A 56,583-nucleotide genomic window follows, 5' to 3' on the forward strand; every position below is an offset into this window, starting at 1 on the left:
CGAATCCCAGCAGGTGTGAGCCGGCCGGTTTCGGCAACCGGCCCGGATGCGTCAGACTGGTGTCCCGTGAGTGACTCCCCCATGAATCCCGCGCCGACAGCCCACGCCCGGGTGATCCTGCTCTCCGGGCCCTCCGGATCGGGGAAGTCCTCGCTGGCCGAACGCAGCGGCCTGCCGGTGCTCCAGCTGGACGACTTCTACAAGGACGGGGACGACCCCACCCTCCCCCGGCTGCCCGACGGCGCCGTCGACTGGGACTCCCCGCTCGCCTGGCACCGCGACCAGGCCGTCGCCGCCATCCGCGCGCTCCACGGGCACGGGCGCACCGAGGTGCCGGTGTACTCGATCCCGGACAACGGCCGGATCTCCACCCGCACCCTGGACCTGGCCGGCGCGACCGCGTTCATCGCCGAGGGCATCTTCGCCGCCGAGATCGTCACCGCCTGCGCGGCCGAGGGCCTGCTCGGCGACGCCCTGTGCCTGCGCAACGGCGCGCTCACCACGGCCTGGCGCCGGCTGCGCCGGGACGTCCGCGAGGGCCGCAAGTCGCTGCCGGTGCTGCTGCGCCGGGGCCTGCGGCTGATGCGGGCCGAGCGGGCCATCGTCGGGCGGCAGGTCGAGCTGGGCTCCCACCCGTGCGCCGGGGCGGAGGCCGAGCGGCGGGTCCGCGCGGCGGCCGGGCCGCGGGAGCTGTCGGCGGTCTGAGCCGTCGGCGCTCCGAGCCGCCCCGGAACGGACGAACGACGACGGGCCCGGTGCGTCTCCCCCGCACCGGGCCCGTCGCCTTCCGAACGGCGTCGGCTCCCCACGGACACCGCTCCCCCGAGCCGGCGCCCCCGAACCGTAACCGTCCGCTACCCGTCCCCCGACGGGAGTCCTGTCCCCGATCCCTACGCGACCAGCTCGCCGAACGCCCGGGCGGTGTCGCCCGACTTGTTCAGGTGCTCGTCGTCGCGCAGCCGGCGCAGCGCGCGCCAGATGCTGCTCTTGACCGTACCGACGCTGATCCCCAGCACGTCGGCGATCTCCGGGTCGGTCTTGCCCTCGTAGTACCGCAGCACCAGCATGGTCCGCTGGTTCTCCGGCAGCTTCGCCAGCGCCTGCCAGAGCACGGCGCGCAGCTCGGTGCCGCCCATCGCGTCGGTGTCGCCGGCCGTCTCCGGCAGCTCCTCGGTCGGGTACTCGTTGACCTTGCGGCGCCGCCAGGCGGAGATGTGCAGGTTGGTCATGGTGCGGCGGAGGTAGCCCCCGACCGCGGCCTTGTCGGTGATCCGGCCCCAGGCGCGGTAGGTGCTGAAGAGCGCGCTCTGCAGCAGGTCCTCGGCCTCGTAGCGGTCACCGGTGAGGTGGTACGCCGTGGCGTACAGGGAGGCGCGGCGCTCGCGCACGTACGCGGTGAACTCCGTGATGTGGTCCTCCGCGACGGCCGGGTGCTCCCCCTGCGCGTCTCCCTGTCCCGCCTCGGTGGTGCGGGCCGGTGCGGGGTTCAGCCGCAGCAGCGTCGCACCGGCGGCCTCGCGGCCGGTCGGTTCCCCCGAACCGACCGTCCGCAGGCCGTTGTTCCCCCGGTCGCCCCCCCGGGCGTCCGTACCCTCGACGCGGACGGGGAGGATCCCCCGCAGCGTGAGGGTGGTGGCGGAGTCGGCCGCACTCCCCGGTCGGCCGATCCCGTACAGCTCCCCCGTCCTGCCGCCGCCGCTCACCCGGCGGGCGACAGGGTTTCCACCGGTGCTGTGCGCGCACCCCCGTACGGTCACGGCACCGGAGTTCTCGTCGGTCCTGATCTCGTACCGGGTCCGGTGGGTGGTCGCTGCGGAACGCGCGGTGCGGACAGCCGGGTTGGTCCGGGTCTGAAGCATGGCGTTCATCGTGCGCCCCCTTGGTTCGGTACGAGCGGTTCCTGTTGCCGCCCTCCAGCCGGCCCTTGCGGCCCGCTGTCCTGCGGCGACATGGAAAATCCTGCCCGCCGGTTGTGATGGCGCTGTCCGCCGACTGTCACAGGGGTGTCACAGGGGTGGGCCCTTCGTCCCGTTCCATCTCCCTCCGTACCGGACGCCGGTGGCCGTCGTTCCGGTTCCCATACGGTCAGTGACCGGTCCGGGGGGTGATTCAGCGCTTCCGGTGGGCCAAAATGGGGCCGTGCCTTTCCTCCTACTGATCGAGGACGACGACGCCATCCGGACCGGCCTCGAACTCGCCCTCACCCGCCAGGGCCACCGTGTGGCCACCGCCGCCTCCGGCGAAGACGGACTGAGGCTCTTCAAGGAGCAGCGGCCCGACCTGATCGTGCTGGACGTCATGCTGCCCGGAATCGACGGCTTCGAGGTCTGCCGTCGGATCCGCCGCACCGACCAGCTGCCGATCATCCTGCTCACCGCGCGCTCGGACGACATCGACGTGGTGGTGGGGCTGGAGTCCGGCGCCGACGACTACGTGGTGAAGCCGGTCCAGCCACGCGTGCTGGACGCCCGGATCCGCGCCGTGCTGCGGCGCGGCGAGCGGGAGAGCTCGGACTCCTCCGCCTACGGAAGCGTGGTGATCGACCGGGCCGCGATGACCGTCACCAAGGACGGCCAGGACCTCCAGCTCACCCCGACCGAGCTGCGGCTGCTGCTGGAACTCAGCCGCCGCCCCGGCCAGGCGCTCTCCCGCCAGCAGCTGCTGCGGCTGGTCTGGGAGCACGACTACCTCGGCGACTCCCGCCTGGTCGACGCCTGTGTGCAGCGGCTGCGGGCCAAGGTCGAGGACGTGCCGTCCGCGCCGACCCTGATCCGCACCGTCCGCGGCGTGGGTTACCGGCTGGACCCGCCCTCCTGACCCCGGCCCGCTCCCGGCTTCGTCCCCGAACTCCCGCACACGACAGGCTCTTGTGACTGACCATCAGCAGACTGCCCGGCGGTTCCCGTCCGGCCCGTGGCGGCGGCTGCGCTCCCTGCGGGTGCGGCTGATCGCGGTGTTCGCGGCCGTCGCGCTGCTCGCCGCCGTCTCGGCCTCCGGCATCGCGTACTGGCTGAACCGCGACGCGGTGCTCAAGCGCGCCCAGGACACCGCGCTGAACGACTTCCGGGTCTCGCTCAGCCGCAACGTCTCCGACCTGCCGCTGAACGCCAGCTGTCCGGAGCTCGCCACGCTGGCCTCCAACGTGGCGAGCTCCGGGCTGAGTTACGACGTGGTCGTGGTCGACCCGGCGCACCCCGAGTGCCCGGCCTCCTCCGACCCGGCGAAGTTCACCCTGGCCGACGTCCCGGCGCCGCTGCAGTCCACCGTCGCCAAGCCGCGCGAGGTCACCGAGAACAACCCGTACCCGTACCACCTGTACTGGCAGCGGCAGAACCTGGCGGGCCGCCCGTTCGTGATCGGCGGCACCAAGGTGGTGCCGAACGGGCCGACGGCGTACATGTTCAAGTCGCTGGAGAACGAGCGGGCCGACCTCAACACGCTCGGCTGGTCGCTGGCCATCGCGACCCTGCTCGCGCTGATCGGCTCGGCCCTGCTCGCCCAGGCCGCCTCGGCGACCGTGCTGCGGCCGGTCAAGCGGCTCGGCGAGGCCGCCAAGCGGCTCGGCGAGGGCCACCTGGACACCCGGCTGGAGGTCGACGGCTCGGACGAACTCGCCGACCTCGCACGGACCTTCAACCGGGCCGCGGAATCGCTGCACGAACAGGTCGAGGAGCTGAGCGCGCGCGAGGCGCAGAGCCGGCGGTTCGTCGCCGACATGTCGCACGAGCTGCGCACCCCGCTGACCGCGATGACCGCGGTGACCGACATCCTGGAGGACGAGGCCGAGTCGCTGGACCCGATGATCGAGCCGGCCGTCCGGCTCGTGGTGAGCGAGACCCGGCGGCTGTCCGACCTGGTGGAGAACCTGATGGAGGTCACCCGCTTCGACGCCGGCACCGCCAGGCTGGTCGCCGACGAGGTGGACGTCGCCGACCTGATCATGTCCTGCATCGACGGCCGGGCCTGGTACGACGCGGTCGAACTGGACGCCCCGCGCGGCATCCTGGCCGTGGTCGACCCGCGCCGGCTCGACGTGGTCTTCGCCAACCTGATCGGCAACGCCCTCAAGCACGGCGGCTCGCCGGTGCGGGTCAAGGTCCGGCAGACCGACGACTCGGTCGTGGTCGAGGTCTCCGACAGCGGCCCCGGCATCCCCGAGGACGTGCTGCCGCACGTCTTCGACCGCTTCTACAAGGCCGACCGCGGGCGGGCCCGCTCGGAGGGCAGCGGTCTGGGGCTGTCCATCGCGATGGCCAACGCCCAGATCCACGGGGGGACGATCACGGCGGCGAACGGGGAGGTCGGCGCGGTGTTCACCCTGACCCTGCCGCTGACCCAGCCGCCGCCGTCCGCGGGCGGGGCCGCGCGCGGCCAGGCCGGCGACGACGAGCACAAGGACGCCATGTGACCTCCCCCACCCGCACCACCCTGCGCCGCACCGCCGGCGCACTGCTGCTGCTCGCGCTGGCCACCGGCTGCGGCATCCGGCCGACCGCCGTGCCGGTCGACGCCGGCGCTCCCGCCAGCCGGACGGCCTGCCCGAGCGCCCCGCACATACCGACCGCGCTGGCCACCCCGCCCGGACCGGCCCCGACCGCCACCCCGGCCCGCGGCGCGGCCAAGACGAGTGCGAGCCCGAGCCCCTCGCCCACCCCGGTGGCACCGGGCTCACCGCCGCCGGACAACGCCTTCAGCGCGGTGCCGACGGCCTCGCCCTGCCGGTAGGCGCGGCCAGCCGGGCCGCTGGGACGGGGGGAACGGGGCGCGGCCCGGAATGTTCACGCCCGGGTGTGGAACCGCCGCGCCACCGGCCCACGTCCTCCCCCCCGTGCAGCGAGATGGCACCAGGACACGCGACGAGCGTTCCGGCGCACGGACCGAGACCAGGCCGGCGGCGGGCGTCCACCGTCCCTTCCGGCTGGCAGGAGTGGCGGGCCTGGCCCTCCACCTGACGCTGGCGCTCTGGCTGGTGCTCAGACCGCTGCCGGTGGCCTGGGTGTACGACGCCAACCTGACGCCGCTGGCCTCGCTCCGCTCCTCCACCGCCTGGCAGGTGGTCGGCGAGTTCCTGCTGCTCGCCCCGCTGGGCCTCCTGCTCCCGCTGGCCGGCGGCCGGCTCCGGGCCCCCTGGCTGCCGTCCTTCCTGCGCACCACCGGTGCCTCCGCCCTGCTGGCGACCGGTCTGGAGTTCCTCTCCTCCTGGACGCCCGGGCACGTGCTCAACGTGGACCACATACTGTTCGCCGTGCTCGGCGTGATGATCACCCACCTCGCCCTCGTCCCCGGCCTGCGCCGACTGCTGCGGGACCACCGCGCCAAGCCCCGGACCCCGCGGATCGCCGTCCTGACCGTCCCGGCGGTGGCCGCGACCGTCACCCCGACGGTGACGGTCGCGCCCGCGGCCCGTCCGCGCGCCTACGCGGAACCGACCCCGCCCGTCCGCTGACCCGGCGCCGCCTCCACCCGGCCGCCGACCTCCACCAGCCCGTCCGGACGCGGGCCGGCCAGCAGCTGCGAACCCCGGCCCTGGGTGATCGTCAGCGCCCGCCCGAGCCGTGCGGCCAGCAGCAGGGCCGCCGCGCCGGTCGCCTCGTCCTCGTCGATCCCGTCGCCCCGGCCGGGGAAGGCCCGCGCCCGGACCCTGCCGGCCGCCTCGTCCTGCCAGGCCCAGGCGTAGATCCACTCCCCCGGCGGCGGCACCTCCAGCGCCTCCACCTCGGCCGCCGAGCCGTACTGCCGCAGGGTGCGCCCCGGGGCCCACTCGGGCCGGGCCCCGATCAGGGTCAGCCCGCCCTCGCGCCGCACCGTCACCACACCGGCCGCGGTGACCAGCCGGTCCGCGCCGAGCAGCCAGGCGGCGCCCACGCACGGGTGGCCGGCGAAGGGCAGGCGCACACCCGGGGTGTAGATGTCGATCTCCCCGCGCTCCGGGTCGTCGACGAACACCGTCTCGCTGAAGCCGAGTTCGCGGGCGAAGGCCTGCCGGTCCGCCCGCTCCGGCAGGGCGGCGCCGTCGCGCACCACGCCGAGCTCATTGCCGTGCCGCCCGTCCGGTCCGCAGAAGACCCGTAGCACCTCATGGCCAGTCATTTCCCACCTTGTCAATTACCGTTCCGGCGCTGCTCCGACACAGCGCAACGACACCGTGATGAAAAGGCGACGACGGATGTCGGTCGCCTCCAGTACTGTGCGCTCTCGTCCCCGGACGGTTCCCGTCGTTTTTCTCCTCCCACAGGAAACCCCCCTTGAACAATCTCGACTTCAGCGCCGAACCCGTTTTCTCCTGGTACGTCGTCCTGCTGGCGCTCAGCGGCGTCATCATGGTGGTCCTCGGCGTGCTGCCGCTCGCCGGGTTGAAGGTCGGCCTGCGCATCCTCAACGTCGTGGTCGGCCTCGCGTTCGCCGGGTACGCCTACTACCTCGCGTTCGTCTTCGAGGGCGGCACCTACCGGATCTTCTTCCAGGCGCTGATCCTGCCGGTCGCGATGATCGTCGCCACGGTGAAGGCCGTCGTCGAGCGCAGCAACGCGAAGAACCAGCCGACCCCGCCGGCCGGGGCGTTCAACCCGAACGCGCCGTACAACCCGAACGCGCCGTACAACCCCAACGCGGCCGCGTTCAACCCGAACGCGCCGCAGCCGGGCCAGCCCGGCCAGCCGGTGCCGCCGCAGGGTGCCGTGCCGTACCAGCCGGGCGCGCCGGCCCAGCCGGTGGCGGACAACCCGTACGCCCAGCCCGCCCCGCCGCAGCCGCCGCAGCAGCCGGCCGGCTGAGCCCCGGAACACCGGACGGCCCGTCCGCCCCCGCCTTCGAACGGGGACGGACGGGCCTCCTGCTGTCCGGGGTCAGTTCCCGGCGCCCTGCGCGCCCTTGCGGCGGCGCGCCACGACCAGGATGCCGACGCCGAGGGCGATGGCGGTCGCGCCGGTGATCGCCATCGGGGCGGACGAGGAACCGCCGCCGGTGGAGGCCAGCCCGGTCTCGGCGGCGGCGGGCGGGGCCGCGGCGGCCTGCACGGTGCGGGTGGTCTGCGCGGTGTCGGCGGCCGGGCTCGGCGCAGCGGTGGTCACCTGCGCGGCCGGGACGGCGGCGACGGTGGACCGGTCGGTGGTGACCGGGGTGACCGGGGTGACCGGGGCGGTGGTGGACGGAGCCGGAGCCGGGGTGCCGGTGGCGCCCGCGGCGGCCTCGATCCTGAAGTCGGCCTTCGGGCTGGAGGTGCCGCGCTCGGTCCCGCCCGGGCCGGCCAGGCTGTACCCGTCGGCGAACACCGACTCGGCCGCCGCGGGGGCGTCCTTGGTCCAGGCGAGCCGCAGGTTGACCGTACGGGTCTCGCCGTTCGGCAGCGCGATGACGTCGGCGTCCTTGTTGCCGCTGCGCAGTTCGACGTCCAGCTGGGTGCCGGGGAGGTCGTGCCATTCCGGGGTCCCGGCGATCCACTCGCCCGTCCGGGTCTGGAACTCGAGCCTGACCATGTCCGCGCGGATCATGCCCTCGCCCTGGAACACGATCGCCGGGACGACCCGGAGGTCGGTGCCGGTGTGGTTGCCGTAGACGGCCTTGAACGGCTTCGCCTCACCACCGGCGGTGAAGGAGGCGGGCAGGCCCTCGATCTTCACGTCCGGGAGCCCGACCGGGGCCGGGGTGGTCGGGGTGCTGCTCTCGATGGTGAAGTTCGGGGTGCCGCCGGAGGCCCGGGTGGTGCGCTGCTCCGGGGGCAGGGTCGGGTCCGAGGCCACCGCGCTGAGGGCCGCGCCGGCCGAGCCGGGGGCGGCGTCGGCGGCGAAGGTCAGCCGCAGCCGGTAGGTGGCTTCGGCGCCGGCCGCCAGGTGCAGCTGGGTGGCGAACTCGTCCAGCGCCCAGACTCCGCCGGTTCCGGTGTTGTCCGTCCTGGCGTCCTGCCACTGCGCGCCGCCGGGGCGCTGGTACTCCAGCTTGAGCTGGCTCTGCTTGAGGCCGCTGCCGGCCGCCGCGACGCCGAAGTCGGTCGTCACGTCCATCTGGTGGTCGGCGGTGTTCTTGAGGGTCGAGGTGAACTCGACCGAGGTGCCCGCCCTGACCGTGGTCGGGAAGCCGCTCGTGGTGATCATGACCGGCGAGGCCCAGCCGTGCGGGCCGGGGGTGGGAGCCGTCGGGCCGGCCGTCGGGGCCGCGAGGGCGGCCGGGGCCGAGGCCAGGGCGACGCCGGAGGCCAGGGCGGCAGCGGCGGCCGCGGCGAGGAGTCTGCGGGGCTGATTGCGCAACGGAACCTCACGGGAGAATTCGGGCGTAGCCCGATAAAGGTGCGAAATCGCAGGCGTGAGGGGCCTATTGAGGCCGTGAAGGCGCCGCCGGAATGCCCCCCACCATCAGCGACCGCGGAATCATATCGCCGGCGCCGCACCACTGCGCGACCGGGTTTTCCCTCCTCGGGAAACTCCGGATGGACATTCGCCGCGGGCTCGCGGGATCTTCGCTCTCAGGGTGACCCTGAGGGCGACCCCGATTCGGGCCTCCGTCTTCCCGGTGAGTGGGCAGGGTCGAGGATCGCCTGGGGGGCGGAGGCTTTCGGGCCCGCGACGGCGGAGCATGGAAGTACGCCCGCCGGACCGCCCGGCCGGGCCGCCGGCCCAAGGAGTCCCCATGAGCGCGCGCCTCGCCCGCCCCCGTCACAACCGTGTCATCGCCGGTGTCTGCGCCGGGATCGCCGAGCGCTTCGGCCTCACCCCGTGGACCGTCCGCCTGATCTTCCTGCTGTCCTGCCTGCTGCCCGGCCCGCAGTTCCTGGTCTACCTCGCGCTGTGGGTGCTGCTCCCCCAGGAGCCGTGAGGCCGTACGGGCGGGCATGGCGACGGGCCGCCCGCTCCCGGGGTTTCCTCCGGGGGCGGGCGGCCCGTCGTCGTGCGGTGCGGGCGGATCAGCCCAGCGGCAGGCCCGGCAGGGCGCCGGCCAGCCCACCGACCGGGGTCTTGTCCAGGCCGGGGACACCCGGGAGCGCACCGGCGCGCTGCTGGGTGACACCGGCGATCGGGGCGGCGTCGGCGGCGGGCGCGGGGGCGGCCTGACCGGCGGTCGGGGCCAGGGTGCCGAGGGTGCCGGCGACCTTGTCGCCGCCGGGCAGCTTGGCCGCGGTGTCGGTGACCGCACCGGTCACCGCGGGGTTCGTCACCGCGCCGGTGGGCAGCCCGAGGCCGCCGGCCGCCTGGCCGGTCGCCGCGGAGGCGGTGCCTGCGCCGACCGCCGCGATGGCGATGCCGAGCGCCGCGGTGCCGGCGGCCTTGAGAGCCTGCTTCATGGTTCGTCCCCTTGAGTCCTCGTCGGTGGCCGACATCGCGCGGGGCGGCGGACGGGCGACCGTCGCCACGACCTGTCAGCAATGACTGGCACACCGTAGTGACAGGGTCGCGCGAGAACCAAAGGGCGTTCACTCACCCGAGTGAGTAGTCGGATGAACGCCAATTTCCTTGCCCGGAAGCCGCGTTCATCCGACCGCAGGGCGGCCCGGGCTCAGCGGCCGCCGGCACCCGCGCTGAACAGCCACTCCGCCTTGAGCTCGGCGTAGCCCGGCTTGATCACGTCGCTGATCATCGCCAGCCGCTCGTCGAAGGGCAGGAACGCGGACTTCATCGCGTTCACCGTGAACCACTCCATGTCGCCCAGCGTGTAACCGAAGGCGTCCACCAGGTGCCCGAACTCCTGGCTCATGCTGGTGCCGCTCATCAGCCGGTTGTCGGTGTTCACGGTGACCCGGAACTTCAGCCGGCTGAGCAGCCCGATCGGGTGCTCGGCGTACGAAGTGGCCGCCGCCGTCTGGAGGTTGGAGGTCGGGCACATCTCCAGCGGGATGCGCTTGTCGCGCACGTACGCGGCCAGCCGGCCCAGCTCGACGCTGCCGTCCTCGTTCACCGTGATGTCGTCCACGATCCGCACGCCGTGGCCGAGCCGGTCGGCGCCGCAGCACTGCAGGGCCTCCCAGATCGACGGCAGGCCGAAGGCCTCGCCCGCGTGGATGGTGAAGTGGTTGTTCTCGCCCTTGAGGTAGTCGAAGGCGGCCTGGTGGCGGGTGGGGGGGTAGCCGGCCTCGGCGCCCGCGATGTCGAAGCCGACGACGCCCTGGTCGCGGTGACGGTTCGCCAGCTCGGCGATCTCCTGCGAGCGGGCGGCGTGCCGCATCGCGGTGATCAGGGTGCCGACGCGGATCCGGTGGCCGGCCGCGCGGGCGTTGGACTCACCGAGGCGGAAGCCCTCCTGGACGGCCTCGACGACCTCGTCCAGGGACAGGCCGCCCTCCAGGTGCTGCTCGGGGGCGTAGCGGACCTCGGCGTACACGACGCCGTCGGCGGCCAGGTCCTCGGCGCAGTCGGCGGCGACCTTGATCAGGGACTCGCGGGTCTGCATGACGGCGCAGGTGTGCGCGAAGGTCTCCAGGTAGCGGACCAGCGAGCCGGAGTCGGCGGCCTCGCGGAACCACTCGCCGAGTTCCTTGGCGTCGGTGGTCGGGAGCCCCTCGTAGCCGGTCGCGGCGGCGAGCTCGACGATGGTCTCGGGGCGCAGCCCGCCGTCGAGGTGGTCGTGCAGCAGGACCTTCGGCGCGCGCCGGATCTGGTCGGGGGTGGGAATGCGCGGGCCGGTGCCCGCAGTGGTGACGGGGATCTGCTTCTCCATTGCGGAAATATAGCCCCTACGCGCGTAGACCCACCACCGGGAGCACCACCGAATGGTCCAAAGTGCACCGGGAATTCCTCCGCCCGGTCCATAGGATCCACCAAAGCCCCGGATTCGCCGGCCCCCCGGCCGCGACGGCCCGGCCGCGGTGGTCCGAGTACGGTCCGGGCCGTTCAGTCGTGGTGCAGCAGCCGCCCCCGCCGGGACAGCACGAAGTCCCGGAACGCCGCCACCGGCGGCGTCAGCGGACGCCCCGCCGCCCAGGCCAGACCGATCGCCCGGCGGGTCCGCGGCGCCGTCACCTCCAGCTCCACCACCCCGGGCCGCGGCACCAGCGCCGGCGGCAGCAGCGCCACCCCCAGCCCGGCCGCCACCAGCCCGCGCAGGGTCTCGGCCTCCTCCCCCTCGAAGGCCAGCCGGGGCACGAACCCGGCCTGCGCGCAGAAGCCGTCCGTGATCACGCGCAGCCCGTACCCGTCCTCCAGCCCGACGAACGGCTCCTCGGCCACCTCCGCCAGCCGGATCCGCCGCCGGCCGGCCAGCCGGTGGTCCGCCGGGACGGCCAGGTGCAGCCGCTGCTCGTCCAGCGGACGGACGGTGAAGGCCGGGTCGTCCGGCAGCGGCGCGACCAGGCACAGGTCCAACTCGCCCGCCCGCAACCGCTCCAGCATCGCCATGCCGTAGTCCTGCACCAGCTGGAACCGCACCTGCGGGTGCGCCGCCCGGAAGCCGCGCAGCAGCGCCGGGACGGCGTCCGGACCCATCGTGTGCAGGAAGCCGAAGGCCACCCGCCCCACCGCCGGGTCCGCCTCCGCCCGGGCCGCCTCCGCACCGCGCTCCAGCTCCGCCAACGCCCGCTCCACCGAGGCCAGCAGCAGCCGGCCCGCCCTGGTCAGCCGCACCGTCCGGCCCTGACGGGCCAGCAGGTCCACCCCCAGCTCCTCCTCCAGCCGGGCCACCGCGCGCGACAGCGTCGGCTGCGGCACCCCGAGCAGCGCCGCCGCCTGGGTCACGTGCTCCAGCCGGGCCACCGCGGCGAACTGCGCCAGCCTGGGCGCCAGCCGGACGGCCGGCTCCTCCGGCCCCAACTCGGCCGCCCGGTACCGCTGCTCCGTTCCGTCCGGCAGTTCCGCCACGGTCATCCCGCCTCACCTCGACTCATACACCAGTGCATCGATCATCCACTCTTCATGCATTGGACGCATCAAGCGCACCGGCCTACCGTCGAAGCCATGCAGCCCGCCGATACCAGGGCATCCGCGCCCGCCCCGGATGCCTCCCCCGCCCGTACCCCCGACCAGGACGACCGCCACCGCCCCGGCCGGCCCGACTTCCGCCGCGCCATCCTCGCCCTGTTCGCCGCCGGGGTCGCCACCTTCGTCCTGCTCTACTCCACCCAGGGCCTGCTGCCGGTCCTCTCGGCCGACCTCGACCTCACCCCCGGCCAGGCCAGCTGGACGGCCTCCGCCGCCACCCTCGGCCTCGCCGTCGGACTGCTCCCCGCCAGCGCGCTCTCCGACCGGTACGGCCGCACCGCGGTGATGACGGCCTCCGTCCTCGCCGCCTCCGCCCTCGCCGTCGCGCTGCCCTTCGCCCCCGGCCTCACCACCCTCGTCGTGCTGCGCGTCCTCCAGGGCGCCGCCCTCGCCGGACTCCCCGCCACCGCGATGGCCTACCTCGCCGAGGAGGTCCACCCCAGCGCGCTGGCCTCCGCGATGGGCCTGTACGTGGCCGGCAACAGCATCGGCGGCATGGGCGGCCGGCTCGTCTCCGGCTGGACCGCCGCCGCCCTCGGCTGGCGCTGGGGCCTGGCCGCCTCCGCCGCCCTCGCGCTGCTCGCCGCGCTCGCCTTCCGGCTGCTGATCCCCGCCGCCCGGCATTTCACCCCGGCCCCGGTGGACGCCCGCGCCCTCGCCCGCACCGTCGGCCGGCACCTGCGCAACCCACTGCTGGTACGGCTGTACGCGCTCGCGATGCTGTTCATGGCGGTGTTCGGCGCGGTCTACAACACCGTCGGCTACCGGCTGATCGGCGCGCCCTTCCACCTGCCGGAGTCGGTCGCCGCCTCGATCTTCGTGGTCTACCTGGTCGGCACCGGCACCTCCGCCGCGGCCGGCCGTCTCTCCGGCCGCCTCGGCCGCCGCGGCGCCCTCTACGTCGCCATCGGTGTCACCGCCGCCGGCCTGCTGCTCTCGCTCGCCGACTCCCTCGTCTGCGCACTGCTCGGCCTGGTGCTGATCACCGCCGGCTTCTTCGCCGGCCACGCCACCGCCTCGTCCGCCGTCAGCCGCACCGCCACCGAGGGCCGCGCCCAGGCCTCCGCCCTCTACCTGATCGCCTACTACCTCGGCAACAGCCTCGGCGGCACCCTCGGCGCCGACGCCTACCACGCCACCGGCTGGCCCGGCGCCGCCACCGTCGGCCTCACCGCCATGACCCTCGCCGCCGCCGTCACCCTGTACGCCACCCACCAGGCGCATAGCACGAGGCGAGCGGTCGCGGACGCTTGACAGACTCCGCCGATACACTCGGGGGTATGAGCGTCGATCCTGCTACGTACACCAGGCTGCTTGAGATCGCGGATCAGCTGCCGAAGGTGCCGGGGGTAGGGAAGGTCGAGATCGCCGACGGTCAGATCATCATGATGATGTCGCCGGTGAAGCGCCACGAGCTCGCCGTGCTGCGCATCGCCCGACAGCTCAACGCCCAGCTGCCGTCCACTCACCCGGGTCACATCGCCTACCACGGTGCGGACCTGCAGGATGCCGGACTCGGTCAGCTGCGCAACCCGGATCTGATGGTCTTCCCCGAGGCGACCTTGGAGGGGGAGCAGCGAGCGGTTCTCCCGCACGAGGTCCTGCTCGTGGTGGAGATCGTCTCCGCCTCCAACCCCGAGAACGACTACCACAACAAGGTCCGCGACTACTCGGCCATGGGCATCCCGTTCTACCTGATCGTCGATCCCCGCACCGGCACCGGCATCGTGCACTCCGAATCGGGCTACGAGTCCCGTGAGAAGTTCGACTTCGGCGACACGATCACGGTCGGCCCCTGGACCCTCGACACCGGCGGGCTGCTCACCTACGCCTGAAGTCCGGCGAAAACGCGGAGCCGCCCGCCGGTGCACCGGCGGGCGGCTCGGTCATGACCGATGTCAGGCGATGCGGTCGAGGACGATCGGGTTCGGGGTGAACGCCGTGCCCTCCGGGGCGACCGTGACGCCACCCTTCAGGGCCTCGATGGCGTAGTCGTAGCGCTCCGGGGTGTCGGTGTGGAGGGTCAGCAGGGGCTGGCCGGCCACGACGGTGTCGCCGGGCTTGGCGTGCATCTCGACGCCGGCGCCGGCCTGGACCGGGTCCTCCTTGCGGGCCCGGCCGGCGCCCAGGCGCCAGGCGCAGACGCCGATCGCGTAGGCGTCCAGCTCGGTGAGCACGCCGGAGGCGGGCGCGGGGATGACGTGCTGCTCGCGGGCGACCGGGAGCGGGGCGTCGACGTCGCCGCCCTGGGCGGCGATCATGCGGCGCCAGTGGTCCATCGCGGAGCCGTCGCGCAGGGCGTCGGCCGGGTCCTTGCCGTGCACGCCGGCCGCGGCGAGCATCTCGCGGGCCAGGGCGAGGGTGAGCTCGACGACGTCGGCGGGGCCGCCGCCGGCCAGCACCTCGACGGACTCGCGGACCTCCAGCGCGTTGCCCGCGGTGAGGCCGAGCGGGGTGGACATGTCGGTGAGCAGGGCGACGGTGTTGACCCCGGCGGTGGTGCCCAGGCCGACCATGGTGCGGGCGAGTTCGCGGGCGTCGTCCAGGTTCTTCATGAAGGCGCCGGAACCGACCTTGACGTCGAGCACCAGCGCGCCGGTGCCCTCGGCGATCTTCTTCGACATGATCGAGGAGGCGATCAGCGGGATGGCCTCGACGGTGCCGGTGACGTCGCGCAGCGCGTAGAGCTTCTTGTCGGCGGGGGCGAGGCCGTCGCCGGCCGCGCAGATGACGGCGCCGGCGTCGCGCAGGACGTCCATCATCTCGTCGTTGGAGAGCAGGGCGCGCCAGCCGGGGATGGACTCCAGCTTGTCCAGGGTGCCGCCGGTGTGGCCCAGGCCCCGGCCGGACAGCTGCGGGACGGCGGCGCCGCAGGCGGCGACCAGCGGGGCGAGCGGGAGGGTGATCTTGTCGCCGACGCCGCCGGTGGAGTGCTTGTCGCTGGTGGGCAGCGGGAGCGAGGAGAAGTCCATCCGGACGCCGGAGCGGATCATCGCGTCGGTCCAGCGGCTGATCTCGTGCGGCTTCATACCGTTCAGCAGGATCGCCATGGCCAGCGCGGACATCTGCTCGTCGGCGACCTCGCCACGGGTGTAGGCGTCGATGACCCAGTCGATCTGAGCGTCGCTCAGCTCTCCGCGGTCGCGCTTGGTCCTGATGACGGAGATGGCGTCCATGCGTGCTCCAAGAGGGGTTTCAGATGCGTCAAAAAGCGTAGAGTGCCGCGAGATGACCGGATTCCGGCCCACTCGCGACACTCTACGCGCGTAACAATTGCCGAGGCTAGAGCCGCTCCGGCCCGAACGCGTCGGGCAGGACCTCGCTCATCGGCTTCACGCCGGAGGCCAGCTCGACCAGCAGCCCGGGCCCGCCGTGCTCGTACAGCAGCTGGCGGCAGCGCCCGCACGGCATCAGCAGTTCGCCCGCGCCGTCGACGCAGGTGAAGGCGACCAGCCGGCCGCCGCCGGAGGCGTGCAGCGCGGACACCAGCCCGCACTCGGCGCACAGCCCGAGCCCGTACGAGGCGTTCTCCACGTTGCAGCCGCTGACCAGCCGGCCGTCGTCCACCAGCGCCGCCGCGCCGACCGGGAACTTGCTGTACGGGGCGTACGCGCGGCCCATCGCCTCGCGAGCCGCCTCGCGCAGCCGCTCCCAGTCGATCTCGGACGCCGCCGGGGGCGGCACGGAGGCCGTCACTTGCCCTGGCCCTTGCGGTAGATCTGGCCGTCGGCCTTGGGCATCCGCAGTCGCTGGGAGGCCAGCGCGAGCACCACCAGGGTGATCACGTACGGCGTGGCGACGATCAGCGGACGCTGCACCTCGTCGGTCAGCGCGTACCAGGCACCCAGGCCGCCGGCCACCACGAGGGAGACCACCGCTGCGGTGAACTTGCGGCGGTACAGCTGCCACAGGGCGAGCAGCGCCATCGCGATCGCGACGGTCAGGATCAGCACGTGCACCGACTCCGGGTCACGCAGCTGGAGGCTGTCGGTGAAGCCGAACAGGCCCGCGCCCATGGCGAGACCGCCGGGCATCCAGTTGCCGAAGATCATCGCCGCGAGGCCGATGAAGCCGCGGCCCAGGGTCTGGCCGTCCTTGTAGAAGTGCGAGGCGACCAGCGAGAGGTACGCACCGCCGAGGCCCGCGAAGGCGCCCGAGGCGATGACCGCCAGGTACTTGTACTTGTAGACGTTGACGCCCAGCGACTCGGCGGCGGTCGGGTTCTCACCGCAGGAGCGCAGCCGCAGGCCGAACACCGTGCGCCAGAGCAGGAAGTAGCTGGCCACGATCAGCGCGGCGGCCAGCACCACGACCACCGAGAGGTTGGTGACCAGGCCGCCGAGCACGCCCGCGACGTCGGAGACCAGGAACCAGTGGTGGTTCTCGATGCTCTTCAGGCCCGAGGAGAGTCCCGGAACGGTGATGTACGGCAGCGGGTCGGCCGGCGGGGACTGGTTCTGCCCGGCGCCCACCGAGAGGTAGTCCCGGTAGTAGATCCGGTTGACGTACGCGCAGATGCCGGGGATCAGCAGGTTGATGCCGACGCCGGAGACGATGTGGTCGACGCCGAAGGTGACGGTGACGATCGCGTGCAGCAGACCGCCGAGCGCACCGCCGAGCATGCCGGCCAGCAGGCCGACCCACGGGTTGACCAGGTAACCCGCCCAGGCGCCGCAGAAGGTGCCGGCGACCATCATGCCTTCGAGGCCGATGTTGACCACGCCGGCCCGCTCGGACCAGAGACCACCCAGACCGGCCATGCCGATCGGGACGGCGGCGCTGAGCGCGGCGGTGACCTGCCCGGAGGAGGTCAGCGAGTGGTTGCCGGTGGCCATGCCCACGGCCGAGAACAGGACCAGGGCGCCCGCGATCAGGAGCAGGACCACCGGCCAGGACAGCTTGCGCTTCTTCGCGGGCGCGCCCGGCGCCTTGGGGCGAGCAGCAGTCGCCGTGCTCATGCGGACACCTCCTTCTTCTCAGTGGCCGCGGCCTGGGCGGCGAGCTGGGCGCCGACCTTCTGCTGCTGGCGCTTCAGGCCGTAGCGGCGCACCAGTTCGTACGCGACGACGACGCAGATGACGATGGTGCCCTGCATGACCGCGACGATCTCGGACGGGAAGCCGCCCTGGAGCGGCAGCTGGGCACCGGTGGTGTCCAGGAAGGCGAACAGCAGGGCCGCGAACGCCATGCCGATCGGGCTGTTGCGGCCCAGCAGGGCGATCGAGATGCCCAGGAAGCCCAGGCCGGGCTGGAAGCTCTGGCCGAAGTAGTACGAGTTCTGCAGCAGCTCGGGCAGCCCGATCAGACCGGCGATCGCGCCGGAGGAGGCCATCGAGATGACCACCATGCGCTTGACGTTCACGCCGGAGGCGGTCGCGGCGGACTCCGAGCGGCCGGTGGCGCGCAGGTCGAAGCCGAACCGGGTGCGGGTCAGCACGAACTGGAAGATCACGCCGACCAGGACCGCGATGAACAGGAAGCCCCAGAGGGTGCCGCCGGCCGTCTCGATGCCGAAGAAGTGGCTGGACTGCGAGACCGGGTTGGTCTGGATCGAGTTGCTGGTGCTGCTGACCTGCGGCGCGAAGATGCCGGGGACGAGCAGCAGACCGATGATCGCGACCGCGATCGAGTTCAGCATGATGGTCGAGATGACCTCGCTGACGCCGCGGTAGACCTTCAGCAGACCGGCGATGCTCGCGTACAGGCCACCGACCACCATCGCGGTGACCAGCAGCAGCGGGATCTGGATGAAGGACGGCAGGTCGACCTGGGCGCCGATGTAGGCCGCGAACAGCGCCGCGACCTTGTACTGGCCCTCGACGCCGATGTTGAACAGGTTCATCCGGAACCCGAACGCCGCGGCCGCCGCGGCCAGGTAGTAGGTGGTGCTCCGGTTGAGGATCAGCACCTGGCCGTCCGACTTGGTGGCGAACGTGATCATCACGTTCCACGCGTCGAACGGGTTCTTGCCCGAGGTCGCCAGCAGGACGGAGCAGATCGCGACCGAGAGCAGGACCGCGAGCACGGGCGCCGCCAGTGCGAGCACGATCCGCTCACCGCTGATCCGCTGCGCCAGACTGCGCTTGGCGGCGGGGTTGGGACTGGTCATGGGTTACTCCCCCGCCTGCGGGTCGTCGGCGGTGTCGGTGTGCGGGTGCTCGGCCGCGGCCTCGGTGCCCTCGGCGGCGACGGCCTGCGCCTCGGCGACGGCCTCCGGGTCGGACTCCAGGTGGCCGGCGGCGGCACCGGTCATCGCGGTCCCGAGGTCCTCGGCGGTGACGGTGGCCGGGTCGGCGTCGGCGACCAGGCGGCCGCGGTAGATGACCCGGATGGTGTCGGAGAGGCCGATCAGCTCGTCCAGGTCGGCCGAGATCAGCAGGACGGCCAGGCCCTGGCGCTGGGCGGACCGGATGTGGTCCCAGATCTGCGCCTGCGCACCGACGTCCACACCGCGGGTCGGGTGGGAGGCGATCAGCAGCTTGGGCTGGTGGCTCATCTCGCGGCCGATGATCAGCTTCTGCTGGTTGCCGCCGGAGAGCGACGCCGCGGTGACCTCGATGCCGGGGGTACGGACGTCGTACTCCTCGACGATCCGCCAGGTGTCCTCGCGGGCGGCGGCCGGCTTGAGCAGCACGCCGCTGGAGTTGGGCGCCTCGGTGACGTGGCCGAGGATCCGGTTCTCCCAGAGCGGGGCCTCCAGCAGCAGGCCGTGCTTGTGGCGGTCCTCGGGGATGTAGCCGATGCCGGCCTCGCGGCGGGCCCGGGTCAGGGTGCCGGAGAGGTCCTTGCCGTCCAGGAGGACGCTGCCGCCGTCCAGCGGCAGCATGCCCATGATGGCCTCGACCAGTTCGGCCTGGCCGTTGCCCTCGACGCCGGCGATGCCGAGGATCTCACCCTTGTGGATGCGCAGCGAGATGTCGTCCAGGACGACGCGCTCGATGCCCTCGGCGTCGGTCTTGGCGATCCGCAGATCCTTGACGTCGAGCATCTCGGTGGTGGTGACGGTCGACTCGCGGCTCTCCGGGGAGGGCAGCTCGGCGCCGACCATCAGCTCGGCCAGCTGGCGGGCGGTGACGGCCTTCGGGTCGGCGTCGCCGACCGTGGTGCCGCGCCGGATGACGCTGATCGCGTCGGCCACCGCGAGCACCTCGTGCAGCTTGTGCGAGATGAAGATGACGGTGACGCCCTCGGCCTTGAGCTCGCGCAGGTTGTCGAACAGCGCGTCGACCTCCTGCGGGACGAGCACGGCCGTCGGCTCGTCGAGGATCAGGATCTTGGCGCCGCGGTACAGCACCTTGAGGATCTCGACGCGCTGGCGGTCGGCGACGCCGAGGTCCTCGACCAGGGCGTCCGGGCGCACGCCCAGGCCGTACTGGTCGGAGATCTCCTTGATCTTCGCCTTCGCGTTGGCGCCGATGCCGTGGAGCTTCTCGCCGCCGAGGACGACGTTCTCCAGCACGGTGAGGTAGTCGGCGAGCATGAAGTGCTGGTGCACCATGCCGATGCCGCGGGCGATGGCGTCGCCCGGGGTGCCGAACTCGCACAGCTCGCCGTTGATCGCGATGGTGCCCTCGTCCGGCTTCTGCATGCCGTAGAGGATCTTCATCAGCGTCGACTTGCCGGCGCCGTTCTCGCCCATCAGGGCGTGCACGGTGCCGGTGCGGACGGTGAGGTTGATGTCGTGGTTGGCCACGACTCCGGGGAAGCGCTTGGTGATGCCGCGCAGCTCGACGGCCGGTGTCGCCGTCCCCGCGCTGGGGGTGCCGTCCTTGCGCAGGGGGACGGGGTCTGATGCGGTGATGGCGGTCTCCTGGTGGTCTGGAGGCGCGTCGTTGCGCTCGGAGGGCCAAGGGGGGGAAACGGGGGGACGGAACGGGGCCCGGGGGTACGCGTTGAGCGCACCCTTCCGGGCCCCTCCCGTGAACTGTGTCGATCATCGCGCTGCCGGGCAGGCGGCAGGCGCGGGTCGCGTCCGAGACGCGCGGGCCTTAGTTGGCCGGCGTGGTCGGGATGCTGGTGGCGCCGCTGGTGATGGAGTCGGCGGCGGCCTTCAGCTTGTCCTGGATGTCGTCGATCTTGCCGCCGGTGGTGGCGAGCGAGACACCGTTGGCCTTCAGGTCGAAGAGCTTGATGCCGGTGAACGGCGTGCCCTTCTTGATCGAGTCGATGTACGAGTACACCGCGGTGTCGACGTTCTTGACCATCGAGGTCATGATGCTGGTCTTGAACTTCGCCAGGGCCGGCTGGCTGGCCTGGTCGGAGTCGACGCCGATGGCGAGCTTGCCCGCGTTGGAGACGGCCTCGATGGCACCCGCGCCGGAGGCGCCGGCGGCGGAGTAGATGACGTCCGCGCCCTTGTCCAGCTGGCCCTGCGCGGCTTCCTTGCCCTTGTCGGGCGCGCCGAAGCCGGTGAAGTCCGGGGGCGTGGTGAGGTAGGTCGTCTCGATCTGGATGTTCGGGTCGGCGAACTTGGCGCCCGCCTTGTAACCGGCCTCGAACTTCTTGATCAGCTCGGTCTGGACACCACCGATGAAGCCGATGTGGTGGCTCTTCGACTTGTTCGCGGCGGCGACGCCGGCGAGGTACGAACCCTCCTGCTCGGCGAAGAGCAGCGAGGTGACGTTGGACGGCTGGTCCTTGTCGTTCGAGTCGATGATCGCGAACTTGACGTTCGGGTTGTCCTTGGCAACCTTGTTGACCGCCGGCTGGTAGACGAAGCCGACCGCGATGACGGTCTTGTAGCCGGCGTCGACCAGGTTCTTCAGGCGGGTCTCCTTGTCGGCCTCGGCCTCGCCCGGCTTGGCCTCGGCCTCGGTGACGGAGACGCCCAGGTCGGCCTTGGCCTTGTCGAGACCACGCGCGGCGGAGTCGTTGAAGGACTGGTCGCCACGGCCGCCGATGTCATAGGCCATACCGACCTTGAGAGCGTCGGACGAACCCGAAGAAGCGTTACTGTCAGTGCTCTTTGCGCCGCAAGCGGCGAGCGAGGCCATGCCCAGGGAACCCGAGAGCACAACCGCGGCGAGCTTCATTGAACGGCGCAAGGGAGTATCTCCTTCTCACACGCACCCGATTAGCGTGGTCGGACGCCACCGTAACGCGCGTAGAACACGGTTGTGTTACGGGGTGCCAGAGCATTCGGGTTGTTATCAAACCGTGGTCTGAGGGCCTTCCGAAGGCTCTTTTTCCCGCTCGCGGACGGTGATCCAAGATTGGTACGGCCCAGTTTACGGACCGTTCGGAACCCTGGATCTCGACAACCCGGTCACAGGTGGGCCACATACCCCCAGGAAACGGTCAGATCCGGTCGTCCTCCAGAGCCAGCGCCGCGAACAGTTCCACACCCACGCCGATCGCCCGCTCGTCCACGTCGAACCGGCCCTGGTGCAGGTCACGGACGGTGACGTCGCCGGGGGTGCGGACGCCCAGACGAGCCAGCGCGCCCGGGGCGTGCTCCAGGTACCAGGAGAAGTCCTCGCCGCCCAGGCTCTGCTCGGTCCCCTCCACCACCTCGGCGCCGCCCTGTCCGAACCGGGCGGTCATCGCCTCCTCCAGCCGCGCGACCGAGACCGCCTCGTTGACCACCGGCGGCACCCCCCGGTGGTAGTCCAGCGTCCACTTGGCCCGGTAGGTCTCGGCGAGCTTGGCGATCAGCTCGTGCAGCAGGTCCGGCGCCTCCCGCCAGCCGTCCAGCTCCAGGCAGCGGACGGTGCCCTCCAGTTCGGCGTGCTGCGGGATGACGTTGGGCGCGGAGCCCGACGCGATCCGGCCCCAGACCAGGCTGACGCCCCAGCGCGGGTCCATCCGGCGGGCCAGCGCGGCCGGGAGGTCCGCGGCCATCCGGGCGATCGCGGTCACCAGGTCGGTGGTCAGGTGCGGGCGGGCGGTGTGCCCGCCGGGGCCGTCCAGGTGCAGCACCAGCCGGTCGCAGGCCGAGGTGATCGCCCCGACCCGCAGGGCGATCCGGCCGACCTCCACCTTCGGGTCGCAGTGCACCGCGAAGATCCGGCCGACGCCGTCCATCCCGCCCGCGTTGATGACGTCCAGCGCCCCGCCCGGCATGACCTCCTCGGCCGGCTGGAACACCAGCCGGACCGGGCGGCGCAGCTCGCCGGAGCGGACGGCCTCGGCCAGCACCAGGCCGGTGCCGAGCACCACCGAGGTGTGCACGTCGTGGCCGCAGGCGTGGGCCCGGCCGGGAACGGTCGAGCGGTACGGCACATCGGTCTTGGCGTCGTCGATGGGCAGCGCGTCGATGTCGGCGCGGAAGGCCAGGAACTCGGTGCCCGGGGCGGTGCCGGCCGGGACGATGTCGACCAGCAGACCGGTGCCGCCGGGCAGCACCCGCGGCTCCAGGCCCGCCGCCACCAGCCGGTCGCGCAGCAGGCCGGTGGTGCGGAACTCCTGGCGCCCCAGCTCCGGGTGCCGGTGCAGATCACGACGGAAGGCGATCAGCTCGGGCTCCAGCGTCCGGACCCGGTCGCGGAGTTCGGCGGCGGGGCGTGCGACGGCGAGAGTGACGCCCGGCTGAGCGGGCTCAGGACGGTTCATCTCCCCAAGAATAGGCCCGTTGGGGGGATTAGGCCCGACTTCCGGAAAACTAGTCCCCGGATGGGCGCATACCGGCCGGACAGGTGGGTATGACATCTCGTTTCTGCCGCCTTCCCCGGATTGCTTGCCCTGTGCAACGATCACCCGGGCCGGTGGTCACGGCCCCCACCGCCTTGACAGTCGGGTCACCCTGACGACAGCTCAGTTCATCAAATTCGCACACCGGTTCGACGGATTCAGAAACGCTCCACCGGAACGTACGTGCCCCAGACCCCGCGCAGCGCGTCACAGACCTCGCCGACGGTGGCCCGGGCGGCCAGCGCCTCCTTCATCGGGTACAGCACGTTCGACGGGCCCTCCGCCGTACGGCGCAGCGCGTCCAGCGTCCGGGTGACGGCCCGGCCGGAGCGCTCGGCCCGCAGCCGGGCCAGCCGCCCGGCCTGCCGTCGCTCGATCGCCGGGTCAACCCGCAGCGGCTGGTACGGCTCCTCCTCGTCCAGCCGGAACCGGTTGACGCCGACCACCGTGCGCTCGCCGGAGTCGGTCCGCTGCTGGATCCGGTAGGCGCTGCGCTCGATCTCGCCCTTCTGGAAGCCCCGTTCGATCGCGGCCACCGCGCCGCCCTGCTCCTCGACCCGGGCCAGCAGCGCCAGCACGGCCTCCTCGACGGCGTCGGTCAGCGACTCGACCGCGTAGGAGCCGGCGAAGGGGTCGACGGTGGCGGTCACGTCGGTCTCGTGGGCGAGCACCTGCTGGGTGCGCAGGGCCAGCCGGGCGGCCTTCTCGGTGGGCAGCGCGATCGCCTCGTCGAAGCCGTTGGTGTGCAGCGACTGGGTGCCGCCGAACACCGCCGCCAGCGCCTGCACCGAGACCCGGACCAGGTTCACCTCGGGCTGCTGGGCGGTGAGCTGCACCCCGGCGGTCTGGGTGTGGAAGCGCAGCATCTGCGAGCGGGGGTCCTTCGCGCCGAACTCCTCGCGCATGATCCTGGCCCAGATCCGGCGCGCGGCACGGAACTTGGCGACCTCCTCCAGCAGCGTGGTGCGGGCCACGAAGAAGAAGGAGAGCCGGGGCGCGAAGTCGTCCACGGCCATCCCGGCGGCGAGCGCGGTCCGGACGTAGGCGATCCCGTTGGCCAGGGTGAAGGCGACCTCCTGCGCCGGATCGGCGCCGGCCTCGGCCATGTGGTAGCCGGAGACGGAGATGGTGTTCCAGCGCGGGATCTCGGCCCGGCAGTACCGGAACAGGTCGGCGGCCAGCCGCAGCGAGGGCTCCGGCGGGAAGATGTAGGTGCCCCGGGCGATGTACTCCTTCAGCACGTCGTTCTGCACCGTGCCGGTGAGCGCCGAGGACGCCACCCCCTGGGCCTCGCCGACCAGTTGGTACAGCAGGAGGAGGACGGCGGCGGGCGCATTGATGGTCATCGAGGTGGACACCGCGCCGAGCGGGATGCCGTCGAAGAGCACCGCCATGTCCTCGACGCTGTCCACCGCCACGCCCACCTTGCCGACCTCCCCGGCGGCGCGCGGCGCGTCCGAGTCGTAGCCCATCTGGGTGGGCAGGTCGAAGGCCACCGAGAGGCCGGTGCCGCCGCCCTCGATCAGCCGGCGGTAGCGGGCGTTGGACTCGGCGGCGGTGCCGAAGCCCGCGTACTGGCGCATCGTCCACGGCCGGCCGGTGTACATCGTCGGGTGGACGCCCCGGGTGTACGGGTACTCCCCCGGCCGGCCCAGCCGGGCTGCCGGGTCCCAGCCGGCCAGCGCCTCGGGGCCGTACAGCGGCTCGATCGGGAAGCCGGATTCTGCGGCAGCCATGGGTCACTCCACGGGTCGGCGGGGTGCAGGGGGTCGGTCCCCTCGCAATCTAGGGCCCGACCGGGCGGCGGGCGCGCGGACGCGGTTGAGATGATCGGGTGAACGACCGGATGAGCCCCAGGGAGTGGCAATGACCGAGCAGAAGGTGGCCGTGGTCACCGGTGCCAGCAGCGGAATCGGCGCGGCGACCGCCCGCCGGCTGGCCGCCGAGGGCTTCGAGGTGGTGCTGACCGCCCGCCGGACCGAGCGGATCGAGGCGCTGGCCAAGGAGATCGGCGGGAGCGCGTACACGCTGGACGTCACCGACCGGGCCGCCGTGGACGCCTTCGCGGCCGAGGTCGGCCGGGTGGACGTCCTGGTGAACAACGCCGGCGGCGCGATCGGCGCCGAGAGCGTCGAGCACGGCGACCCGGCCGACTGGCGGGCCATGTACGAGGTGAACGTGCTCGGCGTGCTGCACATGACCCAGGCGCTGCTGCCCGCCCTGCGCGCGACCGGCGACGGCACCGTGCTGGTGCTCTCCTCGACCGCCGCGCTGGCCGCGTACGAGGGCGGCGGCGGCTACGTCGCGGCCAAGCACGCCGCGCACACCATCGCGGCGACGCTGCGGCTGGAGCTGTGCGGGGAGCCGATCCGGGTGATCGAGATCGCGCCCGGCATGGTGAAGTCCGAGGGCTTCGCGGTCACCCGCTTCCGCGGTGACGAGGAGAAGGCCGCCGCCGTCTACGCGGGCGTGGCCGAGCCGCTGACCTCGGAGGACATCGCGGACACCGTGGCGTGGGCGGTCACCCGGCCCTCGCACGTGAACATCGACCTGCTGGTGGTCCGCCCCCGGGCCCAGGCCGCCAACCACAAGGTCCACCGCGGCTGAATCCGGAGCCCGTGCCAGCGGAGCGGCCCGCACCCCCGATCGAACACGCGTCGTACACAAGTGGTACATACGTGCGATGACGATCTTCCGGGCCGCCCGCCCACGGGTTCTGCTCACCGCCGTGGCGGCAGGCGCCCTCCTGCTCACCTCCGCCTGCGGCGCCACCGCCCCCACGGCCCAGGACCAGGCCTCCGGCACCACCGCGCCCGCCCCCGCGAGCCCCACGGCCACCCCGACCCCGACTCCGAAACCCAAGGGCGAGGCCGACCCGGCGCTCAAGGCCTTCTACGGCCAGCAGATCACCTGGGCGGACTGCCCGGCCGACCCCAAGGCCGAGCAGGCGAAGATCGACACCTCCGGCATGCAGTGCGGCAAGCTGCACGTCCCGCTCGACTACGCCGACCCGGCCGCCGACGCGATCGACCTCGCGCTGATCAGGTACCGGGCCGGCGACCAGGACAAGCGGATCGGCTCGCTGATGGTCAACCCCGGCGGCCCCGGCGCCTCCGGCGTCGAGATGGTCGAGTACGGCGCCAAGGACTTCGCCGGCACCCTGCACAGCCGCTTCGACGTGATCGGCTTCGACCCGCGCGGCACCGGCAGCAGCGCCCCCGTGGTCTGCTACGACGACAAGCAGCTCGACGCCGTCAACCAGCTGGACGCGCCGGACGACCCCGCCGAGCGCAAGGCCGCCCAGGTCAAGCAGTCCACCGACCACGCCGCCGCCTGCCAGGCCAAGTCCGGCAGGCTGCTGCCCTTCGTCGGCACCCGCAACACCGCCCGCGACCTGGACGTGCTGCGCGCCGTCGTCGGCGACCGGAAGCTCAACTACCTGGGCATCTCCTACGGCACCTACCTGGGCGCCCTGTACGCCGAGGAGTTCCCGCAGAACACCGGCCGGCTGATCCTGGACGGCGCCGTCGACCCGGCCCAGGACACCCTCGACCACGGCGTCGACCAGCAGGTCGGCTTCGAGAAGTCCTTCGAGCGCTTCGCCGTCGACTGCGTCGAGAACCACGCCGACGAGTGCCCGCTCGGCAAGGACAGGAACAAGGCCGCCAAGAAGGCCGCCGACTTCCTGGACGGCCTCCACGACCACCCGCTGACCACCAAGGACGGCCGCGAGCTCGGCCGCGACATGGCCTGGACCGGCGTCATCTCGCTGCTCTACGGCGACGAGAAGACCTCCTGGCAGTACCTGCGGAACAGCCTCGGCTGGGCCATGGTGCGCGGCAAGGGCGACTACCTGATGGCCTTCGCCGACGACTACAACGGCCGCGACCAGAAGGGCCACTACAGCCCGATGGACGAGGCCAACAGGGCGATCAGCTGCGCCGACGCCGCCCGCCCGGCGCCCACCCCCGAGCACGCCCAGCAGGCGGTCGACCGGCTGCTCGCCGAGGCGCCGCTGCTCTCCAAGGGCGTCACGGTGGCCGACTACACCGAGCCGGGCTGCGCCCACTGGCCGTTCCAGACCCAGGAGAAGCCGCACCCGATCCGCGCCGAGGGCGCCGCGCCGATCCTGGTGGTCGGCACCACCGGGGACCCGGCCACCCCGTACTCCTCCGCCGAGAAGCTGGCCAAGGGCTTCGCCAAGGCCACCCTGCTCACCCGGGTGGGCGAGGGCCACGGCGCCTTCGGCAAGGGCAACACCTGCATCGACCAGGCCATGGACGCCTACCTGACGGACGGCACCATGCCGGCCGAGGGGACCCGCTGCGGCTGAGCCGCCCCGGCGAGGGGCCCGCGTGCGGGCCCCTCGCCGGCAGAGCCGGGCGGGGAGGGCGATGACACGAAGGTGTCAACGTCACAACTTGATAGCTCGTCCGGATGAATTCCGCGCGCGCCCTCCCCAACTGATGACAGCTCAACTACCTTTGAGGAGCTGCCAGAACGGCGCCGCACGCCCCTCCGCAGCCCCGCGGTCCCAGTGCTCCACCCCACCCCACCGGCCTTCCGCCCTCCCGAGGAGGACCCGCTGGCCAGCGACATCCCGTCACAGCGGCCCGACGCCAGCACCGAGCCGACCCTCCTCGGGCTGCACCGCTTCAACGAAGCGGACGCCGGCGCCGCCGAGGAGGCCCTGCTGGCCTGCTGCGGCAGCCACCGCTGGGCCCTGCGACTCACCGCCCACCGCCCCTATCCCGACATAGAGTCCCTGTTGGCCGCCGCCAGCGAGGCCTCCTACGACCTGCGCCCGGCGGACCTCGCCGAGGCCCTCGCCGACGAGAGCTGGATGCCCCAGCCCCTGCTCGGCATGCGCGCCCCCGGCAGCCAGGCCGCGCACACCGCGCTGCGGGCGGCCCACGCCGCCTACGAGGCCCGGTTCGGCCACGTCTTCGTGGTCTGCCTGGACGGCGTCGCCCCGGAGGAGATGCTCGACACCGTGCTCTCCTCCATCCGCACCCGGCTGGCCAACGACCCGGACGAGGAGCGGCTGATCGCGGCGGACGAACTCCGGCGGATCGCCCTCACCCGGCTGGAGCACCTGGTCGCCACCCACTCGGAGGCCGGGGCCCGCTGAGGCCACGACACGCCCCGGCACGCCGGCCGGTCCGGCGCGCCGGGGCGATCGGACCCGGTTCATCCGTCAGGATGAACCCGATCACCGGTTCGGCCCCGTCGGAGACGGACGCGCGGGGCAGCACAGCGGAGTCAAGTCATCACTCAGGGTGATGAGTAGCAGCCCGGTTCCCGCTCCGCTAGGCCAGAAGTGCCTGATTGATCACACCTGGGGACCCCGGAGGCGGTTCCCGACAAGGCGTCGATAGGATGCTGGCGGCCGGTGGACCGTACCCGGCCGGGCTGACCGACACCGAAGCCGGCCGAGCCCCCAATCCGCTTCCGGAGGGTTTTTCCGTGCCGGCTGGAACGCTGTACCGCGGCCGGGAAGGCATGTGGAGCTGGGTGGCTCATCGAGTCACCGGCGTCCTCATCTTCTTCTTCCTGTTCGCCCACGTCCTGGACACCGCCCTGGTGCGAGTGTCGCCGGAGTCCTACGACACCGTCATTCAGACGTACAAGACTCCACTCGTGAACCTGATGGAGTACGGCCTGGTGGCCGCCATCCTGTTCCACGCGCTCAACGGCCTGCGGGTCGTCGCGGTGGACTTCTGGTCCAAGGGCCCGAAGTACCAGAAGCAGATGCTCTGGTCCGTCGTCGGAGTCTGGGTCGTCCTGATGGCCGGCTCCTTCTACGGCATCCTGCAGCACACGCTGATCGCCTGGTTCGGGAAGTGAGCTGACTGATGTCCACGGAATACTCCGACGCGCTCGTCGTCCCGTCCAAGCAGGCGCACACCGGCAAGGGCCTCGGCACCGGCAACCCCGCCGACGCCTTCGTCATCGAGCCGCCGCGCCAGCGGACCAAGAAGACCCCGCGCCGCACCCGCACCAACTTCGAGATGCTGGCCTGGCTCTTCATGCGCCTGTCCGGTGTCGTCCTGGTCGTGCTGATCCTCGGTCACCTGCTGATCATGCTGGTGCTCGACGGCGGTGTCTCCAAGATCGGGTTCGCCTTCGTGGCCGGCCGCTGGGCCTCGCCGTTCTGGCAGGGCTGGGACCTCCTGATGCTCTGGCTCGCCATGCTGCACGGCGCCAACGGCATGCGTCAGGTCATCAACGACTACGCCGAGAAGGACTCGACCCGGCTCTGGCTCAAGGGGCTGATGGGGACCGCCACGGTGTTCACCGTGCTGCTGGGCACCCTGGTGATCTTCACCTTCGACCCCAACATCTGAGCCGCGAGCACCATCGACCATCGGCAGAGGCCAGAGGCGAGTTAACCCCCCATGCAGATTCACCAGTACGACACCGTCATCGTCGGCGCCGGCGGCGCCGGCATGCGCGCGGCCATCGAGTCGACGCAGCGCAGCCGCACCGCCGTCCTGACCAAGCTCTACCCGACCCGGTCCCACACCGGCGCGGCCCAGGGCGGCATGTGCGCCGCCCTGGCCAACGTCGAGGAAGACAACTGGGAGTGGCACACCTTCGACACGGTCAAGGGTGGTGACTACCTGGTCGACCAGGACGCCGCCGAGATCATGTGCAAGGAGGCCATCGACGCCGTCCTCGACCTGGAGAAGATGGGCCTGCCCTTCTCCCGCACCGAGCAGGGCCGGATCGACCAGCGCCGCTTCGGCGGCCACTCCCGCAACCACGGCGAGGCCCCGGTCCGCCGCTCGTGCTACGCGGCCGACCGCACCGGCCACATGATCCTCCAGACGCTGTTCCAGAACTGCGTCAAGCACGGCGTCGAGTTCTTCAACGAGTTCTACGTCCTCGACCTGCTGATCAACGAGGGCAAGACGGCCGGCGTCGTCGCCTACGAGCTGGCCACCGGCGAGATCCACGTCTTCCAGGCCAAGTCGGTCGTGTTCGCCTCCGGCGGCACCGGCAAGTTCTTCAAGGTCTCGTCGAACGCCCACACCCTCACCGGTGACGGCCAGGCGGTGGCCTACCGCCGCGGCCTGCCGCTGGAGGACATGGAGTTCTTCCAGTTCCACCCGACCGGCATCTGGCGCATGGGCATCCTGCTCACCGAGGGCGCCCGCGGCGAGGGCGGCATCCTGCGCAACAAGGACGGCGAACGCTTCATGGAGCGCTACGCCCCCGTCATGAAGGACCTCGCGTCCCGTGACGTCTGCTCCCGCGCGATCTACACCGAGATCCGCGAGGGCCGCGGCTGCGGTCCGGAGGGCGACCACGTCTACCTGGACCTCACCCACCTGCCGCCGGAGCAGCTGGACGCCAAGCTCCCGGACATCACCGAGTTCGCGCGCACCTACCTCGGCATCGAGCCCTACACGGACCCGATCCCGATCCAGCCCACCGCGCACTACGCCATGGGCGGCATCCCGACCAACGTCGAGGGTGAGGTCCTGCGCAACAACACCGAGGTCGTCCCAGGCCTGTACGCGGCCGGCGAGGTCGCCTGCGTCTCCGTGCACGGCGCCAACCGCCTGGGCACCAACTCGCTGCTGGACATCAACGTGTTCGGCCGTCGCGCGGGCATCGCCGCCGCCGACTACGCCAACGCCAACGAGTTCGTCCCGCTGCCGGAGAACCCGGAAGAGCTGGTCCAGGGCATGGTCGAGAAGCTGCGCGAGTCGACCGGCACCGAGTCCGTGGGGCAGATCCGCAAGGAGCTGCAGGAGACCATGGACGCCAACGCGATGGTGTACCGCACCGGCGCCACCCTGAAGCAGGCGGTCGAGGACATCGCCGCGCTGCGGGAGCGCTACAAGAACGTCTCCATCCAGGACAAGGGCTTCCGGTACAACACGGACCTGCTGGAGGCCATCGAGCTGGGCAACCTGCTCGACCTGGCCGAGGTGCTGGCCGTCTCCGCGCTGGCCCGCGAGGAGTCCCGCGGCGGCCACTACCGCGAGGACTTCCCGACCCGTGACGACGTGAAGTTCATGCAGCACACCATGGCGTACCAGGAGGTCGCCGCCGACGGCACGACCTCCATCCGCCTCGACTACAAGCCGGTCGTCACGACCCGCTACCAGCCGATGGAGCGTAAGTACTGATGAGCACTCCGACCGTGGAGCACTCGGCCGCTCTGGACGCGGCCGAGAGCGGTGCCGCCCAGCTGATCACCGTCACCTTCCGGATCCGCCGGTTCAACCCGGAGGAGCACCCGGACCCGGTGTGGGTCGACTACCAGCTGACGATGGACCCGAAGGAGCGCGTCCTGGACGCGCTCAACAAGATCAAGTGGGAGCAGGACGGCACCCTCACCTACCGCCGTTCCTGCGCGCACGGCATCTGCGGCTCCGACGCCATGCGGATCAACGGCCGCAACCGGCTGGCCTGCAAGACCCTGATCAAGGACGTCGACCCGGAGAAGCCGATCACGATCGAGGCCATCAAGGGCCTGACGGTCCTCAAGGACCTGGTCGTGGACATGGACCCGTTCTTCCAGGCGTACAAGGACGTCATGCCGTTCCTCATCACCAAGGGGAACGACCCGACCCGCGAGCGCCTGCAGTCCGCCGAGGACCGCGAGCGCTTCGACGACACCACCAAGTGCATCCTGTGCGCCGCGTGCACGTCGTCCTGCCCGGTGTTCTGGAACGACGGCCAGTACTTCGGCCCGGCCGCCATCGTCAACGCGCACCGCTTCATCTTCGACTCGCGCGACGAGGGTGCCGAGCAGCGCCTGGAGATCCTCAACGACCGCGAGGGCGTGTGGCGCTGCCGCACCACCTTCAACTGCTCCGAGGCCTGCCCGCGTGGCATCGAGGTCACCAAGGCGATCCAGGAAGTGAAGCGGGCGCTGGTTACCCGCCGCTTCTGATCCCCGCCTGACAGGCCGAAGGCCCCGCCCGATCACTCGGGCGGGGCCTTCGCCGTCCCCGGACCCAGCTCAGCGGGCGCGCGAAAGTTTCATGGAGATTCCCCACTCCTTGTGATCGGCGCGTCCAGAACGCGCGTGCGAGCGGTGAGGATCGTGCCGGTGGGGACTGACCGCGGCAACGGAGATTCGTCAGTCCACGACCGGGGCTCGGCGGGTGGCGCGGAGGCCGCGGACGCCGATGGCGCCGACGGCGATGCCGAGGAGGAAGGAGGTGACGGCGAGGAGCAGGTGGATCCAGAAGAAGGCGGTGGGCTGGGAGTGGTCGCCGTTGACGAAGGCCTGGCCGCCGGAGTCCTTCCACAGGTTCTTGACGAAGGTGGTCCAGATGATCATCGACCAGACGCCGAAGGCGGTCAGGAACCAGGAGGTGCGGCGGCTGAGCTTCATGGGGCGGTCCTCGGCGGGGAGTGTGGAGGCGGGGTGCCTCCCCAGTATGCGCGGGCCGCCGATCGGCGTAGGGCGGACCCCTCATGCGGGGGACCCGTCCGGTGTGGCGTACGCCGGAGCCGCGCGATGGGTACGGTCAGTCGGTGCCCACACCCCGTCATACCTTCGCGCTGTCGTGCGCCGCGGTCACCGCGGCCCTCCCGGTTCTGCTCGCCGCCCCGGCGGCGGTCGCGGCCCCGCAGGCGCCGCCACCGCCGAGCGCGGTCGGCGGTGAGCGGCTCGGCCTCCCCGGGGTCCAGGTCAATCCGCTGCAGGGGGCCCCGGCGCTGCCGACGGACCTCACCGGCCTGTCCTGGATAGTCTCCGACGCCACGTCGGGGGACGTACTGGCGGCCTACAACCCGCATCTCCGGCTGCCCCCGGCGAGCACTCTGAAGATCCTCTTCGCGGACACCGTGCTGCCCAAGTTCGACCGCAACGCGGTGCACCGGGTCGCCGACGAGGAGATCCAGAACATCGGCGCCGGCAGCAGCCTGGTCGGCATCAAGGAGAACCTGGACTACCGGGTCGAGGACCTGTGGCGCGGGGTGTTCCTGAGCTCGGGCAACGACGCCGTGCACGTCCTGTCGCACATGAACGGCGGCATCCAGCCGACCGTCAACGAGATGCAGGCCCGCGCCGACGCCCTGCAGGCCCGGGACACCAAGGTGATCTCCCCGGACGGCTACGACATGGACGGCCAGGTGTCCTCGGCCTACGACCTTTCGCTGTTCGCCCGTTCCGGCCTGCGCAACGCGGACTTCCGGATGTACTGCGCGACCCGGGACGCGATGTTCCCGGGGGCCGTCGACAAGAACACCGGCCAGCGCGGCAGTTTCGGGATCGCCAACACCGACCGGCTGCTGGGCAAGTACCCCGGCCTGATCGGGGTGAAGAACGGCACCACCACCAACGCCGGCTCGACCTTCGTCGGCGCCGCCGAGCGGGGCGGGCGGACCCTGCTGGTGACGGTGATGCACCCGGCCAGCTACCAGAGGGTGTACGACGAGACGGCCGAACTGCTGGACTGGGGCTTCGCCGCGGCGGGCAAGGTGCAGCCGGTCGGCCGGCTGGTCGACGAGAAGCAGGCCGGCGGCGAGGAGCCGACCGGCCAGGCGGGCGGCGCCGCGGGTGCCCCCGCTCCGCCGCCGCACTCCTCGGCCGAGGCGGCCCGGCCCGCGGCGGCGGCCGGGGACGACGGGCTCGGTCTGCGCGGCTGGTCGGCCGTGGCGGCCGTGGTGGCCGGGGTGGTGGTCGCGGCGGGTGCCGTGGTGGTCGTGCGGCGCCGGCCGGCGGACCGTCTCTGGAAGTGATCCGCGGCGGCCCGGCCTCACTTCGGGGGCCGGGCCTCGGATTCGTCGGCGGCGGCGATCAGGGCCCGGCCGTGCGCCCTGGCGCGTTCCCGGGCCTCCGCCGGGTCGGCGGTCGCCGTCCAGGCCACGCAGTACATCAGCAGCCGGCTGACGAAGTTGATCCACAGCAGCAGCGCCACCGGGGTGGCGAAGGCGCCGTACAGGCTCCGCCCGGCGATCGAGCCGAGGTAGGAGGCGAGCAGCAGCTTCAGCAGTTCGAAGCCGACCGCGCCGATCAGCGCGCCGGTGAGGAGGTCCCGGCGGTGCTGGCCGGTGATCCCGGGGAAGGGCGCCAGCAGGTAGGCGAAGAGCAGCATGTCGCACGCTATGGCGATCAGCACCCCGACCCCGGTCAGCAGGTAGCCGCTGTCGAGGCCGCTCGCGTGGGCGATCCGCCCGGCGAGCGTGGTGCCGGCGGCGGAGGCGGCCAGCGAGAACAGTGACACCAGGCCGAGGCCGCCCAGCACCACGACGTCCCGGGCCTTGCGCAGCACCGGGTTGCCCTCCTCCTCGGGCAGTTGCCAGAGGTCCCGGATCGAGGTGCGCATGGTGTCCACCCAGCCGAGGCCGGAGACCAGCAGCAGGGCGCCGCTGACCAGCCCGAGGGTGCCCGCGTTGGCCACCAGGGACGGCAGGTTGAGCGCGTCCGACAGGCCCGGCAGCTGGTCGGAGATGCGGTGCTGGAGGTCGTCCACCTGGCTGCCGTTCAGCGTCGCGACGGCGATCGCCAGGCCGACGGTGAGCAGCGGGAACAGGGCGAGGAAGCCGAAGAAGGTGACGGCTCCGGCCAGCCGGTTGCCACGGGCGGCGGAGAAGTACTCGTACACCCGGTACGGGCGGCTGCGCAGCACCCGGGCCACGAGCGGGCCGAGGACCGGAAGGCGGGTCAGGAAGTCCACCTGACCGGTTATACCGGTCCGTCCCCCGAATGGCCGTCAGGCGCGGGCCGGATCCCCCGGGGCGGTTCCGGCCGACGGACCCGGCTGACGGACCCGGCCGGGGGCCCGCCGGCTCAGCGGTTGACGAGCCGGCGGGCCTTCGCCAGGGCGCGGACGGCCTGGTACGCGGTGTAGCGGCCCTGCCCGAGCAGTTCGGTGCGCACGCCGTCCACGCCGGCCGGCGGGCGGTAGCCGGCCGGGCGCAGCCGGGCGCAGTGCTCGGCGGCGCGGCGGAAGTACTCGCGGCGGTCGCCGGGCGGGACCCGGCCGGGCTTGGCGACCACGGTGTTGAGGTGGTGGAGCATCTTGCCGTAGACGACGGGGCGCCAGCGGTCCAGGTCGGGGCGGCGGTCGAGGAAGGCGAAGACCAGGTCGTACTGGGCGAACACGTCGAAGTGCTTGCGGCTGGCGGTGGCCAGGATGTTGCCGCCCTCCTGGCGCTGGCGGTAGTGCACGCCGACCCGGTCCAGCAGGGTCATGCTGGCGGCGGCGAGCAGCGCCGGGTACGTCCAGGGGGTGTCCTCGTAGTAGCCCGCCGGGAACTCCAGCCGCTGCTCGGTGATGAACCCGCGGCGGTAGGCCTTGTTCCAGACGACCTGGAGCAGGTCGAGCAGGTCGGGGCGGGTGTCGAGGTCGAAGACGTCCGGGGAGGCGGCGCCGAAGACGTGTCCGGCGGCGGCCCGGGTGATCCGGCCGTCGGCGTAGGTGCGGGCGTAGTCGTAGACCAGGACGTCCGGGTCGCCGGTGGCGGCGAGGCGCTCGTCGACGGCCCGGAGCAGGCCGGGAGTGAGAGTGTCGTCACTGTCGAGGAAGACCACGTAGTCGCCGGTGGCGACCTCCAGGCCGGCGTTGCGGGCCCGGCCGAGGCCGACGTTCCGCGGCAGGTGGAGCACCCGGACCCGGGGGTCGGCGGCGGCCGCCTCGTCCAGCATGGCGCCGCAGCCGTCCGGCGAGCGGTCGTCCACCGCGATCAGTTCGAGGTCCGGTCCGTCCTGTCCGAGGACCGATGCGAGGCACTCGGCGAGGTAGTCCTGGACCTGGTACACGGGGACGATGACACTGAAGCGGGGCACGGGGCCCAGCGTAGTGGGCCCGGGGAGGACCGGGCCCCGGAGGTAGGATCGGGGCGCACGTACGCACCGATCCCTTGTGCGGCAAGGCCCCCACGGGGCTGCCACGCTCCTCCCGAGAAAGGCCTGCGTAGCCGATGGCTCCCCGCCTCTCCATCGTCGTTCCGATCTACAACGTCGAGCGTTATCTCGTCGAATGCCTCGACTCGATCGCCGCCCAGACCTTCACGGACTTCGAGTGCGTCATGGTCGACGACGGTTCCAAGGACGGCAGCGCGGCGCTCGCCGAGGCCTACGCGGCCCAGGACTCCCGGTTCCGGCTGGTCCGGCAGGTGAACAAGGGCCTGGGCGCGGCCCGCAACACCGGCATCCGGCACATCGACCCGGACTCCGAGTTCCTGTGCTTCGTGGACAGTGACGACTCGATGCCGCCGAGCGCGTACGAGCTGATGATCAACACGCTGGAGGAGACCGGCTCGGACTTCTGCACCGGCAACGTGCTGCGGTTCCGCGCGGTGGGCTACTACCAGTCCGGCGGGCACGTGAAGCCGTTCAAGGAGACCCGGCTCAAGACCCACATCACCGAGCTCCCGGCGCTGGTCACCGACCGCACCGCGTGGAACAAGGTGTACCGCCGGTCCTTCTTCGACGCCGCCGACCTGCTCTACCCCGAGGGCATCCTGTACGAGGACGCGCCGGTCAGCGTGCCGCACCACTACCTCGCCAAGAGCGTGGACGTGCTCTCCGAGCCGATCTACCACTGGCGCGAGCGCGAGGTCGGCGAGATGTCGATCACCCAGATGCGCACCAACCCCAAGGGCCTGGTCGACCGGGTCGCCTCGGTCGAGCTGGTCCGCGGCTGGCTGAAGAAGCAGACCGAGCCGCGCTTCGCCGAGTACCTGCGCTCCTACGACGAGAACACCCTCGTCGAGGAGATCCCGATGTTCTTCTGGTCCGTCGTGGACGGCGACAAGGAGTACCGGGACGCCTACGTCCAGCACGTCAGCCGGCTGCTCCGGTCGATCGGCCAGGAGCAGGTCCGCAAGCTGCGCGCGCCGCTGCGGCTGAAGTACCACCTGACCCTGCAGAACCGGATGGACGAGCTGGTCGAGCAGATCAAGTACGAGGGCGACAGCGGCGGCGGCGTGCAGGCCCGCGGCCTGCTGCGGCCGTACGCGGACTACCCGTTCCTGCGCGGCGGGCGCAAGAGCGTGCCGGCCGGCGTGCTCAAGCTGGACAACTCGCTGGTCATGCGCAGCCGGCTGTACGAGAGCGCCTGGGTCGGCGGCAAGCTGGAGCTGACCGGGCACGCCTACCCGGAGCAGCTGGGCGCGGCCAACAAGCACGACATGGTCCGCACCCTGGTGCTGCGCGAGGCCAAGGGCCGCCGGGTGATCGCGGTGCCGATGAAGACCCAGTACAGCCCCGAGGCCACCGCGAGCTGCAACCACGACCTGTACAGCTGCGACTGGTCCGGCTTCACCGTCGCCCTGGACCCGAAGAAGCTGAAGCACCGCGGCCAGTGGAAGGACGGCCACTGGCGCGTGCTGGTGGCCGGTGCGGGCAAGGGCGGCATCTACAAGGGCCGGATCTCGGCGGGCTGGAGCGACACCGCCGAGTCGATCCCGCCGCACTGGGTCGAGCCCGACGTGCGGATCGTGCCGTGGGTCCGGGACAACTTCGTCTACCTCCAGGTGGAGACCGTCAAGGCCCGGGTGACCGGTCTGGCCGCGCACGACGGCCGGATCGAGGTCTCCGGTGCGGCCCGCTCCGGGGCGAGCTTCGCCGGGGCCCGGCTGCGGCTCACCCACGTCGAGTCGGACCGCGAGCTGACCTTCCCGGTGGAGCTGGGTTCGCCGGTCGGCACCCTGCAGCCGTTCGCCTCCGGCGTCGAGGTGGCCGAACTGACCGCCGTCCGCGAGGCCTGGGCCGAGCTGGACCCGGTGGCCGCCGAGCGCGTGCGCGACCGCTGGGACAGCGCGCTGCTGCTGGCCGACGGCGGCGTCCTGCCGCTGGTCTGGGACGACCGCAACGCCCCCGAGCAGCTGCACCTGCCGCTGGACCCGCAGGCGCCGGTCGAGCAGCGCCGGGCGATCTACACCAAGCCCTCCCCGAGCGGGCACCTGCAGTTCTCCGACCAGCTGCTGCAGCCGGTGGTGGACGAGGTGTCCCCGCGCGGCGCCGACGGCTTCCTGCTGAGCGGCTCGTTCCCGCTGCCCGGCGCGCACCGCTGGGAGCTGGTGGTCCGGCACCACTGGCGCGAGGAGGAGCACGTCTACCCGGTGGAGATCTCGGACGGCCGGTTCCGCACCGCGCTGCCCGCCGTGCCGACCGCCTCCTTCGCCGGGCAGGTCCCGCTCGCCCAGGGCACCTGGCGGGTCTTCTTCCGTCCGGTCGGCGTGTCGGCCGGCGACCTGCCGAACGGCTACGCGCAGATCGCCCCGGACTGCTTCACCTCGCTGCCGGTGGAGGTGGAGTCCCGCGGCAAGCGGATCGCGCTGGAGCGCCGCATGCACGACTGCCTGTCGCTGGAGTCGCACGCGGCCCTGCTGCCCGAGGAGCGGTCCGGCTTCCGCCAGCGCCAGATCCGCAGCATCGACTACCCGGCCGCCCGCCGGCTGCCGGTGCGCGACACCGTGCTGTACAACGCCGGGAACAACGGCGTCTACGCCGACTCCCCGAAGGCGATCCACGAGGAGCTGGTCCGCCGCGGCCTGCCGCTGGAGCACCTGTGGGGCAACGAGGACCTGCAGGCCGACCTGCCGCGCACCGCGCGGGCGCTCCGCCAGTGGAGCCCGGAGTGGTTCGAGGCGCTGGCGACCGCCAAGTACATCGTCACCAGCACCCACCTGCCCGACTTCTTCGTCCGCCGCCCCGGCCAGGTGGTCGTGCAGACCTGGCAGGGCAGCCCGCTGAAGCAGGTCGGCTTCGACTTCGAGAAGGTCTGGTTCACCGACTCCCGGTACCTCAAGAGCCTGGCCCGCGAAGTCCCGAACTGGAGCCTGCTGGTGGCCGGCAACAGCTGGTCGGCCCCGGTGCTGCGGCGCGCCTTCGACTACCAGGGCGAGATCCTGGAGAGCGGTTCGCCCCGGAACGACCTGCTCTTCGCGGCCGACCGGGAGAAGACCGCCGAACAGGTCCGCGAGCGGCTCGGCCTGCCCGAGGGCAAGAAGGTCGTGCTGTACGCGCCGACCTGGCGCGAGGACCGGCGCCGGCCGAACGGCGGCTACCAGATCGACCTGCGGATCGACCTGGAGGCGGCCAAGGCCGCGCTCGGCGACGACCAGGTGCTGCTGGTGCGCCGGCACAGCCTGATGTGCGGCCAGATCCCCGGCGCCGGCAACGGCTACGTCTGGGACGTCGGCACCTACCCCGACATGGCGGAGCTGCTGCTGATCGCCGACGTGCTGGTCACCGACTACTCGTCGAGCCTCTTCGACTTCGCCGACACCGGCAAGCCGATGCTCTTCTTCACCCACGACCTGGAGCACTACCGCGACAACCTCCGCGGCTTCAGCCTGAACTTCGAGGCCGAGGCCCCGGGCCCGCTGCTGGCCACCTCCGCGGAACTGGTCGACGCGCTCGGCCGGGTGGACGAGGTCGCCGCCGAGTACGCGGACAAGGCGGCCGCGTTCCGCGAGGCGTACTGCGACCTGGACGACGGGAAGGCCTCCGCCCGGGTGGTCGACGCGATGCTCCGCAAGGAGTAGTCACCGGCACGCCGTCGAGGCGCCCGGCGCGATCCGCGCCGGGCGCCTCCGTGCTCTCTGGGAATTTCCTGGGAACTGCCCGCGCTTTACGTCCAGTTTGCCTTCGAACTGGTGTTTAGTCGGCGAATTTCAAAGGAAATTCTGCGAACCGCGGAGTTGACCCGAGATGCCTTCCAGGTATGGGATAACAATTCGGCACCGGTCCGGTCGGCACCGGCACGGCGGCCGTCCCGGCCGCCACCGAAGCCGGGATCCCGTCCCCCCGAAGGGTCCCGCACCATGCCTGCGCTCACCCGGTTAGTCCAGCCGCACGCCGCCCCGCGGGTGCGCGCGGGCCGGCCCGCCGTCGACGACGACGTGGAGTTCGGGCTGCTGCGGGCCCGCTGGCACGGCCGCGGACTGGAGCTCACCGGCTTCGCCCGCCCGCTGAACCTGGACACCGGCCGCCCCGGCTCGGCCTGGACCTGGCTGACCCTGCGGCACGAGAACGGGACGGTACCGCCGCTGCACCTGCGCTCCCGGCCCCGCCGGCTGCCCGAGGTCACCGACGACAGCGCCCAGCCCGACCACAACCACGACTGGTCCGGCTTCACCGCCCTGGTGGAACCCTCCCGGCTGCGCCAGGACGACCGCTGGCAGCTCGGCGACTGGCAGATCGAGACCACCCTCTTCACCCGCCCCCGCCCCACCCGGCTGCGCCGCCAGTACGGCGCCCTCGCCCCCCACTGGTGCGGCTCCGGCGAATACCCGCCCGCCCGCTGGGTGGACCGCGACGTACGCCTCCAGCCCAGCTTCGAGGACGGCCGGCTGCAGTTGCGGCTGGAACGCCCCGGCGTCCGGCTCGACCACGCCGGGCCCACCGCCGACGGCCTCCGGCTGGCCGGCACCGCCGACCACTGCCCCGGCGGCACCTTACTGCGGCTGCGGCACCGGCAGAGCGACGCGGTGGTCCACCAGCCGCTCACCCGCACCGGCAACACCTTCGCCGTCGACCTGCCGTACCGGCCGTTCACCGCCGACGGGCGCGGCCGCGGCGAACTGGAGCACTGGGACGCCGAACTGCTGCGCCCCGACGGCGGCACCGAACAGCTCTGCCTGGACGAGCGCGGCGGCCCGGTGGCCCACCAGTACCCGCTGCCGGACGCCCCGGACCGGGTGCTCTACCTCAAGCACCTCGCCGACGGCCGGCTCCAGGTCTGCGTCCAGCCCGCGGCCGGGGTGGTCGACCGGGTCGCCGTCCACTTCGGCGGCTTCGAACTGTCCGGCCACTGCCCGGACCCGGCCGCCGACCGGCTGGAGCTGGTCCTGCGGCACGGCGGCACCGCCGCAGAGGTCCGCACCCCGGTCGAGCCCGAGCCGGACGGCCGCTTCCGGGTGCGGGTGCCCGCCACCCGCACCGCCTCGGACGGCGCCGTGCTGCCGCTGCGCAAGGGCGTCTGGGAGGCCGCCCTGGAACCCGCCGACGGCTCCGGACCGGCCCGGCCGCTGCTCGCCGCCGCGCCCGTCCTGCCCGCGCTGCCCGTCGCCACGACCACCGGCGGCAAGGACGTCCTGCTGCAACGCCGCTGGCACGACACCCTGCTGGTGGACTCCACCCCGGTGCTCGACGCCACCGAGCGCAGCGCCTGGACCCAGGCCCGGCTGCGCACCGAGCACTACCCGGCCGCCCGCCGCGAGCCGCTGCGCGAGGCGGTGCTGTACGACGTCTTCGGCGGCCGCGGCTACGCCGACTCCCCGCGCGCGGTGCACGCCGAACTCGTCCGCCGCGGCGAGCCGTTGGAGCACCTGTGGGTGGTCGACGACGGCCAGGCCGAGCTGCCGCCCGGGGTCGTCCCGCTCCGGATCTGGAGCCCGCAGTGGTACCGCGCGCTGGCCACCTGCCGGTACCTGGTCGGCAACACCCACTACCCGGACTTCCTGGAGCGCCGCCAGGGCCAGGTCGTGGTGCAGACCTGGCACGGCTCGCTGCTCAAGCGGATCGCCCACGACGTCGACAACCCCTGGCTCGCCGACCACGGCTACCTGGAGGCGCTCGACCGGGAGACCCCGCAGTGGAGCCTGCTGCTCTCCCCCAGCCCCTTCGCCACCCCGATCCTGCGGCGCGCCTTCCGCTACGACGGCGAGATCCTGGAGTCCGGCTACCCGCGCGGCGACGTGCTGGCCCGGCCCGAACCGCGGACCGCCGCGGCCGTCCGCCGACGGCTCGGCATCCCCGAGGGCAAGCGGGTCGTGCTGTACGCGCCGACCTGGCGCGAGGACCAGCTGCGCGGCGACGGCGAGGGCTTCCGGCTCGACCTGCGGCTGGACCTCGACCACGCCCGCCGGCTGCTCGGCGAGGACCACGTGCTGCTGGTCCGCCCGCACTCGCACGTGCGCGACCCGCTGCCGGGCTCCGGCGACGGCTTCCTGTTCGACTGCGGGGACTTCCCCGACCCGCAGGAACTGCTGCTGATCGCGGACGTCCTGGTGACGGACTACTCGTCGATCATGTTCGACTTCGCGATCACCGGCCGCCCGGTCTACTTCTTCACCTACGACCTGGAGCACTACCGCGACACCCTGCGCGGCTTCTACTTCGACTTCGAGCGGGACGCCCCCGGCCCGCTGGTGCCGGACTCGGCCGAACTGCTCGGCGCGCTGCGCGAACTCGCCGACAGCGGGGCGGAGCTGCCGCCCGGCCACGCCGAGCGCTACCGGCGCTTCCGGGCCGAGCACTGCGCCCTGGACGACGGCGGCGCGGCCCGGCGGGTGGTCGACCGGATGCTCGAACTCGGCCGCACCGCACGGTAGTTCAGGAGCTGCGCCGATTCAGCAGAACCGGTAGTCCCGCCAGGGCCGCCAGACCTCGTCCACGTCGAACCGGGAGAGCGAGAAGCCCGGCACCAGGAAGGACGCCCGGAACCCGCGCGCCTGCTCGTACGCCTGGTCCAGCACGTCGTCCGGCAGGCCGTGGGCGACCGTCACGTGCGGGTGGTACGGAAAGGCCAGCTCACGGGCCAGCGGACCGGAGCGGACGTCCGCCTCCAGCAGCCGGCACTCCTGCGCGCCCTCCTCGACCCGGACGAACACCACCGGGGAGACCGGGCGGAACGTGCCGCCACCGCGCAGCAGCATCCGGAACGGACGGTGCGCGGCGGCCACCGACGCCAGGTGCTCCTCGATCTTCGGCAGCGCCTCGGCCGGCACCTCGGTGGGCGGCAGCAGGGTGACGTGCGTCGGTATCGAGCGGGCCTGCGGGTCCCCGTGGGCGGCCCGGGCGTCCTGGATCCGCGCGCCGTGCGGGTCCGGAACGCTCACGGACACGCCGATGGTGACGACTTCCGGGAGGTCGTCACCATCGGGCAGGTGTGTGAGCGGAGTCACCGCTTGGCGGCCGGCAGGAAGCCGATCCGGTCGTACACGGTCGCCAGCGTCTCGGAGGCCACCGCGCGGGCCTTCTCGGCGCCGATCGCCAGCACCCGGTCCAGCTCGGCCGGGTCGTCCAGGAAGGTGCTGGTGCGCTCCTGGAAGGGGGTGACCCACTCGGTGTACAGCTCGGCCAGCTCGGTCTTCAGGGCGCCGTACATCTTGCCCTCGAAGTGCGCGACCAACTGCTCGACCGACTGGCCGCTGAGCGCGGAGTGGATCCGCAGCAGGTTGGAGACGCCCGGCTTCTGCTCCTCGTCGTACGAGACCACGGTGCCGGTGTCGGTGACGGCGCTCTTGAACTTCTTGGCGCTGGCCTTGGCGTCGTCCAGCAGGCTGACCAGGCCCTTGGCCGAGGAGGCCGACTTGCTCATCTTGATGCCCGGGTCCTGGAGGTCCATGATCTTCGCCGTCTCCTTGAGGATGTACGGCTTCGGGATCGTGAACACCGGCGCGTAGCGCGAGTTGAAGCGCTCCGCGATGTCACGGGTGATCTCCACGTGCTGGCGCTGGTCCTCGCCGACCGGGACGGCGTCCGCCTGGTAGAGCAGGATGTCCGCGATCTGCAGGATCGGGTAGGTGAACAGGCCGACGGTGGTGCTGTCGGCGCCGTACCGGGAGGACTTGTCCTTGAACTGGGTCATCCGGGAGGCCTCGCCGAAGCCGGTGAGGCAGTTCATCACCCAGGCGAGCTGCGCGTGCTCGGGCACGTGCGACTGGACGAACAGGGTGCAGTGCTCCGGCTCCAGGCCGGCACCGAGCAGCTGGGCCGCGGAGACCCGGGTGTTCTGGCGCAGGGTCACCGGGTCCTGCGGCACGGTGATCGCGTGCAGGTCGACGACCATGTAGAAGGCGTCGTTCTCCTTCTGCAGGTCGACCCACTGGCGCACGGCGCCCAGGTAGTTGCCGAGGTGGAACGAGCCGGAGGTGGGCTGGATGCCGGAGAGCACCCGGGGACGGTCCTTGACCGGACCAGTGACCGCTGCGTTGACCATGCGGGCCATTCTTCCAGTTCCCCCGGTCGCTCAGGAAACCTCCGTCCCAGGAGGCTCCTCCGGTGTGACCGCACTCACCCTCACCCGGGCGATCCGCCGGCCCTCCACCTTGGCCACCGTCAGCAGCACCTCCCCGCCGCCCTCGACCGGGACGCGGGCCTGGTCGCCGTCCCGGGGCAGCCGGCCGAGCGAGGCGACCAGGCAGCCGGCCACCGTCTCGTACGGGCCCTCGGGCAGGGTGACGCCGGTCTCCTCCTCGAAGTCGCCGAGGTTCAGCAGGCCGTCCAGTTCCGTGCCGCCGCCGGCCAGCCGGCGGGTGGGGGCGGCCTCCGGCCGGTCGTACTCGTCCCGGATCTCGCCGACCACCTCCTCGACCAGGTCCTCCAGGGTGACGATGCCGGCCGTACCGCCGTACTCGTCCACCACGATGGCCAGGTGGTGGCCCTCCCGGCGCATCTCGCCCATCGCCTCCAGCACCCGCTTGGTGCCGGGCAGCAGCTTGACCGGGCGGGCCAGGTCGCGGACCTTGACGGCCTGCTCGCCGCGGGCGCCGTACAGGTCCCGGACGTGGACGAAGCCGACCACCGCGTCGGCGCTGCCCTCGACCACCGGGTAGCGCGAGTGCGGGGAGGTCTCGGCCTGGTGGCGTACGGCGGCCAGCGGGCGCTCGGCGTCCAGGAAGGTCACCTCGGTGCGCGGGACCATCACCTCGCGCAGCTGGCGCTCCCCGGCGGCGAACACGTCCGCGATCAACGCCCGCTCGTCGCTGCCCAGTTCGGTGTTGGAGGCGACCAGTCCGCGCAGTTCCTCGGAGCTCATCGAGCCGCGCCCGGCCGCCGGGTCGCCGCCGAACAGCCGGACCATCAGGTTGGTGGAGTGGCCGAGCAGCCAGATCACCGGGCGCAGCGCCACCGACATCACGTCCACCACCGGCGCGGCGGCCACCGCGATGGACTCGGCGCGCTGCAGGCCGATCCGCTTGGGGGTGAGCTCGCCGAGCACCAGCGAGACGTAGCTGATCACCAGGGTGAGGCCGACCAGCGCGAGCGCGTCCGCCACCCCCTGGGACAGCCCGGCCCGGACGAACAGCGGGGCCACCTTGCCCGCCAGGGTGTCCGCGCCGAACGCGGCGGACAGGAAGCCCATGCAGGTCACGCCGACCTGGACGGCGGCCAGGAAGCGGTTGGGGTCCGCCGCCAGGTGCGCGGCCCGGTCCGAGCGACGGGTGCCGCGCGCCTCCAGCGCCCGGATCTGGCCCTCGCGCAGCGAGATCAGCGAGATCTCGGCGACGTTGAACAGCCCGCCCAGCAGGATGAAGACGAGGACGAGCGCGGCGTCCCCGAGGGTTTCGTTCACAGCGGGCCAGTGTAGGCGGCGCGGACGGACGGCCCCGGGATGCGGCGGCGGCCCGCCGCCTCCCGGGAGCGGGAGGGGGCGGGCCGTCGGGAAGGCCGTGCGGCGGGGCTCAGATGAGGCCCAGCTCCTGGACCGCGTCGCGCTCCTCGGTCAGCTCCTTGACCGAGGCGTCGATGCGGGCGCGGGAGAAGTCGGAGATCTCCAGGCCCTGGACGATCTCGAACTTGCCGTCCTTGGTGGTGACCGGGAAGGAGGAGATCAGGCCGGCCGGGACGCCGTAGGAGCCGTCGGAGACGACACCCATGGAGGTCCAGTCGCCCTCGGCGGTGCCGTTGACCCAGGTGTGCACGTGGTCGATGGCGGCGTTGGCGGCCGAGGCGGCCGAGGAGGCACCGCGGGCGTCGATGATGGCCGCGCCGCGCTTGGCGACGGTCGGGATGAAGTCGTTCTCCAGCCAGGCCTGGTCGCTGCCGACGGCCTCGAAGGCCGGCTTGCCGGCGATCTCGGCCTGGAAGATGTCCGGGTACTGGGTCGCGGAGTGGTTGCCCCAGATGGTGACGCGCTTGATGTCGGAGACCAGGGCGCCGGTCTTGCCGGACAGCTGGCCGACCGCGCGGTTGTGGTCCAGGCGGGTCATCGCGGTGAAGCGCTCGGCCGGGACGTCCGGGGCGTTGCGCTGGGCGATCAGGGCGTTGGTGTTGGCCGGGTTGCCGACGACCAGGACCTTGATGTCGTCCGCGGCGTGGCCGTTGATGGCCTTGCCCTGCGGGCCGAAGATGCCGCCGTTGGCCGACAGCAGGTCGCCGCGCTCCATGCCGGCGGTACGCGGACGGGCGCCGACCAGCAGCGCGACGTTGGCGCCGTCGAAGGCCTCGTTCGGCTGGTCGGTGATCGTGATGTCGCGCAGCAGCGGGAAGGCGCAGTCGACGAGCTCCATGGCGGTGCCCTCGGCGGCCTTGAGGCCCTGCGGGATCTCCAGGAGGCGCAGGTTCACCGGCACGTCGGCACCGAGCAGGTGGCCCGAGGCGATGCGGAAGAGCAGCGCGTAGCCGATCTGGCCGGCCGCTCCGGTGATGGTGACGTTGACGGGGGTGCGGGTCATTTCTACCTTCTCCAGCAAATCGCCAGGTGCCCCAGGCACACCGGCGCACTGGAGCCGAGGATGATCTCTCGACATCGAGAGACCGGCGTCAGGTTATCGCAAAGGGAAGCGTACGCCGCGTGCGCGGACGTGGCTGATGCGTCACAGACATACCGCGGCCCCGCCCGGGATTCCCGGACGGGGCCGCGGTGAACGGCGCGGAGCGGCGGCTCAGTGCTTGGGCCGGCCGATCAGGTGCCCGATGTTGTCCAGCAGCGGGAACTCCAGCCACGGGTTCGGCTGCGCGACCAGGGTCAGCAGCACGATCGAGGCGCCCAGGAAGGCCAGCACGATCACGTCGGTGAAGCGGCTGCGGACGGCCAGCATCCCGACCTCCGGCAGCACCAGCCGCAGCACCGCGCCGAGCAGCACCCCGGTGCCGAGGATCAGCAGCCCGTACTTGAAGCCGTCCTTGAAGTCGGCGAACCAGGTGACCGCGAGGCCGGCGCCGACCACCGACAGGACCAGGGTTATCGGCCACTGCCGGACCGGCAGGGCGTGGTCGCGCCCGAGGGCCGGGGCGGCCCCCTCGGGCGGCAGGGTGCCGGTGGTCTTGACCGGCCTCCGCCGGGGCCGCGCCGGTCGCGGTTCAGTCATGCTCGCCGTCCCTCGGGGGTCAGACGCCGGCGCGGCGCTCGGCCGCCTCGACGATGTTGTTGAGCAGCATCGCGCGGGTCATCGGGCCCACGCCGCCGGGGTTCGGGGAGATCCAGCCGGCCACCTCGGCCACGCCCGGGTGCACGTCGCCGACGATCTTGCCCTCGCTGCGGCTGACACCGACGTCCAGCACCGCGGCGCCCGGCTTGACGTCCTCCGGCTTGACCAGGTGCGGGACGCCCGCGGCGGCCACGATGATGTCGGCCTTGCGCAGGTGCGCGGCGAGGTCCCGGGTGCCGGTGTGGCACAGGGTGACGGTGGCGTTCTCGCTGCGGCGGGTCAGCAGCAGGCCGATCGAGCGGCCGACGGTGACGCCGCGGCCGACCACGACCACCTCGGCGCCGTCGATCGCGACCTGGTGCCGGCGCAGCAGCTCGACGATGCCCAGCGGGGTGCACGGCAGCGGGCCCTCGATGCCCAGCGCGAGGCGGCCGAGCGAGGTCGGGTGCAGGCCGTCGGCGTCCTTGTCCGGGTCCATCAGCTCCAGGACGGGGTTCTGGTCCAGGCCCTTGGGCAGCGGCAGCTGGACGATGTAGCCGGTGCAGGTCGGATCGGCGTTCAGCTCGCGGACGACGTTCTCGACGTCCTCCTGGGTGGCGGTCGCGGGCAGCTCGCGCTGGATCGAGGCGATGCCGACCTCGGCGCAGTCCTTGTGCTTCCCGTTGACGTACCAGCGGCTGCCCGGGTCGTCGCCGACCAGGACGGTGCCGAGGCCGGGCGTGACGCCCTTCGCCTTGAGGACCGCCACGCGGGCGGCGAGTTCGGACTTGATCGCGGCGGCGGTGGCCTTGCCATCGAGAATCTGGGCAGTCATGACCCCATTCTCCCGGATCGCGGCCGCCCCCCGTACCGGGGCCGGTCAGGCGGCTCAGGACGCCGGGGCCCCGACCGGTCCCACCACCGGTCGGGCGACCGGACGGGTACGGAAGGTCCGCACCACGTTGCGGTTGCGCCACAGTCTTGACCTTGCGCCCGCAACCGGCTGGACAGCGCGCTGCCGTCCGGTTGACGATAAGCGGGCATTCCCTGCCGCGACCCGGCCCGGTGACGGGCCGACGGATCCCGCGGCGGGGCGTACCCGGGGGAAAGAGCCAGTGATCCGACCACAGCACACCGACCAGCCCGACCGCCACGGCGCCCTCACCCCGCCGTGTCCGTCCCGGCGTCCGATCACCCGCTCCTCCCAGCACTGAGCCGGCGCGCCCGTCACCGCCGCCGGGCTGTCACCGCGCTCCGCTAGCGTCCCGTTCCGTCGACGATCCGACTCGCCGGCCGCAGCCGGGTCCTCCGCCGTCCCGTCCCCGCGTCCCCGTAACCGCCCGGAGGCATCCATGAGTTACCCGCCCGACCCGAACAACCCGTACGGCCAGCAGCCGCCCGCGCCGTCCTACGGCTACCCGCAGCAGCCCCCGCAGGCCGCGCCGGGCTACGGCTACCCGCAGCAGGCCCCGCCGACCGTGCCGGGCTACGGCTACGCGCCGGCCGTGCCGCAGACCATGCCGGGCCTGGTGACGACCGCCCGGGTGCTGCTGTTCATCGTGGGCGGTGTGCAGGCGATCCTCGCGATCGTCTACCTGCTCATCGGGGCCGCCGCCAAGGACGTCACCAGCACCGCCGCCAAGGCCTCCAGCAGCGACGACCCGTTCACCGCGATCGGCGACGCCGCCGCCGGCGTCCTGATCGTCGTCGCGGTCCTGTTCGGGCTGTTCGCCGCGCTCTCGATCACGCTCGGCGCCAAGTTCGGCAAGGGCGGCAACAACGTCCGGATCACCACCATCGTGTACGGCTCGCTCGGCGGCCTGGTCGGCCTGCTGATCCTGCTGGGCGCCGTCACCGCGGGCACCGCCATGGGTTTCGTGATGGCCGGCCTGTGGCTGGCGATCAGCATCATCTGGATCACCGCCATGTGCGTCCAGGACGGCGTCAACTGGTTCAACCGGCCGCGTTACTGATGCCGCGTCCCGGCCCCGCATCCCCGTAACCGCCCGGAGGCACCCATGAGTTACCCGCCCGACCCGAACAACCCGTACGGCCAGCAGCCGCCCGCACCCGGGTACGGCTACCCGCAGCAGCCCCCGCAGGCCGCGCCGGGCTACGGCTACCCGCAGCCGGCCCCCTCGCCCTACGGCTACGCGCCGGCCGCGCCGCAGACCATGCCGGGCCTGGTGCTGACCGCCCGGGTGCTGCTGTTCGTCGTCGGCGGCGTCCAGGTCGTCCTCACCGGCATCCTGCTGCTCGCGGCCGCCGGCGCCAAGAAGGTCGCCAACGAGCACACCACGAGCAGTGACACGGCGGTCTTCGGCAACGCCGCGGCGAGCGTGCTGATGGTCGTCGGGGTCGTCTACCTCCTCGCCGCGGTGCTCTCCCTCACCCTGGGGGCCAAGTTCGGCAAGGGCGGCAACGCCACCCGGATCACCACCATCGTGTACGGCTCGATCGCCACGCTGCTCGGCATCGCGGTGCTGATCAGCGGGATCACCGGGGCCTCCACGATGGGCGCGGGCGCCGGGTTCGGCGTGGTCGTCGGCGCGCTGTGGATCGCGATCTCCATCATCTGGGTGGTCGCCATGTGCACCCGGGACGGCGTCAACTGGTTCAACCGGCCGCGCTACTGACCGGACGGCACGGCCACGACGAAGCGGCCCGGCTCCCTCCTCGGAGGGGGCCGGGCCGCTTCGTGCCACTCAGTGGAAGAAGTGCCGCGCGCCGGTGAAGTACATCGTCACGCCCGCCTGCTGGGCGGCCTCGACGACCTGCTCGTCGCGGATCGAACCGCCGGGCTGGACGATCGCCTTCACGCCGGCGGCGATCAGGATCTCCGGGCCGTCCGGGAACGGGAAGAAGGCGTCCGAGGCGGCGTACGAGCCCTTGGCCCGCTCGCCGGCCCGCTCGACCGCGAGCTTGCAGGAGTCGACCCGGTTGACCTGGCCCATGCCGACGCCGACCGAGGCGCCGTCCTTGGCCAGCAGGATCGCGTTGGACTTGACGGCCCGGCAGGCCCGCCAGGCGAAGGCCAGCTCGGCCAGCTCGGCCTCGGAGAGCGCCTCACCGGTGGCCAGCGTCCAGTTCGCCGGGTCGTCGCCCTCGGCCTGCACCCGGTCCGCGTCCTGGAGCAGCACGCCGCCGGAGATCGGGCGGACCTCCTGGCGGTTGGCCGGGGCGCCGGGGGCGACCAGCACCCGCAGGTTCTTCTTGCGGGCCAGCACCTCGACCGCGCCGTCCTCGTAGGCCGGGGCCACGACGACCTCGGTGAAGATCGGGGCGATCTGCTCGGCCAGCTCGACGGTGACGGGGCGGTTGACCGCGATCACGCCGCCGTACGCGGAGACCGGGTCGCACTCGTGCGCCTTGCGGTGCGCCTCGACGACGTCGGCGGCGGTGGCGATGCCGCACGGGTTCGCGTGCTTGATGATCGCGACGGCCGGCTCGGCGTGGTCGTACGCGGCGCGGCGGGCGGCGTCGGTGTCGACGTAGTTGTTGTACGACATCTCCTTGCCGTGCAGCTGCTCGGCGCCGGCCAGGCCGCCGCCCGCGGCGAAGCCGCTGCTCAGCCCGGTGCCGCTGTACAGCGCGGCGCCCTGGTGCGGGTTCTCGCCGTAGCGCAGCACGTTCTGCCGCTCCCAGGTGGCGCCCAGGAACTCGGGGAACCGCTCGTCGCTGGGGGCGTAGCCGGCCTCGAACCAGGAGGCGACGGCCACGTCGTAGGCGGCGGTGTGGGCGAACGCGGCACCGGCCAGGCGCTTGCGGGTGGCCAGGTCGAAGCCGCCCTCGCGGACGGCCGTCAGCACGTCGGCGTAGCGGGCCGGGTCGACCACGACGGCCACCGAGGGGTGGTTCTTGGCGGCGGCGCGGACCATGCTCGGGCCGCCGATGTCGATCTGCTCGACGCACTCGTCCGGGGTGGCGCCCGAGGCGACGGTGGCCTTGAACGGGTAGAGGTTCACCACGACCAGGTCGAAGGGCTCGACGCCGAGCTCGGCCAGCTGGGCGCGGTGCGACTCCAGGCGCAGGTCGGCGAGCACGCCGGCGTGCACCCGGGGGTGCAGCGTCTTCACGCGGCCGTCCAGGCACTCCGGGAAACCGGTCAGCTCGGAGACCTCGGTCACCGGGACCCCGGCGGCGGCGATCCGGCCCGCGGTGGAGCCGGTGGAGACGATGGCGACCCCGGCGGCGTGCAGGCCCTGGGCCAGCTCCTCCAGACCGGTCTTGTCGTACACGCTGATCAGCGCGCGACGGATCGGACGGATGTTCTCCGAAACGGGGGGCGGCGTGGTGGAGCTGGCAGTCATGCCGGGATCCATACCTTTCGGTCCTCGATGCGGTGACCTTCGCGGGCCAGCCGGCCCACGATGTCGACGAGCAGCTTGCGCTCGACAGTCTTGATGCGCTCGTGCAGCGCGTCGCCGCCATCGGCGTGGTCGGCGTCGACGACCTCGACGACGCCCTGCGCGATGATCGGCCCGGTGTCCACACCGGCGTCGACCAGGTGGACGGTGCAGCCGGTGACCTTCACCCCGTACGCGAGCGCGTCGGTGACGCCGTGGGCGCCGGGGAAGGCGGGCAGCAGTGCGGGATGGGTGTTGACGATCCGTCCGGCGAAGGCCGCGATGAACCCGGGGCCGAGGATCTTCATGAAGCCGGCCGTCACCACCAGGTCGGGCTGGTGGGCGGCGACGGAGGCGGTCAGCGCGCGGTCCCAGTCGGCGCGGTCCGCGAAGTCCTTCACCCGGTGGACGAAGGTCGGCAGGCCCGCCCGCTCGGCGCGCTCCAGGCCGGCGATCCCGTCCCGGTCCGCGCCCACGGCCACGATCTCGGCGCCGTAGGCCGGGTCGGCGACGGCGTCGATCAGCGCCTGGAGGTTGGTACCGGAGCCGGAGACCAGCACCAGGAGGCGGGCCGGTCCGGGCGTACGGGGCGGGAAGAGCTGAGCGGGGGCGGCGGCCACTGCGCGATTCTCCGTAGGTCGGGCGCCGCCCGCTGGTACGTCCACCGACGGTGGGGCCACTACGAACGGCAGGTCGAGCGAGGGGGAACACCAGGAGAACCCGCCGCGACGCGGGCCCCGGGAACCGATGTGAGCTGCTGACCGTCACCACGATAACGGCTGGTCGGAGGGCCCCGGCACCCTCCCTGCGGCGCTACGCGCGTAGTTGAGACGGGGATCTCCTCGGGCCCGCCGTACCGGAGTTCGCCCGCGGCCCGCACCGGTACGGCAGGCCCCCGCCGGGCTCTCGAACGCTTGCGGGATCATTGGGGACGGGGAAGACCGCTCCCGGGCGGATCCCCCGCACGCGCCCCGACCGAGAAGGAACGGCTGAACCCATGAGCAGCGGCGACGACACCGACGAGCGCAACCCCTTCGCGCCGCCGCCCGCGGACGCCCCGGACCAGCCGTGGCACCCCCGCAACCCCTGGCCCGGCCAGGGTCCGGACGGCGACCGCGGCCAGCACGGCGGCCAGGGCGGCGACCAGCCCGGCGACCGCCCGCCGCTCCCGCCGCAGTGGGGGCAGGGCCCCGGCGACGGCGGCCCCGGCCGGCGCCCCCAGGGCCCGCAGCCGCCCCGCCTCGACCCGACCGACCCGGTCCACCGCAAGGCCCGCAACGCCGCGCTGGCCGGTCCCTTCGCCCTGGTCTGCCTGTTCGCCGGCTTCCACTGGATCGCCCTGCTGGTCGGGCTGCTCGGCATCGCCTGGGGCGTCGGCGCGCTGCGGGCCAAGCGGCCCGCCGCCGCTCCCACCACGGCCGGAGGCCTCGGCCCCGCCGGGATCCCGGCACCCAACCCGCTCACCCCGGCCGCGCTCGCCGGGATCCTCACCGGCGCGATGACCGTCGTGGTCGCCACCTCGGTGATCGGGCTCGGCGTCTACTACAAGGACTACGTCACCTGCGTGCAGGACGCGCTGACCAACGTCGGCGCCGAGAACTGCGACCGGTACGCGCCGCAGTGGTACGTGGACTTCAGCGGGAACGCCGAGTAGCCGGCCCGGTCAACCGGTGCGGCGCCGGCCGGACAGCCGCAGCACCAGGGCGTACGCACCGGCGCGCAGCTCCAGCACGCTCCGGCGCGCCCGGCCCGCGAGCCGGGCGTAGGCGCCCGGCGCGGACGCCGGGGCGTTGAGGTCGGCCTCGGCGTCGTCCACGCCCGCGCCGCCGGCCGCGCACCCGAGCCCCACCGGGCCGAGCGCGCGGTGGCGGACCAGCAGGGCGCCCGGCACCGCCACCAGGGCCAGCCAGCCCGCCGCCGCCAGGCCCGTCCACCACGGCACCGGCCCCAGCCGGGCCATCCGCTCCGCCGCCAGCGCCCCGCCCGCCAGCCAGCCCAGCACCGTCGCCCCGGCGCCCAGCAGCACCGCGGCCGCCAGGGCCGCCGCCACCGTCGCGGCGGGCGGCCACGGCTCGGCGGCGGTCCGGCTCGCCGCCGCGCGGCCGATCAGGACCGCCGGCACCAGCCCCGCCAGCAGCGGCAGCAGCAGCGCCGCCAGCCGCCAGCCGCCCGGGCCCTCCTGCGGCAGCAGGGCGAACAGCGGGAAGTCCGGCACCGGACCGAGCCGCGTACCGCCCGGCGACACCAGCGACCCGGCCCCGACCTCGAACCCCGGGCCCAGCGCGTACGCCGCACCCCACAGCACCGCGTTCGGCAGCAGCGCCACGGTGAGCAGCAGCAGCCCGACCAGCGCGACGGGCCCGCCCCCCAGCAGCGCCATCCCCCGCCCGCCGCCGGACACCGCGTCCAGCACCGCCGACACCGCCACCAGCAGCCCGCCCGCCGCGACCAGGCCCGCCCCGGCCGCGCCGGCCGCCCGGACCACCGCGGCGGTGCCGCCGGTCGGCCGCCAGCCCGGCGGGAGCCGGTCGAACAGCGGCTCGGCGCCCGTACCCCCCGGCCCGACGGACCGTACGCCCGCCGCCGTCGACAACCCCGCCGACAGGGCCACCACCAGCAGGTCCGGCAGCACCCGGCTGCGGAACAGCCCGGCCCCCGCGCAGTGCAGCGCCACCACGACCGCCACCGCGCAGTACCCCGCCCACAGCGCCACCGGGCCGCCCCAGCGCGAGCGCAGCCCGCGCCGCGCCGCCACCCCGGCCCCCGCCCGGTACAGCCGCACCACCGCCAGGGCGCCGAGCAGCAGCGGAGTGACCGTCAGCGGGGCGTCCGCCCTCCCGCGCAGCACCGGCGCGCCGTGCCCGAGCAGCCAGAGCGCACCCGCCAACCGGGTGGCTCCGGCCGCGTCCGAATCCGCGTACGGCGTCGCCACCCAGAGCCCGAGCACCGGCACCCCGACCACCGCCAGGCCGACCAGCGCCGTCCGCACCCCCGCCAACAGGTCGGCCAGCACGGGGCGTCCACCCAATTCGCCCGGCACTTCCAGGATCGGACGGCCCATCAGCTGCGTCATGCGCCTCATGGTGCCAAGACGACTCGCCATGCTCCGTGAACCGGCAAACCGCCGCCGTGTCCCAGATTATTGTCTTATGCGCCTTTTCAGACCCTGCCCCCAAGCCGCCGTCGCCCCGGCCCGGAGCGTCTGATGACCACGCCCCCCACCCGCGCCACCGACCCGCTGCGGAAGCTGACCCCCCGTGAGGCCGAGGCCATCGCCCACCTGACCGCAGGCCACGGCCTCGACCACACCGCCGCCGCACTCGGCGTCACCACCGCGACCGCCCGTAGTTATCTCCACCGGGCCATGCGCAAACTCGGCTGTCCCACCGAAGCCGCCGCCATCGCCCTGCTCGGAACCGCACCCCCCGCCGGCCCGGGCCTGCGCCCCCCGGCCACCCCCACCGGCACCAACCGCACGCGAGTGGCCCCCACAGCCCCGGGAGAACGCAGCGGCATGACACAGACCACCCCGACCACCGGAGAGCCCGGCACCCCGGCGACGTCCGCGGCGGGCCGGCCGCAGCCGGCCGAACGAGGGCCGGCGCGGAAGGCGGGCGCAGCCGACGCGGCCCAGCCGCCCCGGCGCCCCGCCGATCCGAAGGAGTCCCCCGCCGTCACCGCCCGGGGGGAGCAGCGCCCCACCGACCCCGGCGCGGCCTCCGGGCGCGGCAAGGACGACGGCCGGCGTGACGGCCGCACGTCCGGGAGCGGGCGGGACGTGCCCACCACCCCGACCCGGGCCACGACCAAGGCCCAGAGCACGTCACAGACCAAGGCCCTGGCCAAACCGGCCGTACCGTCGTCCCCCGGCGCGGCGTCGGGCCCCACCGAGGGCGGGCACCGGATGCCCCCCGCCCGGGCCAAGGCCGGAGAGGCCGAAGAGGCCGGACGGGACTCAGCCGTCGCCCCCGCCGGGCGCGACACCGCGGACGCCCGGGAGCGGATCAGTCAGGCGCTCACCGAGGCGGGCAACGGGCGGGACCTGACGGAGAGCTTCGAGGAGCTGTACGAGGGCGCCCACACCCGGCTGGTGCAGCAGGTGTTCCTGCTGACGGCGTGCCGGCACCGGGCGGTGCACTGTGTGCGGCGGGCGTTCGGGGAGGCCCGGCAGGACTGGGGCGGGGTGGTCGGCTCCGGCGACCCGGAGGGCTGGGTGCGGGTGCGGGCCTGCGAGCTGGCGCTGTCCCCGTGGCGGCGGGGCGGGCCCCGCCGGATGCACGCCTGGACGCTGCCGCACCGGCGGATCCGGGTGCGGCCGGCCGACGAGGCGCAGTCGGTGCTGCCGGACCACGACCGGCTGACCGACCGGGACAAGGCGCTGCTGAAGGCCCTGCGCCGGCTGTCCCGGCCGCAGCGGCGGGCGCTGGTGCTGCACGACGGGCTGGGGCTGCCGGCCGCGGCGATCGCGGTGGAGGTGGAGTCGACCCGGGCGGCGGCCGAGGGGCGGGTGTGGGCGGCCCGGGAGGCGCTGGCCCAGTGGGTGCCAGACCTGGTGGGGTCGGATCCGGCGGCGCCGGGGTTCGCGGACGGGCTGAGCGGGCTGCTGCACCGGGCGGCGGTCCGGGGTTGTCCGGAGCCGCCCCGGGCGCCGGTGCCGGTGCTGCGGGTCAGGCACCGGCTGGGGACGGCGAGCCGGACGGGCGCGGCGGTGCTGCTGACCGTGGCGGTGGGCGGGGCGACGGTGGCCACGCTCGCGGGGCTGCGCCCGGCGGCGCTGTTCCACCGGCCGGATCAGCCGGTCCCCACGCTGTGCGTGCCGGCCCCGACCGCGGAGGTGGCCGAGCCGGGTGTGCCGCTGCTGCCGGGCGGGGCGCCGAACGGCATCAGCAGCCTGTGGTGCAGTCCGGCGCCGGGGCTGGCGGCGGTGGTGGCGCAGCCCCAGGCGCAGGCGGTCGCCCGCTGGGAGCTGCCGGTCGCGGCCCGGGGTGCCGCCCCGCCCCCGCAGCAGGATCCGGCGGCGTGCGCGGCCTGGTCCCCGCTGCCCTGCAGCATCGGCCCCAAGCGCTGAAGCCGGGCCCGCGCGCTGCTGCCCGGCCCGCGCGCTGAAACGGCGAGCGCCCCCGCCCGAGGAGGGCGGGGGCGCTCACAGCGCGGGTGACCGGGGTCAGCCGGCGATGATCTCGCGGGCCAGGCGGGCGGTCTCGGACGGCGTCTTGCCGACCTTGACACCGGCGGCCTCGAGGGCCTCCTTCTTCGCCTGGGCGGTGCCCGAGGAGCCGGAGACGATGGCGCCGGCGTGGCCCATGGTCTTGCCCTCGGGGGCGGTGAAGCCCGCGACGTAGCCGACGACCGGCTTGGTGACGTGCTCGGCGATGTAGGCCGCGGCACGCTCCTCGGCGTCGCCACCGATCTCACCGATCATCACGATGACCTCGGTCTCCGGGTCCTCCTGGAAGGCCTTGAGGGCGTCGATGTGGGTGGTGCCGATGACCGGGTCACCGCCGATGCCCACGGCCGAGGAGAAGCCGATGTCGCGCAGCTCGTACATGAGCTGGTAGGTCAGGGTGCCCGACTTCGAGACCAGACCGATCTTGCCGGAGGTGGTGATGTCGGCCGGGATGATGCCGGCGTTCGACTGTCCGGGGCTGATCAGGCCGGGGCAGTTCGGGCCGATGATCCGGGTCTTGTTGCCCTTCGAACCGGCGTAC

Annotated in this window: 51 protein-coding genes (2 of these 51 cut by a window edge); 24 read left to right on the forward strand and 27 right to left on the reverse strand. The window is 72.7% G+C overall.

The window, feature by feature from the left end; genetic code table 11:
* Both ACZ3YL_RS29420 and ACZ3YL_RS29425 read left to right on the forward strand, forming a co-directional pair.
* A protein-coding gene (locus ACZ3YL_RS29420; RefSeq protein ID WP_465660401.1) for a hypothetical protein crosses the window boundary here: on the forward strand, positions 1–19 show its end. The gene continues 389 nt to the left of window position 1, outside the view; 19 of the gene's 408 nt are visible here — the last part of the coding sequence; the start codon falls outside the window, past its left edge; the stop codon is at positions 17–19.
* 47 nt (positions 20–66) lie between these two features.
* Positions 67–705: an ATP-binding protein gene (locus ACZ3YL_RS29425; protein ID WP_465660402.1), complete on the forward strand. Its 639-nt coding sequence runs from the start codon at positions 67–69 to the stop codon at positions 703–705.
* A 185-nt stretch (positions 706–890) separates the two neighbouring features.
* On the opposite strand, the gene ACZ3YL_RS29430 is transcribed toward ACZ3YL_RS29425, so the two are convergent.
* The gene (locus ACZ3YL_RS29430; RefSeq protein WP_411293077.1) at positions 891–1,784 is read right to left on the reverse strand and encodes a SigE family RNA polymerase sigma factor; all 894 of its coding nucleotides are present in this window, start codon (positions 1,782–1,784) and stop codon (positions 891–893) included.
* Positions 1,785–2,139: 355 nt separating this feature from the next.
* Between ACZ3YL_RS29430 and ACZ3YL_RS29435 the strand changes: the two genes are divergently transcribed.
* From ACZ3YL_RS29435 to ACZ3YL_RS29450, 4 genes are all read left to right on the forward strand, one after another.
* Positions 2,140–2,817, forward strand: coding sequence for a response regulator (locus ACZ3YL_RS29435; RefSeq protein WP_188308557.1), 678 nt, complete (start codon positions 2,140–2,142; stop codon positions 2,815–2,817).
* 52 nt (positions 2,818–2,869) lie between these two features.
* Positions 2,870–4,408, forward strand: a complete 1,539-nt coding sequence (locus tag ACZ3YL_RS29440; RefSeq protein WP_188308556.1) for an ATP-binding protein — start codon at positions 2,870–2,872, stop codon at positions 4,406–4,408.
* Positions 4,405–4,725 carry a hypothetical protein gene (locus tag ACZ3YL_RS29445; protein WP_188308555.1) on the forward strand — a complete coding sequence of 107 codons (321 nt, stop codon included), beginning with the start codon at positions 4,405–4,407 and terminating at the stop codon, positions 4,723–4,725. Before ACZ3YL_RS29440 ends, ACZ3YL_RS29445 begins: the two co-directional genes overlap by 4 nt.
* 103 nt (positions 4,726–4,828) lie before the next feature.
* A complete protein-coding gene (locus ACZ3YL_RS29450) occupies positions 4,829–5,446 on the forward strand; it encodes a VanZ family protein (protein WP_317621391.1) in 618 nt (205 codons plus the stop codon).
* Here ACZ3YL_RS29450 and ACZ3YL_RS29455 read toward each other — a convergent pair.
* On the reverse strand, positions 5,416–6,090 hold the full coding sequence (locus ACZ3YL_RS29455) for a PhzF family phenazine biosynthesis protein (protein ID WP_465660403.1): 675 nt from the start codon (positions 6,088–6,090) through the stop codon (positions 5,416–5,418). The two genes, ACZ3YL_RS29450 and ACZ3YL_RS29455, sit on opposite strands and share 31 nt — an antisense overlap.
* Positions 6,091–6,245: 155 nt before the next feature.
* Between ACZ3YL_RS29455 and ACZ3YL_RS29460 the strand changes: the two genes are divergently transcribed.
* Positions 6,246–6,773, forward strand: coding sequence for a hypothetical protein (locus ACZ3YL_RS29460; RefSeq protein ID WP_465660404.1), 528 nt, complete (start codon positions 6,246–6,248; stop codon positions 6,771–6,773).
* Positions 6,774–6,845: 72 nt separating this feature from the next.
* On the opposite strand, the gene ACZ3YL_RS29465 is transcribed toward ACZ3YL_RS29460, so the two are convergent.
* Entirely contained in the window at positions 6,846–8,243 is a 1,398-nt protein-coding gene (locus ACZ3YL_RS29465; protein WP_465660405.1) for a hypothetical protein, read from the reverse strand.
* A 379-nt stretch (positions 8,244–8,622) separates the two neighbouring features.
* Between ACZ3YL_RS29465 and ACZ3YL_RS29470 the strand changes: the two genes are divergently transcribed.
* Entirely contained in the window at positions 8,623–8,808 is a 186-nt protein-coding gene (locus ACZ3YL_RS29470) for a PspC domain-containing protein (protein WP_188308551.1), read from the forward strand.
* A gap of 88 nt (positions 8,809–8,896) precedes the next feature.
* Here the strand turns inward: ACZ3YL_RS29470 and ACZ3YL_RS29475 are convergent, their stop codons facing one another.
* The 3 genes from ACZ3YL_RS29475 to ACZ3YL_RS29485 all read right to left on the reverse strand — a co-directional run bounded on the left by ACZ3YL_RS29475 (position 8,897) and on the right by ACZ3YL_RS29485 (position 11,786).
* A complete protein-coding gene (locus ACZ3YL_RS29475; RefSeq protein WP_188308550.1) occupies positions 8,897–9,274 on the reverse strand; it encodes an ATP-binding protein in 378 nt (125 codons plus the stop codon).
* 212 nt (positions 9,275–9,486) lie between these two features.
* Entirely contained in the window at positions 9,487–10,644 is a 1,158-nt protein-coding gene (locus ACZ3YL_RS29480) for an adenosine deaminase (RefSeq protein ID WP_188308549.1), read from the reverse strand.
* 173 nt (positions 10,645–10,817) lie between these two features.
* Positions 10,818–11,786: a LysR family transcriptional regulator gene (locus ACZ3YL_RS29485; RefSeq protein ID WP_188308548.1), complete on the reverse strand. Its 969-nt coding sequence runs from the start codon at positions 11,784–11,786 to the stop codon at positions 10,818–10,820.
* Between the two features lie 90 nt (positions 11,787–11,876).
* Here ACZ3YL_RS29485 and ACZ3YL_RS29490 point away from each other — a divergent pair, with 90 nt between their 5' ends.
* Positions 11,877–13,154: an MFS transporter gene (locus ACZ3YL_RS29490; protein WP_465660406.1), complete on the forward strand. Its 1,278-nt coding sequence runs from the start codon at positions 11,877–11,879 to the stop codon at positions 13,152–13,154.
* A gap of 26 nt (positions 13,155–13,180) precedes the next feature.
* Positions 13,181–13,735 (forward strand): Uma2 family endonuclease, encoded by a 555-nt coding sequence (locus ACZ3YL_RS29495; RefSeq protein WP_188308546.1) that lies wholly within the window; start codon positions 13,181–13,183, stop codon positions 13,733–13,735.
* A 63-nt stretch (positions 13,736–13,798) separates the two neighbouring features.
* Here ACZ3YL_RS29495 and ACZ3YL_RS29500 read toward each other — a convergent pair whose 3' ends face one another.
* The 8 genes from ACZ3YL_RS29500 to ACZ3YL_RS29535 all read right to left on the reverse strand — a co-directional run bounded on the left by ACZ3YL_RS29500 (position 13,799) and on the right by ACZ3YL_RS29535 (position 24,265).
* Positions 13,799–15,076 (reverse strand): thymidine phosphorylase, encoded by a 1,278-nt coding sequence (locus tag ACZ3YL_RS29500; protein WP_188308545.1) that lies wholly within the window; start codon positions 15,074–15,076, stop codon positions 13,799–13,801.
* A 106-nt stretch (positions 15,077–15,182) separates the two neighbouring features.
* Positions 15,183–15,596 carry a cytidine deaminase gene (locus ACZ3YL_RS29505; RefSeq protein ID WP_465660407.1) on the reverse strand — a complete coding sequence of 138 codons (414 nt, stop codon included), beginning with the start codon at positions 15,594–15,596 and terminating at the stop codon, positions 15,183–15,185.
* Complete coding sequence (locus ACZ3YL_RS29510) at positions 15,593–16,858, reverse strand: ABC transporter permease (protein ID WP_223243226.1); 1,266 nt, start codon at positions 16,856–16,858, stop codon at positions 15,593–15,595. The genes ACZ3YL_RS29505 and ACZ3YL_RS29510 overlap by 4 nt, the downstream gene beginning before the upstream one ends.
* Complete coding sequence (locus ACZ3YL_RS29515; RefSeq protein ID WP_465660408.1) at positions 16,855–18,009, reverse strand: ABC transporter permease; 1,155 nt, start codon at positions 18,007–18,009, stop codon at positions 16,855–16,857. Before ACZ3YL_RS29515 ends, ACZ3YL_RS29510 begins: the two co-directional genes overlap by 4 nt.
* A gap of 3 nt (positions 18,010–18,012) precedes the next feature.
* Positions 18,013–19,593, reverse strand: coding sequence for an ABC transporter ATP-binding protein (locus ACZ3YL_RS29520; RefSeq protein WP_465660409.1), 1,581 nt, complete (start codon positions 19,591–19,593; stop codon positions 18,013–18,015).
* Between the two features lie 295 nt (positions 19,594–19,888).
* Positions 19,889–20,944, reverse strand: coding sequence for a BMP family lipoprotein (locus ACZ3YL_RS29525; RefSeq protein WP_188308542.1), 1,056 nt, complete (start codon positions 20,942–20,944; stop codon positions 19,889–19,891).
* A gap of 253 nt (positions 20,945–21,197) precedes the next feature.
* Entirely contained in the window at positions 21,198–22,451 is a 1,254-nt protein-coding gene (locus ACZ3YL_RS29530) for an amidohydrolase (protein WP_188308541.1), read from the reverse strand.
* A gap of 236 nt (positions 22,452–22,687) precedes the next feature.
* Complete coding sequence (locus ACZ3YL_RS29535; protein WP_465660410.1) at positions 22,688–24,265, reverse strand: acyl-CoA mutase large subunit family protein; 1,578 nt, start codon at positions 24,263–24,265, stop codon at positions 22,688–22,690.
* A gap of 130 nt (positions 24,266–24,395) precedes the next feature.
* Between ACZ3YL_RS29535 and ACZ3YL_RS29540 the strand changes: the two genes are divergently transcribed.
* The 7 genes from ACZ3YL_RS29540 (at position 24,396) to ACZ3YL_RS29570 (ending at position 31,440) form a co-directional block, all read left to right on the forward strand.
* Positions 24,396–25,136: an SDR family oxidoreductase gene (locus ACZ3YL_RS29540; protein WP_465660411.1), complete on the forward strand. Its 741-nt coding sequence runs from the start codon at positions 24,396–24,398 to the stop codon at positions 25,134–25,136.
* Positions 25,137–25,212: 76 nt separating this feature from the next.
* Positions 25,213–26,862: an alpha/beta hydrolase gene (locus ACZ3YL_RS29545; protein WP_465660412.1), complete on the forward strand. Its 1,650-nt coding sequence runs from the start codon at positions 25,213–25,215 to the stop codon at positions 26,860–26,862.
* A 264-nt stretch (positions 26,863–27,126) separates the two neighbouring features.
* Complete coding sequence (locus ACZ3YL_RS29550) at positions 27,127–27,660, forward strand: 2-oxo-4-hydroxy-4-carboxy-5-ureidoimidazoline decarboxylase (RefSeq protein WP_411293076.1); 534 nt, start codon at positions 27,127–27,129, stop codon at positions 27,658–27,660.
* Between the two features lie 335 nt (positions 27,661–27,995).
* Positions 27,996–28,376, forward strand: a complete 381-nt coding sequence (gene sdhC / locus ACZ3YL_RS29555) for a succinate dehydrogenase, cytochrome b556 subunit (RefSeq protein ID WP_188308537.1) — start codon at positions 27,996–27,998, stop codon at positions 28,374–28,376.
* An 8-nt stretch (positions 28,377–28,384) separates the two neighbouring features.
* A complete protein-coding gene (gene sdhD / locus ACZ3YL_RS29560; protein WP_188308536.1) occupies positions 28,385–28,876 on the forward strand; it encodes a succinate dehydrogenase, hydrophobic membrane anchor protein in 492 nt (163 codons plus the stop codon).
* 51 nt (positions 28,877–28,927) lie between these two features.
* The gene (gene sdhA, locus ACZ3YL_RS29565) at positions 28,928–30,670 is read left to right on the forward strand and encodes a succinate dehydrogenase flavoprotein subunit (RefSeq protein WP_188308535.1); all 1,743 of its coding nucleotides are present in this window, start codon (positions 28,928–28,930) and stop codon (positions 30,668–30,670) included.
* Positions 30,670–31,440 (forward strand): succinate dehydrogenase iron-sulfur subunit, encoded by a 771-nt coding sequence (locus ACZ3YL_RS29570; RefSeq protein ID WP_188308534.1) that lies wholly within the window; start codon positions 30,670–30,672, stop codon positions 31,438–31,440. The genes sdhA and ACZ3YL_RS29570 overlap by 1 nt, the downstream gene beginning before the upstream one ends.
* Before the next feature lie 189 nt (positions 31,441–31,629).
* On the opposite strand, the gene ACZ3YL_RS29575 is transcribed toward ACZ3YL_RS29570, so the two are convergent.
* Positions 31,630–31,887 carry an SCO4848 family membrane protein gene (locus ACZ3YL_RS29575; RefSeq protein WP_188308533.1) on the reverse strand — a complete coding sequence of 86 codons (258 nt, stop codon included), beginning with the start codon at positions 31,885–31,887 and terminating at the stop codon, positions 31,630–31,632.
* A 143-nt stretch (positions 31,888–32,030) separates the two neighbouring features.
* Here ACZ3YL_RS29575 and ACZ3YL_RS29580 point away from each other — a divergent pair, with 143 nt between their 5' ends.
* Positions 32,031–33,239 carry a D-alanyl-D-alanine carboxypeptidase family protein gene (locus ACZ3YL_RS29580; RefSeq protein WP_465660413.1) on the forward strand — a complete coding sequence of 403 codons (1,209 nt, stop codon included), beginning with the start codon at positions 32,031–32,033 and terminating at the stop codon, positions 33,237–33,239.
* A 17-nt stretch (positions 33,240–33,256) separates the two neighbouring features.
* On the opposite strand, the gene ACZ3YL_RS29585 is transcribed toward ACZ3YL_RS29580, so the two are convergent.
* Both ACZ3YL_RS29585 and ACZ3YL_RS29590 read right to left on the reverse strand, forming a co-directional pair.
* Positions 33,257–34,177: a YihY/virulence factor BrkB family protein gene (locus tag ACZ3YL_RS29585; protein ID WP_465660414.1), complete on the reverse strand. Its 921-nt coding sequence runs from the start codon at positions 34,175–34,177 to the stop codon at positions 33,257–33,259.
* A 113-nt stretch (positions 34,178–34,290) separates the two neighbouring features.
* Positions 34,291–35,289: a glycosyltransferase family 2 protein gene (locus tag ACZ3YL_RS29590; protein WP_465660415.1), complete on the reverse strand. Its 999-nt coding sequence runs from the start codon at positions 35,287–35,289 to the stop codon at positions 34,291–34,293.
* Between the two features lie 134 nt (positions 35,290–35,423).
* Here ACZ3YL_RS29590 and ACZ3YL_RS29595 point away from each other — a divergent pair, with 134 nt between their 5' ends.
* Both ACZ3YL_RS29595 and ACZ3YL_RS29600 read left to right on the forward strand, forming a co-directional pair.
* Positions 35,424–38,996 carry a bifunctional glycosyltransferase/CDP-glycerol:glycerophosphate glycerophosphotransferase gene (locus ACZ3YL_RS29595; RefSeq protein ID WP_188304342.1) on the forward strand — a complete coding sequence of 1,191 codons (3,573 nt, stop codon included), beginning with the start codon at positions 35,424–35,426 and terminating at the stop codon, positions 38,994–38,996.
* Positions 38,997–39,275: 279 nt separating this feature from the next.
* Complete coding sequence (locus ACZ3YL_RS29600; RefSeq protein WP_465660416.1) at positions 39,276–41,786, forward strand: CDP-glycerol glycerophosphotransferase family protein; 2,511 nt, start codon at positions 39,276–39,278, stop codon at positions 41,784–41,786.
* An 18-nt stretch (positions 41,787–41,804) separates the two neighbouring features.
* Here ACZ3YL_RS29600 and ACZ3YL_RS29605 read toward each other — a convergent pair whose 3' ends face one another.
* The 6 genes from ACZ3YL_RS29605 to ACZ3YL_RS29630 form a co-directional block, all read right to left on the reverse strand.
* Positions 41,805–42,293 carry a 2'-5' RNA ligase family protein gene (locus ACZ3YL_RS29605; RefSeq protein ID WP_317621009.1) on the reverse strand — a complete coding sequence of 163 codons (489 nt, stop codon included), beginning with the start codon at positions 42,291–42,293 and terminating at the stop codon, positions 41,805–41,807.
* Positions 42,294–42,355: 62 nt separating this feature from the next.
* Positions 42,356–43,396 (reverse strand): tryptophan--tRNA ligase, encoded by a 1,041-nt coding sequence (trpS, locus tag ACZ3YL_RS29610; RefSeq protein WP_188304344.1) that lies wholly within the window; start codon positions 43,394–43,396, stop codon positions 42,356–42,358.
* A gap of 30 nt (positions 43,397–43,426) precedes the next feature.
* Positions 43,427–44,752, reverse strand: a complete 1,326-nt coding sequence (locus ACZ3YL_RS29615; RefSeq protein WP_465660417.1) for a hemolysin family protein — start codon at positions 44,750–44,752, stop codon at positions 43,427–43,429.
* A 109-nt stretch (positions 44,753–44,861) separates the two neighbouring features.
* Positions 44,862–45,854 carry a malate dehydrogenase gene (locus tag ACZ3YL_RS29620; protein ID WP_188304346.1) on the reverse strand — a complete coding sequence of 331 codons (993 nt, stop codon included), beginning with the start codon at positions 45,852–45,854 and terminating at the stop codon, positions 44,862–44,864.
* A gap of 210 nt (positions 45,855–46,064) precedes the next feature.
* Positions 46,065–46,490: a DUF3017 domain-containing protein gene (locus ACZ3YL_RS29625; protein WP_188304347.1), complete on the reverse strand. Its 426-nt coding sequence runs from the start codon at positions 46,488–46,490 to the stop codon at positions 46,065–46,067.
* A gap of 19 nt (positions 46,491–46,509) precedes the next feature.
* Entirely contained in the window at positions 46,510–47,364 is an 855-nt protein-coding gene (locus tag ACZ3YL_RS29630; RefSeq protein ID WP_188304348.1) for a bifunctional methylenetetrahydrofolate dehydrogenase/methenyltetrahydrofolate cyclohydrolase, read from the reverse strand.
* A gap of 517 nt (positions 47,365–47,881) precedes the next feature.
* Between ACZ3YL_RS29630 and ACZ3YL_RS29635 the strand changes: the two genes are divergently transcribed.
* Both ACZ3YL_RS29635 and ACZ3YL_RS29640 read left to right on the forward strand, forming a co-directional pair.
* Positions 47,882–48,502: a hypothetical protein gene (locus tag ACZ3YL_RS29635; protein ID WP_188304349.1), complete on the forward strand. Its 621-nt coding sequence runs from the start codon at positions 47,882–47,884 to the stop codon at positions 48,500–48,502.
* Between the two features lie 45 nt (positions 48,503–48,547).
* Positions 48,548–49,165 (forward strand): hypothetical protein, encoded by a 618-nt coding sequence (locus ACZ3YL_RS29640; protein WP_465660418.1) that lies wholly within the window; start codon positions 48,548–48,550, stop codon positions 49,163–49,165.
* 69 nt (positions 49,166–49,234) lie between these two features.
* Here the strand turns inward: ACZ3YL_RS29640 and purH are convergent, their stop codons facing one another.
* Positions 49,235–50,839: a bifunctional phosphoribosylaminoimidazolecarboxamide formyltransferase/IMP cyclohydrolase gene (purH, locus tag ACZ3YL_RS29645; protein WP_188304351.1), complete on the reverse strand. Its 1,605-nt coding sequence runs from the start codon at positions 50,837–50,839 to the stop codon at positions 49,235–49,237.
* A complete protein-coding gene (gene purN, locus ACZ3YL_RS29650) occupies positions 50,836–51,495 on the reverse strand; it encodes a phosphoribosylglycinamide formyltransferase (protein WP_188304352.1) in 660 nt (219 codons plus the stop codon). The genes purH and purN overlap by 4 nt, the downstream gene beginning before the upstream one ends.
* 377 nt (positions 51,496–51,872) lie before the next feature.
* Between purN and ACZ3YL_RS29655 the strand changes: the two genes are divergently transcribed.
* Complete coding sequence (locus ACZ3YL_RS29655) at positions 51,873–52,529, forward strand: hypothetical protein (protein WP_465660419.1); 657 nt, start codon at positions 51,873–51,875, stop codon at positions 52,527–52,529.
* Positions 52,530–52,538: 9 nt separating this feature from the next.
* Here the strand turns inward: ACZ3YL_RS29655 and ACZ3YL_RS29660 are convergent, their stop codons facing one another.
* Positions 52,539–53,948 (reverse strand): cell division protein PerM, encoded by a 1,410-nt coding sequence (locus ACZ3YL_RS29660; RefSeq protein WP_465660420.1) that lies wholly within the window; start codon positions 53,946–53,948, stop codon positions 52,539–52,541.
* A gap of 132 nt (positions 53,949–54,080) precedes the next feature.
* Here ACZ3YL_RS29660 and ACZ3YL_RS29665 point away from each other — a divergent pair, with 132 nt between their 5' ends.
* Positions 54,081–55,943, forward strand: coding sequence for a hypothetical protein (locus tag ACZ3YL_RS29665; RefSeq protein WP_465660421.1), 1,863 nt, complete (start codon positions 54,081–54,083; stop codon positions 55,941–55,943).
* Positions 55,944–56,039: 96 nt separating this feature from the next.
* Here ACZ3YL_RS29665 and sucD read toward each other — a convergent pair whose 3' ends face one another.
* On the reverse strand, positions 56,040–56,583 hold the 3' portion of the coding sequence (gene sucD / locus ACZ3YL_RS29670) for a succinate--CoA ligase subunit alpha (protein ID WP_188307737.1). It continues 341 nt past the right edge of the window; only the last 544 of its 885 coding nucleotides appear in the window; its start codon lies off the right edge, out of view; it ends in the stop codon at positions 56,040–56,042.

The organism is Kitasatospora sp. NPDC023176, from assembly GCF_055560495.1.

Excerpts from the sequence above, each read along its gene's own strand:
- ACZ3YL_RS29455 (WP_465660403.1), bottom strand. The coding sequence starts at position 6,090 with ATGACTGGCCATGAGGTGCTACGGGTCTTCTGCGGACCGGACGGGCGG.
- ACZ3YL_RS29470 (WP_188308551.1), top strand. The coding sequence starts at position 8,623 with ATGAGCGCGCGCCTCGCCCGCCCCCGTCACAACCGTGTCATCGCCGGT.
- ACZ3YL_RS29475 (WP_188308550.1), bottom strand. The coding sequence starts at position 9,274 with ATGAAGCAGGCTCTCAAGGCCGCCGGCACCGCGGCGCTCGGCATCGCC.
- ACZ3YL_RS29480 (WP_188308549.1), bottom strand. The coding sequence starts at position 10,644 with ATGGAGAAGCAGATCCCCGTCACCACTGCGGGCACCGGCCCGCGCATT.
- ACZ3YL_RS29485 (WP_188308548.1), bottom strand. The coding sequence starts at position 11,786 with ATGACCGTGGCGGAACTGCCGGACGGAACGGAGCAGCGGTACCGGGCG.
- ACZ3YL_RS29490 (WP_465660406.1), top strand. The coding sequence starts at position 11,877 with ATGCAGCCCGCCGATACCAGGGCATCCGCGCCCGCCCCGGATGCCTCC.
- ACZ3YL_RS29495 (WP_188308546.1), top strand. The coding sequence starts at position 13,181 with ATGAGCGTCGATCCTGCTACGTACACCAGGCTGCTTGAGATCGCGGAT.
- ACZ3YL_RS29500 (WP_188308545.1), bottom strand. The coding sequence starts at position 15,076 with ATGGACGCCATCTCCGTCATCAGGACCAAGCGCGACCGCGGAGAGCTG.
- ACZ3YL_RS29510 (WP_223243226.1), bottom strand. The coding sequence starts at position 16,858 with ATGAGCACGGCGACTGCTGCTCGCCCCAAGGCGCCGGGCGCGCCCGCG.
- ACZ3YL_RS29515 (WP_465660408.1), bottom strand. The coding sequence starts at position 18,009 with ATGACCAGTCCCAACCCCGCCGCCAAGCGCAGTCTGGCGCAGCGGATC.
- ACZ3YL_RS29530 (WP_188308541.1), bottom strand. The coding sequence starts at position 22,451 with ATGAACCGTCCTGAGCCCGCTCAGCCGGGCGTCACTCTCGCCGTCGCA.
- ACZ3YL_RS29535 (WP_465660410.1), bottom strand. The coding sequence starts at position 24,265 with ATGGCTGCCGCAGAATCCGGCTTCCCGATCGAGCCGCTGTACGGCCCC.
- ACZ3YL_RS29540 (WP_465660411.1), top strand. The coding sequence starts at position 24,396 with ATGACCGAGCAGAAGGTGGCCGTGGTCACCGGTGCCAGCAGCGGAATC.
- ACZ3YL_RS29545 (WP_465660412.1), top strand. The coding sequence starts at position 25,213 with ATGACGATCTTCCGGGCCGCCCGCCCACGGGTTCTGCTCACCGCCGTG.
- sdhD (WP_188308536.1), top strand. The coding sequence starts at position 28,385 with ATGTCCACGGAATACTCCGACGCGCTCGTCGTCCCGTCCAAGCAGGCG.
- sdhA (WP_188308535.1), top strand. The coding sequence starts at position 28,928 with ATGCAGATTCACCAGTACGACACCGTCATCGTCGGCGCCGGCGGCGCC.
- ACZ3YL_RS29570 (WP_188308534.1), top strand. The coding sequence starts at position 30,670 with ATGAGCACTCCGACCGTGGAGCACTCGGCCGCTCTGGACGCGGCCGAG.
- ACZ3YL_RS29575 (WP_188308533.1), bottom strand. The coding sequence starts at position 31,887 with ATGAAGCTCAGCCGCCGCACCTCCTGGTTCCTGACCGCCTTCGGCGTC.
- ACZ3YL_RS29595 (WP_188304342.1), top strand. The coding sequence starts at position 35,424 with ATGGCTCCCCGCCTCTCCATCGTCGTTCCGATCTACAACGTCGAGCGT.
- ACZ3YL_RS29600 (WP_465660416.1), top strand. The coding sequence starts at position 39,276 with ATGCCTGCGCTCACCCGGTTAGTCCAGCCGCACGCCGCCCCGCGGGTG.
- trpS (WP_188304344.1), bottom strand. The coding sequence starts at position 43,396 with ATGGTCAACGCAGCGGTCACTGGTCCGGTCAAGGACCGTCCCCGGGTG.
- ACZ3YL_RS29620 (WP_188304346.1), bottom strand. The coding sequence starts at position 45,854 with ATGACCCGCACCCCCGTCAACGTCACCATCACCGGAGCGGCCGGCCAG.
- ACZ3YL_RS29625 (WP_188304347.1), bottom strand. The coding sequence starts at position 46,490 with ATGACTGAACCGCGACCGGCGCGGCCCCGGCGGAGGCCGGTCAAGACC.
- ACZ3YL_RS29630 (WP_188304348.1), bottom strand. The coding sequence starts at position 47,364 with ATGACTGCCCAGATTCTCGATGGCAAGGCCACCGCCGCCGCGATCAAG.
- ACZ3YL_RS29635 (WP_188304349.1), top strand. The coding sequence starts at position 47,882 with ATGAGTTACCCGCCCGACCCGAACAACCCGTACGGCCAGCAGCCGCCC.
- ACZ3YL_RS29640 (WP_465660418.1), top strand. The coding sequence starts at position 48,548 with ATGAGTTACCCGCCCGACCCGAACAACCCGTACGGCCAGCAGCCGCCC.
- purH (WP_188304351.1), bottom strand. The coding sequence starts at position 50,839 with ATGACTGCCAGCTCCACCACGCCGCCCCCCGTTTCGGAGAACATCCGT.
- ACZ3YL_RS29655 (WP_465660419.1), top strand. The coding sequence starts at position 51,873 with ATGAGCAGCGGCGACGACACCGACGAGCGCAACCCCTTCGCGCCGCCG.
- ACZ3YL_RS29660 (WP_465660420.1), bottom strand. The coding sequence starts at position 53,948 with ATGACGCAGCTGATGGGCCGTCCGATCCTGGAAGTGCCGGGCGAATTG.
- ACZ3YL_RS29665 (WP_465660421.1), top strand. The coding sequence starts at position 54,081 with ATGACCACGCCCCCCACCCGCGCCACCGACCCGCTGCGGAAGCTGACC.